The sequence below is a fragment of the Pseudomonas sp. GW822-FHT07A10 genome (assembly GCF_058798795.1).
Genome location: NZ_JBXAKV010000001.1, coordinates 461,372 through 519,042, shown reverse-complemented (window position 1 = coordinate 519,042; position 57,671 = coordinate 461,372). Strand labels below are relative to the sequence as shown.

Genomic DNA, 57,671 nt, shown 5'->3' with positions numbered 1-57,671 from the left:
TGAAGTCGTCACGGCTGCGCAGGTCACACTGCAGTACAGCTATTCACCGGCGCTGCTGGCCGATCTTTCGCAAATCAACGTGCTGATCAACGATCAAGTGGCCGCCAGCCTGCCCCTCCCGAAGGAAGAGGCCGGTAAATTGCAGACCCGGACCGTGCAGATTCCGCCGCAGACCATCACCGAATTCAACCGGCTCAGCCTGCAGTTCATCGGTCACTACACGATGCAATGTGAAGACCCTCTGCACTCCAGCCTGTGGGCCAAGATTGGCAACGAGAGCCAGCTGAGCCTCCAGGTGTCCTCGATTAAGCAGCCCAACGACCTGTCCGCTCTGCCTCTGCCCTTGTTCGATCGTCGAGATGCTTCGCCCCTGAAGCTGCCCTTCGTGTTCACTGCGCGTCCGGGTGGCCCTGAGCTTGAGGCCGCCGGTATCCTGTCGTCCTGGTTTGGCGCCCTGGCCAGCTACCGCGGCGCAACCTTCCCCGCCAGCCTCACCAGCCTGCCGGCCAAAGGCAACGCCGTGGTGTTTGTCAGCGGCAACGAATCAACGGCCTTGAGTGGCTTACCGATCAAAGAAGCCACGGGGCCGACATTGACACTCGTGAGCAACCCGAATGATGCTCAGGGCAAACTGTTGATCGTCTCCGGGCGCGATGGCGCCGACCTCAAGGTCGCCGCGACAGCACTGGCCCTCGGTGGCTCGGCTTTTTCCGGGCACAGCGTGGTGATCGACCGGATCGACTCGCTCAAGCCACGCCGACCGTACGACGCGCCTAACTGGCTGCCCTCCGACCGCCCGGTTCGCCTGGGTGAACTGGCGAACCCCGCAGAACTCAATGTGTCAGGTTACAACCCGGGACAAATGACGGTTGCGCTGCGCTTGCCACCCGACCTGTTTAACTGGCGTGAGCCCGGCGCACAACTTGACCTGAAATACCGCTATACGCCGCAGCCGGTCTCGACCAATTCCTCGTTGCTGGTCAACTTCAACGATACCTTCATCAAGTCGATCGATCTGCCTTCGATCGAGAAACTCGGCAACAGCGACAGCCTGCTGGCGATGCTCAAAACCGACGACAGCCTGGCCCGCACGTCGCGCATGCTATTGCCGCTCAATTCCGTAGCGCTGCAATCACGCCTGCAATTTCGCTTTATGTATGACTACATCAAACAGGGCGACTGCCGCGACATCATCATCGACAACATGCGCGGTGTGATCGACCCGGACTCGACCCTGGACCTCAGCCAATACGAACACTTCATGGCCATGCCCAACCTCGGGGTGTTCAAGGACAGCGGCTTCCCGTTCACCCGCATGGCCGACCTTTCTGAAACATCGGTGATCCTGCCCAACGAGTCAGGCCCGGCCGATCTGAGCGCCTATCTGACCGTGCTGGGCCGCTTCGGCGACTCCACCGGTTATCCGGCCACCGGCGTAAAGGTGGTCCACGCCGACCAGGTGGCCGAGCAACGCGACCGGGATTTGCTGGTGCTCGCCTCGGGCAACAATCAGCCGCTGCTGGAGCAATGGCAAAGCCTGCTGCCGGCCAAGGACGAAGCTGCTGTGCAGTACTTTGAACTGTCTGACCTGCCCTTGCGTCTGCGCAACTGGATCAGCCCGGATACGAAAACCAATCTGCGTGAAGCACGCAACAGCTTCAGGTTCAGTGCTGACGACGGCAGTGCTTATCTGACTGGATTCGAATCGCCGCTCAAGAGTGGGCGCAGTGTGGTGTTTATCGCCAGCGCAAGGCCCAACGGCTTGGCCGACGTGACCAACGCCCTGCTCAGCAGCGAAGAAAACGCCCACGAGTTGCAAGGCAGTCTGGTGGTGGTCAAGGGTAAGCATGTCAAATCGCTGGTCGCCGAACAGGACTACTACGTCGGGAGCCTGGGGCCATTGCGCTATCTGCAGTGGTACCTCTCGCAAAACGTATTGGCGCTCATGCTGTTCACGCTCCTCGGGGTCCTGTTGTTTGCTTCGATGACCTACCTGGCCCTGCGCCTACGGGCCAAACGTCGTCTTGGTCAATAAGCCGCGCATGCCTGTGTCGTCCATGAGCAGCCCGAGAGTTTCACTTCGCCAATGCCTGCGCGATAACGCGCGCAGGTTGAGCGTTGTGCTTGCGCTCGCCCTGCCGGTGCCTGCGATAGCCGCTACAACTCCCTGTGAGTTGCCGGCCTGGCCACTGTGGCAAACCTATGCAACGCGCTTCGTCCAGGCCGACGGCCGGGTTCTGGAATCGAGCCTGGAGAACAATCACAGCACTTCTGAAGGGCAATCCTACGGCATGCTCTTCGCACTGATCGGCAACGATCAGGCACGCTTTGACAAACTCTGGCGCTGGACATCAGCCAACCTCGCAGGCTCCGCCACCGCCACTCGCCTGCCAGGCTGGTTATGGGGGCAAGGCACGGACGGTCAGTGGCGCCTGCAGGACGCCAATTCGGCTGCCGACGCCGACCTGTGGATCGCCTACGCCCTGCTCGAAGCCGCACGCCTGTGGCATCGGTCAGACTATCGCCAGGATGCCCTGCACCTGATGGCGACGATTGAAGCGCAATTGGTCGTCACGCTGCCCGGGCTGGGTCCGATGGTATTGCCTGGACCACAGGGCTTCGTCCTGCCGGATGCTCTCTGGCGCCTGAACCCCAGTTACCTGCCACTGCCACTGTTACGGCGGCTGGCCAAGGAAGCTCCCAACGGGCCCTGGCAAGCGATTGCCAACAACACCGCGACGATGATTGCCCAATCAAGCCACCACGGTTTTGTCGCTGACTGGGTCGGTTATCAAGGCACTTCAGCGCAATCGGGTGTCTTCGTCAGCGACCCGATCAACGGCGACACGGGCAGCTACGATGCCATTCGCGCGTACCTCTGGCTGGGCATGAGCGACACCTCCGAACCGCTGGCAGCGCTCCTGCTCAAACGGCTGGACGGCATGGCTCGCAGCACTGTCGCGACGGGTTCCCCCCCGGAAACAGTCCGGATTCTCCACGGCAGTGTCCAGGGTCAGAGCCCGTTCGGATTCTGGGCTGCACTGATTCCCTACCTTGAGGCCAAGGGGCATCCCCGGTTGGCCGATCAACAACGCCAGCGCGTGGAGCTCGCCTTGCAAGAGGCGCTGGCCAGGCCTGATGCCGACGCCAGTCCGCCGCGTTACTACAACTTCATGCTTAGCCTGTTCGCGCTCGGCTGGGCAGATAAACATTACCGATTCCGGGAAGACGGAACGCTGAAACTCTCCTGGGAGACCGCATGCACGCGCACCACCGCACGCTAGCCATCGCCGTCATGAGCGCCTGGACGGCGGCTGCACACGCTCAAAGTCCGACGCCACAGACGTTACTCGTCGAGCAAGGGCAGTACTGGCAGTCGCACAACAACCCTCAACGCGCTGCGGAAGTCTGGCAGAAAGTCCTGCTGCTGGACCCGGTCCAGGTTGACGCACTCTATGGCCTGGGCTTGATCGGCGTGCAACAGGGCAAGCCACAACAGGCGCAGCAATACCTCGCCCGCTTGCAAGCCATCCAGCCAACGCCTCGGCAGGCTCTGCAATTGGCGCAGGACATCGGCGTGGCCCAACCGCAGAACCAGCAGCGCCTGGAAGAGGCTCGGCGCCTCGTCGATGCCGGTGAGCGTGACAAGGCGACCGCCGTGTTTCGCTCGCTGTTCGATGGCCGCCCACCTCAAGGTACGATCGGCCGCGAGTATTACAACAACCTTGCCTTCAATCAGGCTGACTGGACTGAAGCACGCAGCGGATTCCAGCGCCTGCAACGCGAGATGCCCAACGACTCGATCGTCGCGCTGTTTTACGCCAAGCATCTGGTTCGCCGTGAAGACAGCCGTGCCGAGGGCATTCGTGCACTGGCCGCGCTGACCCAGCGTACCGACATTGCCGGTGATGCCGACGAAAGCTGGCGCCTGGCGCTGACCTGGATCGGTCCGCCCAATCCGGCACAAGTGCCGTTGTTCGAGGCGTACCTCAAGACGCATCCGGATGACGTGGAAATCCGCGCGCAGATGAACAAGGGCAAGCAACAGGCGGCAACGACGGCCAGCAAGGAATGGCAACCGCCCGCCGAAGTCGCGCGCGGTCTGAAGGCGCTCAAAGCAGGCGATCAGGCCACCGCCGAGCAGGCGTTTCAAGCACGCTTGAAAACCCAGCCCGATGACGCTGACGCGCTCGGCGGCCTTGGGGTTATTCGCCAGCAGCAACAGCGACTGGCCGAAGCGGAAAAGCTCCTGGGTCAGGCCACGCGACAACACAACGGCAGCCACTGGCAAGTGGCACTGAACGAAGTGCGCTACTGGTCTGCGTTGCAGCAAGCCCGCGATGCCCAGGCCAAAGGCCAGACAGCCCAGGCACAGGCCTTGGTGAACCAGGCGCTGCGGCAGAATCCAAACGGGGCGGATGCTCTCCTCGCCCTGGCGGATATTCAGGCCAGCGCGGGCCAGTTCGATGACGCGCAGCGCAACTATCGGCAAGTTTTGAATCTGCGCCGCGACGACCCTCGAGCACAGGAAGGGTTGGTCAATGTGCTGCTCAAGAGCGGCAAGAACGATGAAGCCCTGCAACTGATCAACAGCCTGCCAGCCACCGGACAGGCAAAGACCGGCCAGTCCGCACGCCTGCAAGCCTTGCGCGCGACGCAACTGGCCGCCCTCGCCGAACAACGCAACGACCTGCCCGCTGCGCGTAACGCCTTGCAAGACGCGCTGCGCTACGAACCGGACAACGTCTGGACACGTTTCGCCCTGGCCCGCCTGAACCTGGCAATGGGCGAACCGCAAAAGGCTCGGGACCTGATCAACACCATGCTCCAGGCCCACCCCGACAATGCCGATGCGCTTTACGTCAGCGCCTTGCTGTCGGTCCAGATGGGTGAGTGGAAAGCCGCCCAGGCAACCTTGGGACGCTTGCGCCCCGACCAGCGCACCCCGGACATGGAAGCACTGGCCGCTGATGTCAGCCTCAACCTGCAACTCAGCCAGGCGATCGGGTTGGGCAAGCGCGGACAGCGTCAGGAAGCCCTGACCTTGCTCGATCGTATTCAGCCGATGACCAAAAACAGTCCAGATCGCACGGCGAGTCTGGCCTCGGCCTATGTCGACATCGGCGAGCCGACCCGGGCGCTGGCCCTCATGCGCGGCCAGTTGCAACACACCGCTGCGCCCTCGGCGGACTTCATCCTGCAATACGCGGCGGTCCTGCTTGAGTCCGGAGAAGACGCGCAGGTCAACGAGATTCTGCGCGACCTTCAGAACAAGCCCTTGAACGCACCGACTCGCAAGCGTTTCGACGACCTGCTCCATCTCTATCGCATCCGCCAGGCTGACCATCTACGCGAACAAGGCAATCTGGCCAGCGCTTATGACACGCTGGCGCCCGCACTGGCGCAACGTCCCGGTGACAGCGCCGCCGTCGCGGCGCTGGCGCGAATGTATTCGGCCAACGGCGACACGGCAAAAGCCCTCGAACTCTACAAACCGCTGTTACAGCGTCAACCAAACGACCCACAGCTGCTGTTGGGTGCCGCCGATGCGGCGGTGTTGGCACATGACACAGGCTTTGCCGAACAGGCACTGCAACAGCTGCTCAAGACCGAATCCGGCAACCCTCAAACGCTGACCGAGGCCGCACGTCTCTACCAGAACATGGGCAAGACCGGCACGGCGACCGATCTGCTGCGCAAGGCAGTGGCCATCGAGCAGAGCGAGAAACGCAGAAACCAGAGCGGCCAACTGGCCGGTTCGACAGTGGCGCCCAACCCTTTTGCGGGGGTGTCGGGGCCACGTAGCGAGGTCAGTCGCGACGCCTTGCTGGCAGCGATCCCGCCACCGGCTCAGGAGATGCCGGGCGGCGTGAGGTCTAACAGCCCTTTTGGCATCGACGCCCTGCCAAGGCCCCAGCAGGCGAGCAATCCATTCGAGTCGCAGTTGCCGCGCGCAGCACTGGTGAGTGAAGACATCAGCCCCGCGCAACTGGCGCTGAATAAAATCCTTCAGCAGCGCAGTGCCTACGTCACCCAGGGCGTGAGCATTCGCAGCAACAACAGTGAGTCGGGGTTGAGCAAACTGACCGATATTGAAACGCCGCTGGAAATCAATATCCCGCTGGATGAAAGCCGCGTCGCCCTGCGCGTGACACCGGTCTCGCTGAACGCCGGCAGTGCCAGCGGCGAAGCACTGCAGCGCTTCGGTAGCGGTGCGCAGAGCGAAGGCGCCGACTCGCAAAAAGCCGAGGGTGTCGGTCTTTCCGTCGCTATTCAACGGCCCGCGGATGGGCTCAAGGCCGATCTCGGCACCACCCCGCTCGGTTTCAAATACACCACTGCCACGGGCGGCATCAGCGTTGATCGCCCCATAAGCGACTCTTCTAATGTCCGCTATGGGGTGAGCGTTTCCCGGCGTCCGGTGACTGACAGCGTCACCTCGTTTGCCGGCACCACGGACAAACGCAGCGGGCAGTCCTGGGGCGGTGTGACCGCCAACGGCGGGCGCGGCCAGTTGAGCTATGACGACAACGAAGTCGGCGCCTATGGCTACGCCTCCTGGCACCAGCTATTGGGCAACCATGTCGAATCCAACAGCCGCAGTGAACTGGGCAGCGGTGTCTACTGGTACCTGCAAAATGCAACGGACAGCAAGCTGACCGTCGGCCTGAGCATGACCGGCATCAGCTACGCGAACAATCAGGACTATTTCACCTATGGCCACGGCGGCTATTTCAGCCCGCAGACGTTCTTCGCCCTGGGCGTACCGGTGACCTGGGCACAACGCACCGGGCGCTTGACGTATCAAGTCAAGGGCTCGGTCGGCGTGCAGCATTTCGAGCAAGACAGTGTCGACTATTTCCCGACCGACAAAGCCCAGCAGGCGGCCTCGGGCCTGCGTTACGCCGGGCAAAACAAAACCGGGATCGGCTACAGCGTCGCCGCGGCCGCTGAATACAAGGTCGCTTCGAACTTCCTGCTGGGCGCCAATCTGGGCCTGGACAACGCCCACGACTACCAACAATTCAGCGGCGCCCTGTCTTTGCGTTACCTGTTCGAGGACATCAGCGGCCCCATGAGCTTGCCGGTCAGTCCGTACGCCTCACCTTATTCCAACTGATCATTCTGGAGTTTCCGATGCCCACTTCTGCCCTTGCCGGCCTGACGCTCCTTGTTCTTGGGGAGAGCCATATGAGCCTCGCGGACCACTTGCTGGAGCCGCTGCACGACAACCTGACTCGCCAAGGCGCCCTGGTTCACTCCATCGGTGCCTGTGGCGCCAGCGCCGGCGACTGGCTGATCAGTAAAAAGGTCGACTGCGGTGCCGAGCGCAAAGGCAACGACAAGATGGTGATCAAGGGCCGTGACGCCACCACCACACCGATCCAGGACCTGATCGCCGCCGACAAGCCCGACCTGGTGGTACTGGTCATCGGCGACACCATGGCGTCCTATGACAAGCCCGTATTTCCGAAGGCCTGGGCATGGCAAAGCGTCACCGGCCTGGCCAAGGCTATCGCGGCCACCGGGACCCGTTGTGCCTGGGTAGGCCCGGCCTGGGGCAAAGCCGGTGGCATGTACCAGAAGAATGATGCCCGTACCCAGTTGATGTCGCAGTTTTTAGCCGCGAACGTGGCGCCTTGCACCTACATCGATTCGCTGACGTTCTCCAAACCCGGGCAGTGGATCACCACTGATGGGCAGCACTTTACCGTCGCCGGTTATCAAGCCTGGGGCACTGCGATTGGTGGTGCGTTGGCCAAGTTGCCCGCCGACACTGTCAGCAGCACAGGAGCCGGCAAATGACTCGATCCGCATGTGGCTGGGCGCTGTTCGCGCCCTTGTTGCTGAGCCTGAACGCCCAGGCCGCCGACATTGCCCTGTACCCGACGGGCCCGGATCAGGACTCGGCCTTCTTGCGCTTTATCAACGCCGCCGACCGCCCCTTGCAGCTGCTGGCCGAAGGCTCGCGGGCCAGCCTCAGGCTCGCGGGTTCGAATGCCGTGTCCGACTACCTGCCCGTGCCCGCCAACCAGCCGATCAAGGGCACCCTGGAACGCAACGGCAAAAGCCAGCCGCTGGACATCCAGGTGGCAGCAGGCGAATTCGCCAGTGTGATCGCTTTGCCAGACAGCGCTAAAGGTATCCGCCAGGTCGTCATCCGTGAGCAACCCGACGATTTCAATAGCCTGAGAGCCTCGCTGGCGTTTATCAGCGCCGATCCAGCGTGCACCCAGGCCGGTTTGCGTGCTGCGGGGAAAAACACCGACCTGTTCAAGGAGGTGGCCGACGGCAGCGTGCAACGCCGAGCGATCAACCCGGTCAGCCTGTCGGTTCAATTGGTCTGCGCCCAAACCAACGTCGGCGCCCCACTTGACCTCGGCCAGCTCAAGGCCGGCGAACGCTACAGTGTTGTGCTGCTACCTGGTGCAAATGGCCCGCACCTGTTGCTCGCGACTGACGTCCTGGCCCACTGATCGGATCGCACCACCACCATGGTTTTTGCCTCTCTCGAGTTTCTGACGTTGTTCCTGCCGCTGTTCTTGTGCAGCTATGCAGTGTGCCCAGCCGCCTGGCGCAACGTCACGTTACTGATCGGCAGCTGGCTGTTCTATGGCTGGTTGAGCCCTCGGTTCCTCGCAGTGCATGTGGTGCTGACGATCACAGCGTGGGCCGGCGGCTTGCTGATTGACGCCTTGCGGGAAAAAGACAAGGGCCGCGTGCGGCTACTCGTGACATTGATCGTGCTCAACACGGCGGTGCTGTGCTGGTACAAGTACGCCAACATCGTCGCCGGTACGTTGATCGATGCCCTTGCCTGGTCTGGCGCCATGCCGCTGGACTGGCAGCGAGTCATCATGCCGGCCGGGCTATCGTTTATCGTCTTGCAGGCGATTTCCTATCTGGTGGATGTACACCGCCGTACCGTGCCGGCCGAACGCAGCTTCATTAATTACGCCACCTATATTTCGATGTTCGGCCATTCGGTCGCCGGTCCCATCATTCGCTATGACTGGGTTCGGCGTGAGCTGAATCAGCGTCACTTCAACTGGCAGAATTTCTCGCTGGGCGCACGCCGGTTCATGGTCGGGATGAGCATGAAGGTCCTGGTGGCCGACACCCTGTCGCCGGTGGTCGATGTGGCGTTCAATGTGCAGAACCCAAGTTTCTCTGACGCCTGGATCGGCTGCCTTGCCTACTCCTTGCAACTGTTCTTCGACTTCGCCGGCTACAGCGCCATGGCCATTGGCCTTGGATTGATGCTGGGCTTCCACTTTCCCGAGAACTTCAACCGTCCCTATCTGGCCAACAGCATCCAGGACTTCTGGCGCCGCTGGCATTTGTCGCTGTCCAGCTGGCTGCGTGACTATCTGTATATTTCGCTGGGTGGCAATCGCAACGGTACCTGGAAAACCTATCGCAACCTGTTCCTGATCATGGCCATCGCCGGCCTCTGGCACGGTGGCGATAGCTGGAATTATCTGCTGTGGGGCAGCGCCCATGGCATTGCGTTGTGTGTGAATCGTGTCTGGAACAGCTCTACCCTGCCCCCGTTACAGCCAGTGTTTTCCCATGGGCTGACCCTGCTGTTCGTCTGCCTGGCCTGGACACTGTTCCGCGCCCCCGACTTTCACAGCGCGCTGAGCCTGTATGCCGGACAGTTCGGGCTGCAAGGTATTGCCCTCGGTGACGAACTGTCCGCGACCCTACGCCCGGTACACGGCCTTGCGGGTTTGCTGGGGGTGTTCGGTGTCGTTGCACCGTTGTTGCACCCTTACTGTGAGAAACGACTGGGCGGCCTATTGCTCCACACCACCGCCCTTTGGCCCATCGCCGGTTTCATGCTGTCGTTCGCACTGATCGCCAGTCGCGAAACCGTACCCTTCCTGTACTTCCAATTCTGATGACAACCCTAAAGCCTCCCCCGCTCCCTACTCAGCCAGATGATTTGGCGATTCGCAGCAGTCGGTTGGCAGGCGTGGCGCTGCTGATATTCCTGTTCGTCGGACTGCTGTCCTCTGGCCGTCTGATCGTTTCAGGGCAGATCTCACTGTTACCCGGTGAAGTGCTGACCTCGCAGATTCTTGATGGCGATATCACTCATCGACTCGCCAAGGAACTGTCGAACGCTCACCTCCCCACGACCTTCGCCGAGCTGGAGCGCGGAGTCAGTTGGCTGCTCCTGAACGACACCGGGCCGAGGGTTCGCTCAGGCTGTCCTGGCTGGTTGTTTTTGGCCGATGAGCTCAAGGTTAATCATCAAGCGCAGCGCAATGCCGATGCAAAAGCCCAGGCCGTGATTGACCTGAAGCAGCAGCTCTCCCAGCGTGGTATCAGCCTGCTGGTGGTCATCGTTCCAGACAAGAGCCGCATCGCTTCCGAGCAGCGTTGCACACTGCACCGCCCAGCTGCTCTCGAAGGACGCATCCAGGCCTGGACCTCAAAGCTGGATGCGGGTGGCGTGTCGAATCTGGACCTGACCGCTGCGCTGACGCCACTGGGGGCCAGTGCCTGGTTGCGCACCGATACGCACTGGAGCGAATCCGGCGCGAAGGCGGCGGCCGATGCCATCACACAGCGCCTGAAGACCCTGGGCATCAGCGCCACGCCAAGCAGGTCGTTCAACGAGCATCATGCCCCGCTCGCGGTTCGACCTGGCGATCTGGTCCATCTGGCGGGCATCGACTGGCTGCCGCTCAAATGGCAACCCGCACCCGACATGGTCGCCCAAACCAGCACCCACGAACTTCCCGCTGCGTCAGCCGCCAACCCTGACACTGAGGCAGACCTTTTTGGCGATGCCGACCTCCCCAACACCGCGCTCATCGGCACTTCATTCTCACGCAACTCCAACTTCGCAGGGTTTCTGCAGCAGGCACTGGGCGCCCCCGTGGGTAACTTCGCCAAAGACGGTGGAGCGTTCTCTGGCGCTGCAAACAGCTACCTCAGCAACCCGGCCGCCAAAGAAACGCCGCCAAAGCAAATCATCTGGGAAATCCCGGAGCGGGACCTGCAATCGGCGTACGTCGACCCCATTGCCTATCGCTCTTTGCGGTAGGCCAATCACACCTGGCTGAAGGCAATCTTCGCCAGCTCGCCCCGTGTGTTCAGGGGCATTTCTCTCGATTGTTACCATCTTCGCAACAGTGTTTCTCCTTTCCGGCAAATGACAATTTGTCGCAGGGCTCGCTTTTTTTGATATCTTTGCGCAATTAACCAAATAGTTAACAACTATTTTCAGACTTGCCTTCACTGCTCTTAACCCTCCCCACAAACGTTCATGCGTCAGTAGGATCATGCAACATGACTAAGTCTCGACCTTCGGCATCCGTCAGCCGCTGGCCCATCTGGGTCGTCGCCTTCGGTGTGCTGGTATTTGGATTATTCTTCGCAACCGGTGGTGGCTACCTCGCCACGCTGGGTGGCAGCTGGTACTTCCTGCTCGCCGGTTTCGGTTTGATCGTCTCTGCCGTACTGCTCTTCAAGCAGCGTCTGCAGGGTGCCTGGCTGTTCGCGGCGGTGATGGTGCTGACCGTGATTTGGGCGCTGGCCGATGTCGGACTGAATTTCTGGCCACTGATCTCTCGCTTGTTCGCCCTGGGCGTGCTGAGCCTATTGGTGGCATTGGTCTACCCCCATCTGCGCAAGGCCAATAGCCTGGCCAGCGGCCGCAGTGGCTACGCTCTGAGCGGTGTGCTGGCAGTCGCCATCGTTGCAGGTGGTGCCGGTATGTTCGTACCCCATGCCCCTGTTTCGCCGACCGGTGACGGCCCAGGGCTGACAAAGGTCGAACCTGCCAAGGCGCAGAAAAACTGGGAACACTACGGTAACGACGAAGGCGGCGGCCGCTTCGCCGCTCTGGACCAGATCAACCGTAGCAACGTCTCGAAGCTGGTGCCGGCATGGACCTACAATACCGGGGACATCGCGATCAGCGACGGCAATGGCGCCGAAGATCAGATGACACCGTTGCAGGTTGGCGACAAGGTGTTCATCTGCACCCCGCACAACAACCTCATCGCACTGGATGCCGACACCGGTAAACAGCTGTGGAAAAACGAGATCAACGCCAAGACCCGTGTTTGGCAGCGTTGCCGCGGTATCGCCTACTTCGACGCTACCGCTGCGCTCGCCCAGCCTGCTGACGGCAGCACACCTGTCAAACCCGTGTCGATACCGGCCGGCGCCAACTGCCAGCGCCGTTTGCTGACCAACACCATCGATGCGCGCCTGATCGCAGTGGACGCCGACACAGGGGAGTTTTGCCAGGGCTTCGGTAACAACGGCCAGGTTGATCTGAAAGCCGGTCTCGGCGACGTCCCTGACTCCTATTACCAGCTGTCATCGGCACCGCTGATGGCCGGGACCACCGTGGTTGTCGGCGGCCGTGTCGCCGACAACGTCCAGACCGACATGCCAGGTGGCGTGATCCGTGGTTTCGACGTCGTCACCGGCGAGATGCGCTGGGCATTCGACCCGGGCAACCCCGAAGACAAGCAGGCTCCGGCGGCCGGCAGCACCTACGTGCGCAGCACGCCCAACAGCTGGGCACCGATGTCCTACGACCCGGCGATGAACACCGTGTTCTTGCCGATGGGCAGTTCGTCCACCGACATCTACGGAGTGGAACGTACGGCACTGAACCACAAGTACGGTGCTTCCGTTCTTGCACTGAACGCAACAACCGGCGAAGAAAAGTGGGTCTACCAAACCGTCCACAACGACCTGTGGGACTTCGACCTGCCCATGCAGCCAAGCCTGATCGACTTCACCAAAGCCGACGGCAGCAAGGTGCCCGCCGTAGTGATCGGCACTAAAGCCGGCCAGATCTTCGTGCTTGACCGCGCCACCGGCAAGCCGCTGACCAAGGTTGAAGAGGTTCCGGTCAAAACCTCGAACATCCCGAACGAACCTTACTCGCTGACTCAGCCGAAATCGGTGGGCATGCCAGCGATCGGCGCGCAAACCCTGACCGAGTCAGACATGTGGGGGGCAACGCCGTTCGATCAACTGCTCTGCCGTATCTCGTTCAAGAAAATGCGTTATGACGGGCTGTACACCGCACCAGGCACCGATATCTCGCTGAGCTTCCCGGGCTCGCTGGGAGGGATGAACTGGGGCGGTATCTCGACTGACCCGGTACACGGTTTTATCTTCGTCAACGACATGCGTCTGGGCCTGTGGATCCAGATGATTGCGGCGCAGAAAGATGCCAAAACCTCTTCCGGTGGTGAGGCACTGAACACCGGCATGGGCGCGGTACCGCTCAAAGGCACCCCGTATGCAGTGAACAAGAACCGCTTCCTGTCGGTTGCCGGCATCCCTTGCCAGGCACCGCCTTTTGGCACACTGACCGCGATCGACATGAAAACCCAGAAAGTCGCATGGCAAGTGCCGGTCGGCACCGTCCAGGACACTGGCCCATTGGGTATCAAGATGCATCTGCCGTTGCCGATCGGCATGCCGACGTTGGGTGGTACGCTTTCCACCCAGGGCGGCCTGGTGTTCATCGCCGGTACACAGGACTACTACCTGCGCGCCTTCAACTCCGCCAACGGACAAGAGGCCTGGAAAGCCCGGCTACCCGTGGGCAGCCAGGGTGGCCCGATGACGTATGTGTCGCCGAAAACAGGCAAGCAGTACATTGTCATCACCGCGGGTGGTGCGCGTCAGTCACCCGATCGCGGCGATTATGTGATCGCTTACGCGCTGCCTGATAGCAAGTAACCCGTAACAACAAAAAGCCGCTGCCGCCCTGTGAGGGTGGCAGCGGCTTTTTGTTGTCTGCACGCTTGGCCCGTTGAACTCGCTGGCTCGGCGCGAAGCGGGTTTTAAAAATCGAAGAACACCGTTTCACCCTCCCCCTGAATACGTATGTCGAAACGATAAGCCGCCTTGCCATCCACCTCGCAACGCTGCGCTATCAGCGTTTCGCGACGCTGCGGTTGCTCGATCAGATTAAGCACCGGGCACGTCGCGTTGGCTTGTGGCTCATCGGCAAAGTACAGCCGGGTTTGCAGGTGAATATTGATCCCGCGGGCAAACAGCGACACATTGATGTGCGGCGCCATCGGCACCCCGGCGGCATTGTTCACCACGCCCGGCTTGATGGTATTGAGTGTCCACTCCCCCGCATCGAAGGTGGTGGCGGTTCGGCCGAAGCTGTTGAAGGTTTTTTCCGAGTCGAAGACCGGGTCGTAGACACCTTCATGATTGGCCTGCCAAAACTCCAGAAACGAGTCTCGCACCAGGTGACCGTTGCCGTCATAGACATGACCGATCAGCAGAATCTGTTCGCCCTCGGCACCCGGCTTGGCCATCTGATTCCAGATTTCTTCCGGCCGTGTCGGGTTGCCGGCAGCCTCTAGGGCCAGACCGATATGCACATAGGGGCCGGCCGTTTGCGAAGGGGTTTCGGGTAGCAGTTCGATAGGCATGGACGGACTCCTCAGCAGTTTTCGAAGTGGGTCTTGCGCTGGCCGCGCAGCACGATATCGAAACGATAGGCCAGGCAATCCATCGGATTGGCATTACCCATGTCGAGCCGGGCGATCAGGCTCTGTACCGCCTCTGGATTGGCGATCGACTTGACGATCGGGCACATCGGGATCAGTGGATCGCCTTCGAAATACAGCTGGGTGATCAGGCGCGTGGCGATCGATGGCCCGCTGATGGAGAAATGGATGTGCGCCGGGCGCCAGTCATTCGGACCGTTGCGCCAAGGATACGGACCGGGTTTCACGGTGCGGAAGCTGTAGTAGCCGTCACGGTCGGTCAGAGCCCGGCCGACACCACCGAAATTCGGGTCCAGTGGTGCCAGGTAGCGATCATTCTTGTGCCGGTAGCGACCACCGGCGTTGGCCTGCCACATCTCCACCAGGGTATGCGGGATGGGCTTGCCATATTGATCACAGACCCGGCCGGAAACGATGATCCTCTCGCCCACCGGCAGCCCACCATTATTGAAGTTGAGTAGCAGGTCGTTATCGAACCGCCCCATCTTCAGGTGAGAGAAATCCGGGCCGCTGGTTTCGCTGGCCGACTGGGGGATGCTCACCAAGGCTTGGCGTGGAGAACGGGCGACAGAGGTTTTGTAATCAGGGGTCAGGGCTTTGGGGTGCCAATTACGGTCACGAATAACGAAACGACTGCTGTCTGCATCAGACATGTCGATCTCCTGTTGTTTGATTTATGGAGCACTACCTGCGCAGTTTCAAACAACAGAAGGCTGGGGAATATTGAAAAGCCACCCTCAATACATAACCAAATGGTTATGGATAAGACCCTTCGCGATACGCCTGCCCTACCTCGCGCAGCACCTCGACGCACCACTGGGCCGCCAGTGACAACGGCAAGCTGGCGTTACTGGAAATCCCCACCGAACCACCCGGTTCGCGCTGCCCCAGGTTGATCTCAAGCAGTTCGCCGCTTGCCAGATCCAGGCGCACGGCATCCAGAGGCGCGATCCAGATCGCCTCGCTGGACAACACATAACGACGGCTCAGGGTCACGGACAAGGTTTCCAGACGCTGCCGCGACTGGCTGATGCCGCATTGCACGAACAGGCTGTCGGCATATTTGCGAATCGTCGTCCCTGCCAGCGGCAGCACCAGCGGGAAATCTTCCAGGGCGCTACGCTCCAGTGGCTCGGCCAGCAAGGGATGACCGGGACGCACCACCAACGTCATGGATTCACTGTACAGATGCTCGAAGGTCAGCCCCTGAATCTCCGGGCTATCGGTCATACGGCCGACCACCAGGTCCACATCGCCCACCCGCAACTGCGACAACAAATAGGCGCTTGGCCCGGTCACCACACTCACCACCAGCGCCGAATGGCGCTCGTGCAAGCGCCGTACAACCTCAGGCACCAGCAAACTTTCCACTGTCGACAACACGCCGAGTCGAACCGTGCCTGCCGCATATTCGCCACCGCGCAAGGTGTTCACCCCATCGCGCAGCGCCTGCACCGAAGGCCCGGCATAACGCAAAAAGGCAACCCCGGCTTCGGTCAGGTTCACACCACTTTTACTGCGTATAAACAGACTTGCCGCCAGCAGCTCCTCCAGCTCCTTGAGCGTCTTCGACATCGCTGGCTGACTCACCGCCAACACATCCGCCGCCCGCGCCAGACTGCCCTGACGAGCCATTTCGAGAAAGCACACGAGGTGACGGAATTTGATGCGGGTGTCGATGTTCACTACGGAGCCCCGTGAGGTTGCCTCATTGGTATCGAAACGTTTGCAGGCAATCTTAGCGTGCGCTCAATTTCCTGGTGATCGGATGGTGGCAATGGACTTTTTTGACTTGCTCGGAGGGGATGTCAAATACAGGACATTGCGTCAATCAGGGCTTGATGTTCTTCAATTTATTGAGCAGTTCCAGCAACTGCTCAAGCGACTCCGCGCCGAACTGCTCCTGAATCTTCAAGTAGTTGCTTTCCATCCCCGCACTCATGTCGACGAAACACTGCTGCCCCTGCTCGGTCAGGGCGATGAATACCCGGCGCTGATCTTCGGACGACTTCCTGCGCCGGACGATACCGTCGCGCTCCAGCCGGGACAGCACGCCGGTCATGCTCGGTTTGAGGATGCATGCCAGATTAGCCAGTTGATGGCTTTCCAGTTCGCCGTGCTGACGCAAGATACGGATCACCCGCCATTGCTGTTCAGTCAGATCATGTTCGTTGAGCAACGGCCGGAAAAATGCCATGGCTGCTTCGCGGGCCTGCAACAAGGTGAGCGTAAGGGACGGTCTGGGGGTCGGCATGGTTCACGCGGAAAAAGAGGTCGAAGCGTCAAAGCTTAGAGTCGGCACAGAGTGCATGCAACATCCCCTCTGCAGCACATCATTAACTTATAAACAAATCAATGATCTCAGATAAAAAATAATCGCCACCACCCCCTATTTCTCCTGAAAAAACTGAAAAAAACGCTACGCAAATAATAGATAAGATGTTAACTATATGACACCCCTTACCGAATAGGGGGTGATACCTACAAAAACAACAAAAGGACCCCCCTCATGCATTCGTGCCTCCTTCGCACGGCGGCAAGCGTTGCCCTGTGCGCCGCGTTTTGCCCGTTTAGCGCTCACGCTGATTTTGTCCAGGACAGTAAAGCCAGTTTGGACCTGCGCAATTTCTACATGAACCGAGACTTTCGTCAGAGCAACGCACCACAGAACAAGGCCGAAGAGTGGGCTCAGGGTTTTGTATTACGCCTGGAGTCGGGCTACACCGACGGCATGGTCGGTTTCGGGGTCGATGCCTTGGGCGAACTCGGGGTGAAACTTGACTCCAGTCGCGATCGTCGAGGCACCGGCTTGCTGCCCTTTGGCGCCAGCCAGCAACCAGAGGACAGCTACAGCGAATTGGGCCTGACCGCCAAGCTGCGAACATCGAAGACCGTGCTCAAACTCGGCACCCTACAGCCGCAACTGCCCGTGGCCGCCTATAACGACACCCGACTGCTGCCCTCAACCTACAGCGGTGAGCTGGTCACCTCCCAGGAAGTCGACGGCCTGACCCTGAATCTGGGCCGCCTGGAAAAGCAGAACCTACGAGACTCCTCCAGCAATGACGAGATGAGTTACGCCGGTGTGCAAAGCAGCCATCTCGATCTGGCCGGTGGCACCTACGCGATCAATCCACACCTGGCAGCGACCTATTATTACGCCCGGATGCAGGACATCTACAGCCAGCACTTCATCGGTCTGGTGCATGAATTGCCCTTGGCAGAAGGTGTGAATCTGCGCAGCGATTTGCGCTATTTCGATACTCGCGAACAAGGCAACCATGAATTGCGCAGTCCATCCAGGGTCGATGGCGGCAAGATCGACAACCGTTTTTTCAACGGCATGGTAAGCCTGTCGATGGGTGCCCATAAATTCGGCCTGGGGTACCAGAATCTCTCCGGAGACGGCGACTTCGCCTTTCCGGGCCTGGACCCATATTCAGTAAACCTGGTGACCATCAACGTCTTCACCAAGGCCGAGACCGACGCCTGGCAGGCGCGTTACGACTACAACTTCGCGGCCCTGGGCCTGCCTGGGCTGACCTTCATGACTCGCTATGTCGACGGCTCTCATGTGCAAACCTCCACCGTGCGTAACGGTCGGGAATGGGAGCGTGACACCGACCTGGTTTACACGGTGCAGAGTGGTCCGCTGAAGAACGTCAATGTGCGGCTACGCAACGCCACTCTTCGCTCAAGCAACGGCCTGACCAGCGATATAGACGAAAACCGGATCATCATCGGCTACAGCCTGGCCTTGTGGTGAGCCGCCCATGAAAAGTGCAATCGGTTCCCTGTAAAAGCCATTTTTCAGGGCACCGGCTGCGACCATTATTGCTCGACAGACACTCGACGCCTATCGAGAAGCAAACATGGCTACCTCAGCGCAAACCCGACTGCCGCAGGCGGTACTCCCCAGGAGTCACCAGCGCATAACGCTGGAAAAACCGACTGAAATAGGCCGGGTCCTTGAAGCCCAGCTGGTAGCAGATTTCATTGGCCGAACTGCCAGTGAACAACAACAGACGCTTGGCCTCCTGCATCAGCCGTTCAAGGATCAAACGTTTGGACGGCAGGTCGGCAATGCGCCGGCAGACATCATTGAGCCGTGCCTCGGTAACACCAATGCCATCGGCATAGCGCGACAGCGGCCAGTGCTGCAGGTAATGGTCTTCGATCAATTCGTTGAAGCGGTGGAAGATCCGCAAGTCTTCATGGCGTGCCGGGCGGGCTTCCAGGGAATTGGCGCACAGCCTGAGCAGGCTGATCACGATCAATCGCGTCAGGCTCTCCAAGGCCGCCCCCCGCCCTGGCTTGTCGCCGTTGATCTCGTTGCACAGTTCCTCGAACAGAAACTCCAGTCTCCTGACCTCGGGCTGGAACTGTGGTGCCAGCCCCGCCAATGCCACGCAAGCCGCTGGCAACTGCGAGCCCGGCGCCAGACTCGGATCGGCATCGATCAACTGCCAGACCAGTTGCTGGCGCACCGTCAACACATGCCCGTCGGCGTCCGCTTCGGTGACGAAGGAATGGGCCACCGTCGGTGGCGTGAGGAAAAACATCGGTCCCGACTCGAGGTATTGCTGGTCATCCAGATAGACCCGCACCGCACCGCTCTTCACGTAATGCACCTGGAAGAACCGGTCGTGTCGGTGCACGGGCATATTGCGGCCGAAGAACTCAGCCAGATTGCCGAGTTTGTCGTAGTGCACTTCGGCATCGCTGTAACGCTGGTCGTAGACCTGACCGATGTTGATATTGGGGATCGGCTGACGATCGATCATCGCTCGGTTCTCTTTCTTGTTTGCGTGTTGGCAGTGCAAGGACTTTCATCCTGCGCCGGTTTGCGGCGGTTAACCACTGCCAGCGCATTTTGCCACGCTTGACGATTGTTAACATATTAATTATAACGTTAACAGGTTAACGAATATTTCGCGAAGCAGTCACTGCTCCGCCATTGCCAGGAGAAAAAGCATGAGCCGTGCCCTGCATGATGTTGCGAACGGCACCCTGTTCGGCGTTGCGCTGAACTATCAAGGGTTGCTGAACCAACGTATCGCCGAATTCGGGCAAGCGCCTTACCAGAAACCGCCGGTTAAACCGGTGCTGTTCATCAAGACGCCCAACACCCGCAATGGCCATGACCGCGCGGTGATTCATCCGCAAGGTGAACGCCTGCAACCGGGGCCTGCACTGGGTGTGGTGATCGGTAAGAGCGCCAGCCGGGTCAGCATCGAGAATGCGCTGGAACATGTGGCCGGCTACACCATCGTCAATGAGTTCAGCCTGCCGGAAGACAGCTACTACCGCCCGGCGGTGAAAGCCAAGTGTCGTGACGGCTTCTGCTCGCTGGGCCCGGAATTGGTGGGCCGTGACCAGCTCGCCGATCCGCATCAGTTGAGTCTGAAACTGTTCGTCAACGGTGAACTGCGCCAGGAAAACTCCACGGCCAACTTTGTCCGCAGCATTCCCCAGTTGATCGCCGAAATCAGCGAATTCATGACCCTCCACGAAGGCGATGTGCTGATCACAGGCACCCCTGAAGGCCGTGTCGATGTCCAGCCCGGTGACACCGTCGAAGTCGAAATCAGCGGCCTGGGCCGCCTCGTCAACCACATCGTGGCCGAGTAACAGGAGCTTCCATGAAACACGCCCGTATCCGCTTTGAAGGTGAAGTCCACCTCGTCCATGTCGAAGAGCACAACGCCGTGCGCCTGGCCGACGGCCGCCTGCTGGCCGAAGAACAAGTGCAATGGCTGCCACCGGCCACCGGCAGCATGTTCGCCCTGGGCCTGAACTACGCCGACCACGCCGCCGAGTTGGCCTTCAAGCCGCCCACCGAGCCCCTGGCGTTCATCAAGTCCCCGGGCACCTACACCGGCCATAACCAGGCTACATGGCGCCCGGACAACGTCGCCTATATGCACTACGAGTGCGAACTGGTCGCCGTCATCGGCAAGCCCGCGCGTAACGTCAAGCGTGAAGACGCCCTCCAGTACCTGGCCGGCTACACGGTGTGCAACGACTACGCGATCCGTGACTACCTGGAAAATTACTACCGGCCCAACCTGCGGGTGAAGAACCGCGATGCCACGACGCCGGTCGGTCCGTGGATCGTCGACGTCGCCGACGTGCCGGACCCGAGCAACCTGAAACTGCGCACCTGGATCAACGGTGAGTTACGTCAGGAAGGCTCGACCTCCGACATGATTTTCGACATCCCTTACCTGATCGAATACCTGTCCAGCTTCATGACCTTGCAGCCCGGCGACATGATCGCTACGGGCACGCCGGAAGGTCTGGCCGATGTGGTTCCCGGCGATGAAGTGATTGTGGAAGTGGAAGGCGTGGGTCGCCTGGTTAATCGAATTGTTAGCGAAGCGGAATTTTTCTCCGCCCGTAAAGAGGCTTGAGCAGCATGATCAAACACTGGATCAACGGCCGTGAGGTCGAAAGCAAAGACGTTTTCGTCAACTACAACCCGGCCACCGGCGAAGCCATCGGTGAAGTCGCCAGCGGCGGCGCCGAAGAAGTCGCTCAGGCCGTAGCCGCGGCCAAGGAAGCCTTCCCCAAGTGGGCTAATACGCCAGCCAAGGAACGTGCCCGACTGATGCGCAAGCTCGGTGAGCTGATCGAGCAGAATGTCCCGCGTCTGGCCGATTTGGAAACGCTGGACACGGGCCTGCCGATCCATCAGACCAAAAATGTGTTGATCCCCCGCGCTTCGCACAACTTCGATTTCTTCGCCGAAGTCTGCACCCGCATGGACGGTCACTCTTACCCCGTCGACGACCAGATGCTCAACTACACCCTGTATCAGCCGGTGGGTGTTTGCGGTCTGGTGTCACCGTGGAACGTGCCGTTCATGACTGCCACCTGGAAAACCGCGCCGTGCCTGGCACTGGGCAATACTGCGGTGCTGAAGATGTCCGAGCTGTCCCCACTGACGGCCAACGAACTCGGTCGTCTGGCTGTTGAGGCCGGCATTCCCAATGGCGTGCTCAACGTCATCCAGGGTTACGGCGCCACCGCCGGTGACGCGCTGGTTCGGCACCCGGATGTGCGCGCAATTTCGTTCACCGGAGGTACCGCCACCGGCAAGAAAATCATGCAGACCGCCGGCCTCAAAAAATACTCCATGGAACTCGGCGGCAAGTCACCGGTGCTGATCTTTGAAGATGCGGACCTGGAGCGCGCCCTCGACGCCGCACTGTTCACCATCTTCTCGCTGAACGGCGAACGCTGCACCGCTGGTAGCCGGATCTTCATTCAGGAAAGCGTTTACCCTCAGTTCGTCGCCGAGTTTGCTGCCCGCGCCAAACGCTTGATCGTCGGCGATCCACAGGACCCGAAGACTCAGGTCGGCTCGATGATCACTCAGGCCCACTACGACAAGGTCACTGGCTACATCAAGATCGGCATCGAGGAAGGCGCCACCCTCCTCGCCGGTGGTCTGGAACGTCCGGCCAACTTGCCGGCGCACCTGAGTAAAGGCCAGTTCATTCAGCCGACGGTGTTCGCCGACGTGAACAACAAGATGCGTATCGCCCAGGAAGAGATCTTCGGTCCGGTGGTGTGCCTGATTCCGTTCAAGGACGAAGCCGAGGCCCTGCAACTGGCCAACGATACCGAGTATGGCCTGGCGTCTTACATCTGGACCCAGGACATCGGCAAGGCCCATCGCCTGGCCTACGGCATCGAAGCCGGCATGGTGTTCATCAACAGTCAGAACGTGCGGGACTTGCGTCAGCCGTTCGGTGGTGTGAAAGGTTCCGGTACCGGACGCGAAGGCGGCCAGTACAGCTTTGAGGTGTTCGCCGAAATCAAGAACATCTGCATTTCCATGGGCAGTCATCACATCCCGCGTTGGGGTCTCTGAACAGCCGATGGTCGCTGCTGAAGGCAGCGATGGGCCGCGCATCGGCTCATCGCAGCCTTCACTGGCCACCAGATTGAATCGAATAACAACAATTTCAGGAGAATCATCATGGGCGAAGTCGTCCTGGCCGCGAAAATCTGCCATGTACCCTCGATGTACCTGTCGGAACTGCCCGGCAAGCATCACGGTTGTCGCGAGGCGGCAATTGCCGGACACAAGGAAATCGGCCGTCGCGCCCGCGAGCTCGGTGCCGACACCGCCGTGGTGTTCGACGTGCACTGGTTGGTCAACAGCGGCTATCACGTCAACTGCGGCGAGCATTTCAAGGGCATCTACACCAGCAACGAACTGCCGCACTTCATCAAGAACATGGAGTACGAGTACCCGGGTTGCCCAGCGTTGGGCGAGCTGATCGCCACCGAGGCCAATCAGGCCGGAGTGCGCACCATGGCCCATAACATCCCGAGCCTGGAGTTGGAATACGGCACTCTGGTACCTATGCGCTACATGCACATGGGCGTCCCGGACGAGCAGAAGTTTGACGTGATCTCCATCGCCGCCTGGTGCGCCTGGCATCGCCTGGAAGACAGCTTCGCCTTCGGCGCCGCCGTGCGCCGGGCCATCGAGAAGAGCGACCGCAAGGTGCTGGTACTGGCCTCCGGCTCGCTGTCCCACCGTTTCTCCGACGACCGTGAAGCCGAAGCCAACATTCACAACTGGACCCGTGAATTCGACAAGCAGATGGACCTGCACGTGGTAGAGATGTGGAAGCAAGGTCGCTTCAAGGAGTTCTGCGCAATGCTCCCGGACTACGCCGAGCATTGCTTCGGCGAAGGCAAGATGCACGACACCGCGATGCTCCTTGGACTGCTGGGCGGGCCTGAATACAACAAGCCAGCCGAGATCATCACCCCGCCGTTCGGCAGTTCCGGCACCGGCCAGATCAACGCCATTTTCCCTCTCTGAGGTACCAGACAGGAACTGGCGTAGCAGCTGTCGAGCGGAGCGAGGCGGCGTCCGAGGACGTAGTCCTCGTAAAACCGGTGCTCTCGATTTACCTGAAACACAGAGGTGTATGGGGTTACGACTGCTTCGCAGCCGGACGCTGCCTCGCTCCGCTCGACAGCTGCTACGCGATGCGAAACATCAACGTTACGGGAGACTCACATGCCGCATTTCATCGCCGAATACACCGACAACATCGAACAGCAGGCGGACTTGCCCGCGCTATTCGAAAAGGTCCACGCCGTCCTGGGAGACAGCGGCGTGTTCCCCCTGGGCGGCATCCGCAGTCGTGGCGTGCGCCTGGACACCTGGCGCATGGCGGATGGCAAGCACGATTACGCCTTCGTCCATATGACCCTCAAGGTCGGTCACGGACGAGATCTGCCGACCCGGCAGACAGTCGCACAAACACTGTTCAACGTAATCACCGAGCACTTCGCCGAGCTGCAGTCGCAACGCTTGCTGGCGCTGTCGTTCGAGATGATCGAGCTGCACCCCGAACTGAATTTCAAGCAGAACAACGTGCATGCCTTCTTGAAGAACCAGGCGGGCTGATTCACGCCCTCCTTCCGCCAACGGCCACTCAAACAAAAAGTACAACATCATGAGCACAGCCAATACCGCTGACAGCATCACCCTTGCCGAGCACGATCGAACCCACAGCACCGTTACCTGGCGCCTGATGCCATTGCTGTTGATCTGTTACCTGTTCGCCCATCTGGACCGGATCAACATCGGCTTCGCCAAGATGCAGATGAGTACCGACCTGCACTTCAGCGACACCGTCTACGGCTTCGGAGCCGGACTGTTCTTCATTGCCTACGCGCTGTTCGGGGTACCGAGCAACATGGCCCTTGACCGGGTCGGACCACGGCGTTGGATCGCCAGCCTGATGGTGGTCTGGGGCGTACTTTCTGCCAGCATGTTGTGGGTCGAAAGCTCCAGCGGTTTCTATGTCCTGCGCTTTCTGCTGGGCGTAGCCGAAGCTGGCTTCTTTCCCGGGATCCTGGTGTTCCTCAATCGCTGGTACCCGGCCCGGCGCCGGGCTCAAGTCACCGCGCTGTTTGCCATTGCCGTGCCGATGGCCGGAGTCATCGGCGGACCGCTGTCCGGGGCGATTCTGGAAAACCTCCATGACTTCGGTGGACTGCGCGGCTGGCAGTGGATGTTCCTGATCGAAGGAGCGCCGGTGGTCTTGCTGGGCCTGGTGGTGCTCAAGTGTTTGCCGGATAACTTCGAAGTCGTGAAGTGGCTGAACCCGGCGCAGAAACAGCAACTGCGCGCGCAACTGAGCAGCGAAGAACAGCGTAAATCCATCACCTCCTTCGGTGGGATTGTGCGCGACCCGCAGGTCTGGCTGCTGGTGGCGATCTATTTTGCGGTGATGCTGGCGGTCAACACCCTGGCCTTCTGGATGCCAACACTGATCCACGGCGCGGGAATTGGCAGCGACGGCAAGGTAGGCCTGCTCAGTGCAGTGCCCTATCTGGCCGGTTGTTTCTTCATGATCGGCTGCGGACGCTCGTCGGACCGTAACCGCGAACGCCGCTGGCACCTGTGTGTGCCGCTACTGATGGCCGCCGCCGGTATCGCAGTGGCGGGCCTGGCGCCGGGCAACCCGCTGTTGGTGATGGGCGGCTTGACCGTCGCTGGCATGGGTGCCAGCGCCGCGTTGCCGATGTTCTGGCAACTGCCTCCGGCCTTTCTCTCCAACTGCACACAAGCCGCCGGCATTGCCCTGATCAGCTCGTTCGGCAGCATCGCCTCGTTCCTCGCGCCTTACCTGATCGGCTGGATGCGCGACACCACTCAGAGCGCCAGCCTGGCCCTGTATGTCCTGGCGCTGTTAATCGCTCTCGGCGGCTTCCTGGTGCTGCGCACCAATGCGGCCATCGTCAATCCACAATAAGAGATCTTCGTCATGCTCGATCAACAGCAAATCCTTCACGCCGCCGCACAACTGGATCGGGCTGAACGCTCCAGGGAGCAGGTCCGGCAATTTTCCCTCGATCACCCGGCTATCACCATCGAAGACGCGTATGCCATCCAGCGCGCCTGGGTCGCCCAGAAAATCAAGGACGGGCGCAAACTGGTCGGGCACAAGATCGGTCTGACCTCGCGGGCCATGCAAGTGTCCTCGAACATCACCGAGCCGGACTTTGGTGCCTTGCTCGATGACATGTTCTTCGACGAGGGCACGGACATTCCGTTCGAGCGCTTCATCGTGCCGCGGGTGGAAGTGGAGCTGGCGTTCATCCTTGGCAAGCCGCTCAAAGGTCCGAACTGCACGATCTTCGACGTGCTCGACGCCACTGAATGGGTGATCCCGGCGCTGGAAATCATCGATGCGCGAATTCAGCAAATCGACCCGCAGACCAAGGCGACACGCAAGGTGTTCGACACCATTTCCGACAACGCCGCCAACGCTGGCGTGGTCATGGGCGGTCGTGCCGTGCGGCCGACCGAGATCGACCTGCGCAAGGTGCCTGCGGTGCTCTACCGCAACGGCGTGATCGAGGAGTCCGGGGTGTCGGCCGCCGTGCTCAATCATCCGGCCAAAGGCGTGGCCTGGCTGGCGAACAAACTGGCCGCCTACGACGTCACCCTGGAAGCGGGCCAAATCATTCTCGGCGGCTCCTTCACCCGCCCGGTGGCGGCCAACCCCGGTGATACCTTCCATGTCGATTACGACATGCTGGGTTCCATCTCCTGCCGCTTTGTTTGATCCCTGGAGGACTGTTCCATGGACATGCCCATCAACCGTTTCAAGCAACGCCTCAAAAGCGGCGAAGCTCAGATAGGCCTCTGGCTCGGTCTGGCCGACGCCTACTGTGCCGAGCTGGCAGCCAATGCCGGTTTCGATTGGCTGCTGATCGACGGCGAACATGCACCCAATGATCTTCGCGGGTTGCTCGGCCAGCTTCAGGCAGTGGCGCCCTACCCCAGTCATCCGGTGATACGCCCGGTGATCGGCGATATCGCACTGATTAAGCAGGTGTTGGATATCGGCGCCCAGACCCTGCTGGTGCCGATGGTTGAAAGTGCCGAACAGGCACGGGAACTGGTGCGTGCGATTCACTATCCGCCCCAGGGCATACGCGGTGTCGGCAGTGCGCTGGCCCGTGCGTCACGCTGGAACAGCATTCCCGGTTACCTCGACAAAGCGGATGAACAAATGTGCCTGCTGGTACAGATCGAAAACCGCGAAGGCCTGGTCAACCTGGATGCCATTGCGGCGGTCGAGGGCGTGGACGGGGTGTTTATCGGCCCGGCGGATTTGAGCGCGTCCATGGGCCATCGCGGCAATCCGGGGCATCCCGAGGTGCAGGCGGCCATCGAGGACGCCATCGTGCGGATTCAGAAGGCCGGCAAGGCCGCAGGCATTCTCAGCGCCGACGAGACACTCGCCCGGCGCTATATCGAGTTGGGCGCGGCATTCGTTGCCGTGGGTGTCGACACCACCGTGCTGATGCGTGGCCTGCAAACCCTCGCCGGCAAATTCAAAGATGCTCCGGTGCCCACCAGCTCCGGCGGCGTGTACTGATTTTTCGAGAAGCCCGATGAAACTTAACGATTTGAAACTGCTGCGCGAGCAGGCTTACATCAATGGCCAATGGGTCGACGCCGATGACGGTTCACGCTTCGCGGTGACCAACCCGGCGGATGGCGAAGTCATCGCCCAAATCAGCTCCCTCGGCCAAGCCGAAACCGCCCGCGCCATCGCCGCGGCCCAAGCTGCCCTGCCCGCTTGGCGCGGCAAAACCGCCAAGGATCGCAGCAAGGTATTGCGCACATGGTTCGAGCTGATCATGGCCCATCAGGAAGATTTGGCTCGCCTGCTCAGTTGGGAACAAGGCAAACCGCTGGCCGAGAGTCGTGGCGAAGTTGCCTATGGCGCGAGCTTTATCGAGTGGTTCGCCGAAGAGGCCAAGCGGGTCTACGGCGATGTGATTCCTCATGACAAGCAAGGTCGGCGGCTGGTGGTGATCAAACAAGCCATCGGGGTGGTGGCGGCCATCACACCGTGGAATTTTCCCAATGCGATGATCACCCGCAAGGTCGGTCCGGCGTTGGCCGCCGGTTGCACCGTGGTGCTTAAACCGGCTTCAGAAACCCCATTGTCGGCTTTGGCCCTGGCTGAACTCGGCGAACGCGCCGGCATTCCGGCGGGTGTGCTGAACGTCGTCACCGGCACCCGCTCCCGGGAAATCGGTGCAGAGCTGACGGGTAACCCGGCAGTGCAAAAACTCTCGTTCACCGGCTCCACCGGCATCGGCAAATTGCTGATGGCCCAGTGTGCGCAAACCATCAAGAAAGTCAGCCTGGAACTGGGCGGTAACGCGCCGTTTATCATCTTCGAAGACGCCGACCTGGATGCCGCCGTGGAAGGTGCGATCGGCTCGAAATTCCGCAACAGCGGCCAGACCTGTGTCTGTACCAACCGCTTGCTGGTACAAAACAGTGTCTATGACGAGTTCGCCCGCCGCCTGGTGCTGGCGGTCAACACCCTCAAGGTCGCCCGGGCAGAAACCGAAGGCGCGCAACAAGGGCCGCTGATCAACGCCAAGGCGGTGGCCAAGGTCGAGGAACACATCAACGACGCACTGGCCCAGGGCGCGACGCTGCTGGCCGGCGGCAAACCCCACGCACTGGGCGGCAACTTCTTCGAGCCCACGGTGCTCGGCGACGTCACCCCGGTCATGCTGGTGGCCCGGGATGAGACCTTCGGCCCGCTGGCACCGCTGTTCCGTTTCGACACCGAAGCCGAGGCAATCGCCATGGCCAACGATACCGAGTTCGGTCTGGCGTCCTATGTCTACACCCGCGACCTGGGCCGGGCCTGGCGCGTCAGCGAGGCGCTGGAGTACGGCATGGTCGGAGTCAACGAAGGACTGATCTCCACCGAAGTGGCGCCGTTCGGCGGGATAAAGCAGTCAGGGTTGGGCCGCGAAGGTTCCAAGTATGGGATCGATGATTACATCGAGCAGAAGTACATGTGCCTGAGCATCAAATAATCTCTGTACAACGCGTCATTCGATTTCGCGAGCAAGCTCGCTCGCGAAATCGCTCCGATATTGTCAGCGCTTGATGGTCTTCAACTCGTTGAGCAGCCCGAGCAACGTCTGCAACTTCTCCTCTCCCAACTGTGCCTGCAACCGTTGGTAGTTCTCTTCCATGCACTGGCTCATGGACTCAAAGCACGCCTCGCCCTTTTCGGCCAGGGTCACCAGCACCCGTCGCTGGTCCTGCTCGGCCTTGCGCCGATGGACCATGCCGGCCGCCTCCATGCGCACCAGCACACCGGTCATGCTCGGTTTGAGGATGCACGCCAGTTCCGCCAGCCGGTAGATTTCCAGCTCGCCGTGCTGACTGAGAATGCGGATAACCCGCCACTGTTGTTCAGTCAACCCGTGCTGGTTGAGCGAGGGACGAAAAAAACTCATGGCTGCTTCACGTGCTTGCAGCAGGGTCAAGGTCAGGGATTGCCGGGGTTTGAGCATCGGAGTCAGGATCACGGTTGATTTAGTTAATAATTTAACGAAACTCTATCATCCTGTCCTCCCGAACGCGCCATAACTTCTTATCGCAAAGGCCTTCTGGCGCGCTGAATCAAAAATCCCGGCATAGAGAATCAAGACATCCACCGAGCCAAGGCTCTTAATAGGAGTCATCCGGTACAGAGCTAATCAAAGGCCCTGCGTTGAGTTTTTCTTCACTTTTTCAGGCTGCGCCATGATCAATATCGAAACGCCCACCTATTACACGGCCACCAAAAAATACAATCTCAGCTTCCCGACCCTGGAACAGGATGTGGAAGCCGACGTTGTGGTCATTGGCGGTGGTTTCTCCGGCATCAATACCGCGCTTGAGCTCGCCGAAAAAGGCATCACCAACATCGTTGTGCTGGAGGCGCGTTACCTGGGTTTCGGTGGCACCGGGCGCAATGGAGGGCAGATCATGGCCGGCATCGGTCACGACCTGGAGAAGATCAAGAAGGACGTGGGTGAGGACGGTCTGCGCCAGGTCTTCGAGATCAGCGACCTGGGCGCGGACATCATCAAGGACCGCATCGCCAAGTACAACATCGATGCCGACTTCTGCCACGGCTACGGCTACATGGGCTTCAATGCTCGCCAGGAAAAGACCCTGCGCGCCTGGGAAAAAGACTTCAAATCGATCAACAGCAAACACGAGATTCGCTTTCTCGGTGGTTCGGACGTCAAGCAAATCATCGGCTCCGATGCCTACAGCAGCGCATTGCTGCACATGGGCGGCGGTCACGTCCATTCGTTGAACCTGCTACTCGGTGAAGCCAAGGCACTGGTTGGGCACGGCGTGCGGATTTTCGAGAACAGTCCAGCGCTGGAAGTCAGCTATGGCGAGCGCATCACCGTGCGCACCGGCCGTGGTTCAGTAAAGGCCAGCAAGCTTCTGTGGGCCTGCGACAGTTTCCTCAACAAGCTGGAACCTGAGCTGCACCGCTCGACCATAAACACTTACGCTTTCCAGATGATGACCGAGCCACTGTCGGACGAGTTGATCAACCGCATCAGCCCGATTCGCGGCGCCTACAGCGACATTCGTCCGGTGATCGACTACTACCGCGTCACCAACGAAAACCGTCTGTTGTTCGGTGCGGCCACACCGCTGGTCGAGCACATTCCCCTGGACCTGAAAGCCTGGAACCGCAACCTGATGCTGAAGATTTTCCCGTACCTCAAGGACGTGAAAATCGATCTGGCCTGGGGCGGTCCGATGGCCTGCAGCCCGAATCTGTTCCCGCAGATCGGCACCCTGCCCGGTCGCAGCAACGCCTTCTTCGTTCAGGGCTATTCGGGCTTCGGCGTCACCCCCAGCCACATCATCTGCAAGGTGCTGGCCGAAGGCATGAGTGAAGGCTCGGCGCGCTATGACCTGGTCAGCTCGATCCACCGCCCTACCATCCTTGGCAAAGATGCGTTTCGCCCACTGTTGCTGACCGCCGGCAAGTCCTGGCACCAGCTGTCAGGTTATTGGAACGGGCGTCGGTAACTGCCAAGGCGCTCTTCCCTTTTCTGTTTTTTTACTCATCAGGAGCAACTGCCATGACCCTTACCACCCTCAAGAAAGACATCCAGCTGTCCGAACTGGACGCCTGGGGCTCCGTTGCCGACCTCGGCTCGGAAATCCTCGAAGGCGAAGTCAAAGCCTTCGGCAAAATGACTTTCGGCGCACCGACCGACCCGGTCAGCAGTGCCTATTTCGGCACCACCCAGGGCAAGTTCCGCATGGTCTATCCGTTCGCCGAACAAGCTACGGTGGTTACCGGCGAAGTGGTCCTGACCAACGAATCCACCGGCCAGAGTGCTCGCTACAAGGCCGGCGACAGCTGGTTCGTGACCAAAGGCACTCCCGTGCTGTGGGAAGTGGTCAGCGAAAGTTTCGTCAAACACTACTTCGCTGTCGCTTGACCGATTCGGGTTGCCGGCGAACAGCCGGTAGCCCCTTGGCGAGGTACCGAACATGAATGCCCTCCCCACCCAGGAAATCGCCGGCCATTGCCTGCAAGCTTTCACTCAACTTGTACCTGCCAGTCAGGCGGCGTTCTACTGTGTCGACCGGCAACTGCAAGCCCGTGACTTCCGGCTGCATTGCATGAGCGATGAGATGCATCGCGACTATCTGGACAACTACCGTCGGTTCGACCCTTTGCAACCGCGAAATTGCCTGTCCAGCGGGCGAGCCGTGGTGCCTCTGGGTTTTGCCATGGCCCGACAGCCGACACGGGACAGTCGGCGCTATCGGGACTTTCTGCAGCGCTATGGCATTGTCGATGTGGTGGAAATCCTCGCCCATCGCGCCGGCCAGCCTCAGGCCGCGATCTCGATGTTACGCACCGCCGAACAAGGCGCCTTCACCACCGACCAACTGGCCCAGCTCAATGCCTTGCAGTCCCTGCTGCAACTCGCCGTCGCGAACATACAGCCCTGCGAAGATCCGCTGACCGGCCTGACGCCCAAGGAGCGGCAGATCGCGTTGTTACTGCGCCAGGGCGCCAGCAACAAGCAACTGGCCCTGGAACTGAAAGTCGGTCTGCCGACCATCAAGACCCACCTGATCAACCTGTTTCGCAAGACCGGCGTCAGCAGCCGCACCGAGCTGGTCGGAACCCTGTTTCTCCAGCTCTGATTTTTTAGCCCGGCTCAACCATCCGGTTGATAGGCGAGCTTGTTTGCGAACCGCATGCTCCAGATTGTTATTTCACTCAACTGGAGCATTGCAATGACAACATCATCCGACTGGATCACCGTTGGCGCCCTGGCCGACGGCTTCGCCCCCGAAGCCTTCATCCTGCCGAACCTGGCCGACCTGAACGGCAAGGCCTTCACGCTGAACTTCGCCAATGGCTGGCAGATCGAACATCGTTTCGACACCGAAGCCCTATCCTGGACCGCTGCCGATGGGCACTCCACAGGCACTGCAAACTATCGAGCCACCTCAGTGCGTCCAGGTCTGTACCTGGTGGACTTCATCAAGCACGAAGGTGGTCAAGCCTGGTCGATCAGCCTGGTGCTCGACACCGTTAGCGCTGCATTCACCGCCGTGATCGGCCGCATGCCGACCCAGGATCAAACCCGTGAAGGCCTCTACAGCCGTGCGCTGGCGGGCAAGCACCTGACCTCGGTCGAAGTCGAGTTTTTGCATGGCAGCCTTGATCGTCCGTGGCAGGAAGGCCAATGCCCTCACGCACCGACCAGCGAACTGACCGGCCTGCGCAACCTGTATCGCTACAGCCCAAGTGAAGTCTACGAACACATCTACCTCAACGATCAGTTCTATTCCTGGCAGTGCCTCAAGGGCGTCGAGCAAGGCCTGTGCGACACCGACCGCTGCCACTACTACAAGATCGCCGATCAGCTGTACCTGTTCGTCTGGCGCGAGAAGATCATCCCGACCCTCGGCCTGGTGCTGATCGACCTGCAACAGCACCGCAGCGACGGCAAGATCTTCGGTTATGCCGGGTCGTCCTTCGATGAACTGTCAAACTTTCCGATCAGCTCTTACTGCCAGGTTCTCAACCGGACGGAGTATCCCAATGCCTGAGCCACGTACCGTTGCAATCACCGGTGCCGGGACGGGCATCGGTGCTGCCTGTGCCCGGCTGTACGCAGCCGAAGGCGTCAATCTGGTGTTGATCGGCCGCCGCCGCGAGCCCCTGGAGCAAATTGCCCGGGAAACCGGCGGGCTGGCTTTGGTCGGCGATGCCGCCTGCCCGGACACCTGGGAAGGATTCGTGGCGCAGATTCGTCAGCGCTACGGGCGCCTTGATGTACTACTGGCCTGTGCCGGCGGCCTTGGCCTGGGCAGCGCCACCGACACCAGCCCGCAGACCTGGGAAGCGGCGTTGCGCAGCAACCTGGACAGTGCCTTCTACAGTGCCCGGGCCTGCCTGCCTCTGCTGCTGGAAAGTACCGGCAACATCGTGCTGATCGGGTCCATTGCCTCACTGGCGGCGGGCCCCGAAGTCTGCGGCTACACCACCGCCAAGCATGCGCTGCTCGGCCTCAATCGTTCGCTGGCCAGAGATTACGGCCCGCGCGGTGTACGAGTGAACGCCGTCTGCCCCGGCTGGGTGCGCACGCCCATGGCCGATCAGGAGATGCAGCCGCTGATGGACTTTTATGACGAAACGCTGCAGCAAGCCTATGACCGGGTCTGCGCCGACGTGCCGTTGCGACGACCGGCCAGCGCCGAGGAAATTGCCAGGGTTTGCCGCTTCCTGGCCTCTAGCGAGGCGTCGATTATCACGGGCGCAACCGTGGTGGCCGACGGCGGCTCGAGCATCGTCGATGTGCCGACCCTGGCCTACACCCACATGGAGCAAACTCATGTCTGAAGGCTGCGCTTTCAAAGATCTTGATTTCAGCGGAAAAACCGTCCTGGTAACCGGCGGAGCACAAGGCATTGGGCGGGCGATCGTCGAAGCTTTCGCCGTGCGAGGTGCTCATGTGGTAATCGCCGACCTTCAACTGCCGCTGGCCCAGTCGCTGGCTGTCGAATTGTCCGCGCAATCGTGTCAGGTTGAAGCCGTGTGCGTCGACCTGGCCGAATCCAGGGCGGTGTTCGAACTGATTCAGGCGCTTGAACAGCGTTTGGGGCAACTGGACGTTCTCGTGCACAACGCCGGGTATTTTCCGCTGACACCGTTCGCCGAGATTACCCCTTCCATTCTCGACCGAACTCTGGCGGTCAACCTCTCGGCGCTGTTCTGGCTGACCCAGGCGGCCTTGCCGATGTTCCGCCGTCAGGGTCAGGGTTGCGTGCTGGTGACTTCATCGGTCACCGGCCCACGAGTAGCCTACCCGGGGCTGAGCCATTACGCGGCGTCAAAAGCCGGGGTCAACGGTTTCATCCGCAACGCGGCACTGGAACTGGCCGGACACAACGTGCGGGTCAATGGCGTCGAGCCGGGCATGATCGCGACGCCAGCCATGGGCAATCTGGGGGACGACCAACTGAACGAAAATATCGCCAGTCGAGTGCCCCTGGGACGGCTTGGCAAGGCGGCGGATATTGCCGGAGCCATGCTGTTTCTAGCATCGGATCTGGCAACTTACATCACCGGACAGACGCTGGTGGTCGATGGCGGCTCGACCTTGCCAGAGGTTTGATATAGCGTTTTTTCATGCTGAAAGGGGGCTTTGAAAAGCCCCCTTTTTCATCCAGAGAGTCAAGCCGCCCCCACCGCCTGTTGCAAATGACTGGAACGAAAATCCTTGGGTGACAACTCGAACTGCTTCTTGAACGAGCGGCTGAAATGCGCCGAGTCGGTGAAGCCCCACTTGTAAGCGATGGAGGTGATCGATTCGCTACGCAAGAACGGATTGGTCAGGTCATCGGCGCTGCGCTTGAGCCGCGCCCGTTGAATGTAGCGACAGACGCTATCGTCCTGCTCTTCAAACAACCGATACAAATGCCGCACTGAAATGTTCAATCGATTGGCCAGCCCGACGGGACTCAAGCCCGGCTGGGTCAGGGACTCGTCGATGACTTTCTGCACATAACTGCGCAGGTTGTTGCCCTGCAACGAAGTAACGTCATCCCCCGACACCTGATCCTGATCGAATGCCGAACCCAGCAACGATACAAAAGCCGATTGCAACGCCTCACCCTCACCGACTGCGCCCTCGCCCACCCACGCGTCCTTGCACAGCTGATCCACCAGCACATGCAGCATCCGCCCACAGGCCTTGCTCGAGGAAATCTTGCCGAACGTCCGGGACTGGCTGCCAAGCTGTTTGCACACTTCGTTGCGGGACAAGGAGACCGAGACATGCTCGATCAGCCCGAATGGGCTTATTTCAATGGAACCTGCCGAGTCCATCAGCAGCAGGTCCCCGGGAGCCAACTGGATGCTCTGTCCGTACTGGGTGATCTGGCAGTAACCGCTGCGCTGGCTGACCAGGAAACAATCCTGTTCGTTGTCGTGATCGGCGTTGGGCTTGTCGCGCTTGATAAGCCCTGCGTTGGTACGCAAGTTCGCCAAGGACAGACCGCCCCGGGAACACTCGGAAACCTCACCAATGAACAGCGAACGGTTGTAGGCCAATTCTGTGTCGAAATGACCACAGGCTGCTCGCAGATCCCGGGTCCAGGTTTCCAACCCGTCTTGCACAGACTGATGGATGCTCATGGGGCTCTCCACAATGGCTTTTTGTTTTTGTTGCGCAATAGTTAACATGTTATCTATATGCGCGCAACAAGTACGTGTCTGCCAAAGTGGGTAGCACTAATGATGCCAAAATCGCGAATCAGAACGTGCGCAACAGGCGCTGCAATCCAGTCAACGTGTCAAGCAGCCAAGTGCGTTGATCACGGCTCAAAGCGATGTAGCGACGAAAGGCCGGCATGCGGTTGACCACCTCGCTGCCACCCATATGCTCCAGCCGTACGCACCACTGATGCCCTTGCAGATCGATGCGCAAGCGTTTGAAGTCCAACGGCATCAAGGCCTGGTGCAGCGCACTGTCCTCCTGCAACCTGGCCTGCAACCTGGCTAATAGCGCGGCGTCTCCAGCACGCTGCCGACAGCGGATCCCGGTCCGTCGAACAGCCCCGCTATGGTGCAGTTCGAAGCTCGCCGTGCCCTCAGTCGAGGCAGGCACCCGGATCACGAACTCGGTCATGACCAGGTGCATCAACAGCTGCGACTCGGTGCGCTCGACGATCTCCAATTGCAGGCTGCCATCGTCCAGCGAAGCCCGGGCCGCTGTCGGCTCTGTCTGCTCGAAACTGGCCAGACCGAGGTTGCGCCGCAGGTGCTCGAGCGTCACCCCAGGTCGATAACCGGCTGGGGCGCGTCTGGCGCTGAACAGCTCAGACAGTTTTTGCAGCATGGTCGATATACCCGTTGTGAGGGTGCCCCGGTTCATTGGAGAACTCCTTGGCCAGCACTTCTTCCACCGAAGCAGGCTTGAATGGATTGACCTTCTGCACGACTAACGTCCAGAACAGCGCGTACACCGCGGTGCCACCAAGCATCACCGCGAACGGGACATAGATATCCGCGGGGTTCATGCCGGGCGGCGTGATAAACCACATGCCCAGCAGGATGCCGACGCTGGAAAGGATCTGTGGCAACGGGAAGAAGGGCGAGCGATAGGCCCGTGGCAGATCGGGACGACGGATGCGCAGCATTACCACCGACAGCGTCACCAGCAGATAGGCAAAACTCCAGGCACAAACGGCGGCCAACACCAGATGCATGATGTTGTCAGTGTTACCGCCCAGATACAGCGCATGCAGGCAAGGAATCAGCATCGCCACCAGAATGCACAGCAGCGGCGTCTTGAAGCGTGGGTGCAAGTAGGTGAAGACCTTGGGCAATGCGCCGTCGACTGCCATGCCGTAAAGAATCCTCGGCACACCCGCCATCAGCGTATTGATGGTCGCCGCCCCGGCAAACAGAAAGCCGATCCCCAGCCACATCGGACCGATATTGCCCATCACCTGCTCGGCGAACTTTGGAATGGCCATCGGTGTATCGAGCAGATGCACGCCACCGGCGGCATCAAGCAACACGTTCTCCACTTGACGCTTCATTGCCGCGCCATAGATGAACATGCACGACGCAACGCTCAACAACCCCAGAATCATCGCCTTGGGCATGACCTTGGCCGATTGGCGCAAGTCCGGCGCCAGAGGGGTGACGAACTCACAACCGACGAACATGAACATGGCCATGCCCACCAGCGACAGGATGGTGATCAGGTCAGTACCCACAAGGGATACACCGAACCAGCCATCCAGTTGCACCGCTGGCGCCGCGATCAACCCCATCACGCCAAACACCATCAACGTGGTCCACATGCCGAAGGTCAGAATGATCTCTGCCCTGCCGAAGGCGCTGACGCCGAAGGCATTGAGAATCCCGAACACCACGACGAACCCAACCCCAAGCAACCAGGAACCACCGGCAGATTCTGCCAAGGTATTGAGGTGCTCGAAGTTCACCAGGGCCATGACCCCGGAAAGAATGGTCTCGGCAGTGCCTGCGAACACATGCACGATCAGGTAGGCCGACAACGTGCCAGTGATAGCAAAGAAGCGGCCCATGCCGCAATTGATGTAGTCGTAGACCGAACCGGTAGTCGGCAGGATCGATGCCGCTTCAGCGAAGGTGGTCGCCTGGGCCAACATCATCACCACGGCAATCAGCATGGCCACCGCGAAGGCGCTGCCGCCGATGCCAAAGCCCATGGTCGCGGTGAGAATCACCGGGCTGGCCATGATCAGACCAATGGTACTGGCGAGCGCAGTGGGAAAACCGACCGTGCCCCGGTTCAAATGCTCGGTGAGTCTGTCATTGATCGACATAGTGCAGATCCTCGAAAGCGGATTTTTATAGTGGATGTATCGAGCCGTTCAAGGAGCTGGCGATAAAGCCCTCCCCAGCCAGTCCCTGAGCGAAACGGCGCCGTGTGCAGAGTGACTGTGCTCCTCTGCCACCCAGATCGTCTTGCCCATGTCTGCCGCCGGTCTTGTTGCTCCCTGCCATGCTTCACCGCGTGGCTGACAGGATCAAATGCCTGGCACGCAGGTGAAAGACTTCCCCCATCTCCAGTCGCCCTAATGCGCACTCGACCTATCGAACTGTCCAACAAAAGCTGGGGAAAACAACAATGGAGCAAACACTGAAAGCACGAGCGCTGCCCAAGGCCGTTGGTTTGGGGATCGCGCTCTTGATCGCCGACTCGTCGGCCCAGGCGTACGAGCTGTATGCCGATAACGACACCAAGGTCACGGGCAACTTCCTCGCGGTCTATGGGATGTTCAACAGTCGCAAGAACTATGACGGCACCACAGGCGGGTCTAGCTGGCGCGAAGGATTTATCAAGTATGGCTTGAGTGTCGAGCAAACGCTCGGCGGCCTGGGCAGCGCCTACGGCACGGCCAATCTGGTCAGTTCCGGCACCTGGGGCGATGGCGATGCCGCGGGCATCACCGACGGTACCGAACGAACCACAAAGTTTGATGAAGCCTTCGCCGGCTGGCGTTCCGGCGACCTGTTCCCGGTACTTGGCAAGGATGGCGTGGATGTGTCGTTTGGGCGCCAGGTCATTACTCTCGGTGACGGTTTCATCATCAACGACGACGGCCTGAACCTGGGTAAAGGTGTGGCGGATGGTGAGTTCAACCGAGGTGGTGCCTATTATCTCGCGGCGCGCCACGCATTCGACGAAACGGCCGTCCTGCGCCTGGGCGGCAAGGAAGGCGTGCACGGCAGCCTGATGTGGATCAAGTCGGACAACCGCGCCCAGGCCAAGACCGAGATGGCCGCCAGCACCCTGGAATACACCGCCGCGCCAGGTACCCTCGGGCTGACGTATATTCACGGCATTGACGTCGATGATCGTTATGCCAGCGACTTCCAGAAGCAACGTGAAGGCATGAACATCTATAGCCTGCGGGGCGCTGGCAATGCCGGAATAGAGAACGCTCACTTTTCCTTCGAATATGCCTGGCAGGACAAGGACGCCGGCCCGGAAAAAGCCTGGTACACCGAAGCCGGCTACACCTTTGCCGACCTGCCATGGTCGCCGGACCTGACGTACCGTTACAGCCGCTATTCCAAAGATTGGGATTCGATGTTCAACGGTGTCAACCGTGGCTACGGCACCTGGTTCCAGGGCGAAGTGGCCGGTAATTATTCGGGCCCGTTCAACAGCAACACCGCGATCCAGCATGTGGCGCTCAAAGTCAAACCACTGGAGCCAGTGACCGTTGGCGTGCTGTTTTTCGACTACAAGACCCTGCACAAGAACAATGCGCTGGACCTCGATGGTCGTGAACTGGACCTGTATGCCGAATGGGCGGTGAACGAGCACCTGATCGTCACCCCGTTGGTGGGCCTGTATAAGCCGGAAAAGGATGAAAGCAACGGCGGTAATCAGGTTGGTGGCAACGGCACTAATGTCTACAGCCAACTGACCGTGGCCGTGCCTTTCTAATCCATGTCAGGAGCTGCCTGGCGCAGCTCCTGACGCGGTTTACTGTTTGTGCTGATGCAACATCGTCTGAATCTGATGAGTCGCCTGGCGGGTATTTTCCGCCAGTTTGCGCACTTCATCGGCCACCACTGAAAACCCGCGCCCGACCTCCCCCGCCCTGGCCGCTTCGATGGCGGCGTTCAAGGCCAGCAAGTTGGTCTGGTCGGCGATGCCTTTAATGACTCCTACCACCGTCGCGATCTGGCCGTAGGTCGCCTGATTCTGCTCGAGCATTCGTTGATGGGTGGCCTCGGCTGAACGCTCATCGCTAATGTCGCGCACCGCGCCGATCACTCGGGTCAAGCGGGCCTGCTCGTCACGGGCTGCGCGACCACGCTCGCGACACCAGATGTAACCTCGGGTCTTGTGGCGCATCCGGTATTCAAAGACGTATTCACCACTGCCGTGGGTTGCGAGGATTTCCCGATCGAAGATCGCCATGATCTTCGGCAGATCGTCAGCATGGGTGATGTTGACTTGAGCATCCCAACCGTCGGGCAGCTCGTGCGGGGCATACCCCATGAGGAGGCGGAACTGACTGGAAAACCGCATGCAACTGGCTGGATCCTGCACATCACCGTTGACCACGGTGATGTCCCAGCAACCCTCGGTCAGCGTCGACTGCAACAGCTCCCAGATCTGCTCCTCCTGCCGGTGCTGGTGGGACAACTGCACGTGCAGGCTTAACTCGGCCTCCAGCGCCTGCTCGCGGAGCCGGGTCTGTTCCAGCTGTTGGCGAAGCGTTTCAAGCGCCTGCTCGCTGCGCTCCAATTGGCAGGCCTGGCCCTTGGACAGCTCCTCGGCGACCCGCAGACGTTGCACGATTTGGTTTTTTTCTTGTGTAAACCGTTCCAGTTGCAAGGCCTCGGTGAGCGCCTGCTGCTGTTTATGTTTCTTGAAGAACATCAGCCTGTCCTTTGTTCATCGAGTCGAGACACTGGATCTGATAGCAAACGGGAGATGATTGCTTGTACGTGGCTGCTGAGGCGTTTGCTCCTGTCTGCCACACACAAAAGGCCTTCCTGTAGCAGCCATCGTGCATCTGTAGGATAGCGATACTCTCTCAACCCGCCGATACTCGTCCTCAGGCCCTGCCCACGTCAAAACGACGTTTCGGTCCTTAATGACTTCGTGACGAAAACAATAAAAATGTCGCACAGAGGTACATACGAATGAGCCGTCATGATCATGGTCACGCCAGCCTCCTAGAGGCGTTCAGTGCAATGACACTGGAGCTTCAGCGCCTGGCACAGGACAAAGACATCGAGCATTTCCACCACGCCGCGCTGGGCTGCATCAACCAGTTGTTACCCTTCGACAGTGCCTGGTGGGGGCGTGCGGCGCTGATTGAAGGGTTGCCTGAAGAACACAACTCCTATCTCTACAAATTGCCCCGCAGCTATCTGTCGGACTGGCAATCGATTCGCCACATCGACGTGACCGTCGGCAGGGTCCACGACATCCCCGGGCAAGCGGTCATCGTCGACATGCGCGACCCTTCCAACGGTTCCGGACTCAACTGGCTCGGCGAATCCTATGGTATTGGCGAATTGCTGTGCATTGTGTACGTCGACCCACAAACCCACCTCAGCGATCACCTCACGGTGTATCGCGCTCCCGAAGCACCGCGCTTTTCCGATCAGGATTGTCGGTTGCTGAACAACCTCATGCTTCATCTGGTTGCTGCGGTATCGGCCAACCAGATCCGCACCCTTGTGGCCATGCGCGAAACCCTCACCCGCCCGCGCAATCTGGCGCTCGCCGTATGCGACCAGCGCGGCACACTGCACTGCGCGGAACGTGGTTTCGTCGACTTGCTGCTGACCGAGTGGACGGACTGGACCGGCCCTTGCCTGCCGGTGGCAATGGACGCTAATGGGTATGAAGGCAAGTATCTGCAGATCGAGGCCTCGACGGTCGGTGATCTGTTCTTGCTGGCAGCCCGCAGCCGCACTGTGCTGATGCAATTGAGTCCACGAGAAAACGATGTGGCTCAAGGCTTCGGCGAAGGCAAGACCTACAAGGAAGTCGCCCGCGATCTGGGCATGTCACCCAATACCGTGCGCCACCACATCCGCGCCATCTACAGCAAACTCGGGGTCAAGGACAAAGCCCGAATTGCCCATCTGCTGCACGCCCCGCCTGACTGATCTACCCCGCTGACTCGCGCTGACTTTTTAGCTGCCTTTTTGACAGCCACGGGACACTTTTGCCCTTTTTTCCCTATGCCACGTAGGGGCGATCCGTTCGCCGCACAACAACTCAAAGAAGAGACGCAATGCCCATGACCAGTACCTTCAACCGCAACACTGCACTGGCTCTTATCAGTGGTCTGTCGAGCCTGCATGCTGGCGCCGCCGACCTCAACGCCCGGGATTTTTTCGGCGCCCCTTCGGGCACCACCCTGGGCGTGCTGTATTTGCCGGCAAGCCGCGCCAATGATTTCCACGGCCCCGCCGACAGCACGGGCAAGGCCGACCTTAAGGTCAACGCCGTGGCTTATCGCCAGGTCTTTTTCACCGACATCTGCGGCACCCTCTGCACCCCACAATTCATCGTGCCCTTCGCCGACATCAGCGCCCACCTGCCAGGTGCCAGTCAGCACACCGGAGAAAGCGGTTTCGGTGACCCTCAGGTCGGCGGCACCCTGTTCTTCATCAACGACCCCACCTCGCGCACCTACAGCGGGTTGCTGACCCTGATTACCCTGCCGGTGGGCGAGTACCACAGCACAAATCCCGATGTGTCACCCGGTGCCAATCGCTGGGGGGCAACCTTCGTTTACAACTACACCCAGGGCATCGGTGAAAAATGGGTGCTGGAAGCCAACCTCGAAGCCCAGCTCTATGGCAAGAACGACGACTACTTCAGCAATGACCTCAAACAGGACCCTCTGTATCGCTTGCAAGCTTTTGCCTCTTATGACTTCACGTCGAGCACCTATGGCGCGTTGCGACTGATCCACGCCGATGGCGGCGAGTTGCGGATCAATGAACAACGCATCGATGACACCCACAAGCGCTACACCCAGGTGGGTTTCGAAGTCGGTCACTGGCTCGATAAACAGAATCAGTTGATGTTCAGCCTCTCGCAGAACGTCGTCACCGACAACGGCTACCACGGTACCGACGCATTGCTGCGTCTGGTCCATGTGTTCTGAATTCATTCATCGGAGCTTGAACATGAACACCCAGACCAAACCGCTGACCAATCACCGCTCGCTCGCATCATCCCAACTGGCATTGCTGGCAGCCATTGTGTTGTTCGCCGCCATCACCCCGACCATCCTCATGACCGCACCGGCTGTGGCGGCGCAACTGGCAACTCAATGGCAGCTGAGCCCGTCACAGATAGGCAATCTGTTCTCCACCGAACTCGGTGCCATGAGCCTGGCCACCCTGCCCGCTCTCTGGTGGCTCAAACGTATCGACTGGCGCCGCGCCGCATTGCTGGCCGGGATACTGTTCATTGCAGCCAACCTGCTCTCGATGCTTGCCCACGATTATTCGCTACTCCTGGCATTGCGCTTTTGCAGCGCCCTGGCCGGCGGTTCACTGATGATCATCTGTCTGTCCAGCGCCGCCTCGACGTCCAACCCCGATCGCGTCTATGGCTTATGGGTGATGGGGCAACTGGTGGTCGGGGCGATTGGCTTGAGCATCCTGCCACGCCTGTTCGAACACTACGGGCTGTCAGCCTGCTACTTGATCCTTGCAGGGCTGATGACGGTCTTTTTGCCAATGGCCCGTTACTTTCCCCAAGGCAGCCCGCCGACTGAGAAAACCGCCGAGCGAGTAGCCCTCGCCTCGAAGTGGAAGGCGGCACTAGGCATTCTTGCCATCCTGAGTTTTTACATCAGCCTGAGCGGCGTCTGGACCTTTATCGGTTCCATCAGCACCCACGCCGGCCTCTCTGTCGAGTCCAGCGGCGAGATTCTTGCCGTTGCTACGGTGACAGGCATTGTCGGTGCGGGTTGTGCCTCGCTGATCGGCAATCGTCTGCCACGCCTGCTGTTGTTGCTGCTGGGTTACGGGCTGATGGCAGGCTCGGTGCTGCTGTTGCTGGGCCAACCTGAAATGCTGCGCTTTGCTTTGGCTGCGCTGCTTTTCAAGTTCACCTGGACCTTCATTCTGCCGTTGATTCTGGCCTGCCTGGCCGACCTCGACCGTTCCGGAAAACTGATGAATGCCTCCAACCTTGTGATCGGTGGTGGCCTCGCCATCGGCCCGACAGTGGCTGGCCGGCTGATCGAAGCCAGCGGCGGTTTCCAATCGCTGCTTATCGGAGGGGCCTGCATCACTTTGCTGTCCCTGGTGTTGATTCTGAGCTGCCGCCCTAGCGCGTGAGTGGTCCTTTTACCCTAAAGAAAATGGAAAGAACGATGAGCCGAAAAAGTGCGTTTTTCTTCGACGAACTCAGCCTCTGGCACAGCGCCGGACTGCACGCCTTGACCTTGCCGGTGGGAGGTTGGGTGCAACCGCCTGCCGCTGCCGGCCACGCAGAATCGCCGGAAACCAAGCGCCGTCTGAAGAGCCTGCTGGACGTTTCCGGCCTGACCCGACACTTACAGGTACGAAGCGCCAATGCGGCAGCAGATGAGGATCTGCTACGGGTTCATACGCCTGACTACCTGCAACGCTTCAAGGCCATGAGTGATGCCGGCGGCGGCGAATTGGGGCCGAACGCTCCCATTGGGCCCGGCAGTTATGAAATAGCCAGGCTGTCCGCCGGACTGGCCATGGCAGCGGTCGATGCCGTACTGTCCGGCGAGGTCGACAATGCCTACTCTCTGTCACGCCCACCGGGTCACCACTGCCTGGCCGACAGCGCCATGGGTTTCTGCTTCCTGGCCAATATCGCCATCGCCATTGAAGCCGCAAAAGCACACCGTGGCCTGGGCAAAGTCGCGGTGATCGACTGGGATGTGCACCACGGCAACGGTACTCAATCAATCTTTGAGGAACGCGGTGATGTGCTGACCATTTCGCTGCATCAAGACAGCTGTTTCCCCGCCGGTTACAGCGGTGAAGCCGATCGCGGCCGCGGCGCGGGATTGGGAGCGAATATCAATATTCCGTTGCCCCCAGGCTGCGGTCATGAGGCTTATCTCTATGCGATGGAGCGTATCGTGATTCCGGCGCTGGAGCGCTTCGAGCCCGAGTTGATCATCGTTGCCTGCGGTTACGACGCCAACGCCGTCGATCCCCTCGCCCGGATGCTGTTACACAGCGACTCGTACCGGCAGATGACTCGCTGCGTGCGCGAAGCCGCCGAACGGTTGTGTCAAGGCCGTCTCGTTCTGGTGCATGAAGGCGGGTACTCCGAAGCGTATGTGCCGTTTTGCGGGTTAGCGACCATTGAGGAATTGGCTGGCATCAGGACTGAAGTCACCGACCCCATGTTGGAGTTTGTGCAGCTGCAGCAACCGAAGGAAGCGTTTGCGGCATTTCAACGGCACTTGATCGATGAGTTGGCCGTAGCACGCTGAGCCTTGGCGCTGACAATGTTGCAGCGCAGTTCAACGGCCCGAGCGTGACGCAAAAAAAAAATCCGATGCCATTACCGGCATCGGATTTTTTTACCCCAAGATCAAACGGTCAGCAGTTGCTGATCAGTCGTTTCAACACGGTTTTGAACGTTTCTATCTGCGTCTCGCTGAATTCGGCAAAGACTTTCTCTTGTTGCGCCTGAGCGATCGCCCAAAGGTCTTCGGTCTGCTCGATACCGGCAGCCGTCAGACGTACACCGTTGTCATCGTCGTTCACCAACCCCTTGCGTTTGAGGTTGGCGACGGCCTCATCGATTTCCCGAACAGGCATCGCCACCTCACGCAATAGATCGTTGGGGTTCAGCCTTGCGTCACTTTCCAGCACCATCAGCATGCGCGCCTCGCTGGTGCGCAGGCCGGTGGACAGTTGCCGTGGCTGGTAGCTGGACTGGTAGGCCCGCACCGCCTGGGTCATCAGGTAATACAGATTATGGCTGAGGCGCCCCTGAAAATGGCTGCTCGGCGGCTGGCTTTCATCGCGTTTAGTCATGCGGGTATGGGGCAAGACCATGGAATAGGCGCCCTGGTGATAGAGCAAGGGCGAGCGACCGAAATCATCGAACGCCACCACCTTGCCGATCATGATCCAGTGATCGCCGCCATCCACCTGCTGGTACTTCTCGCAGTGAAAACGCGCCGAGCAATCGGCGAACACCGGTGCCCCGCCCTCGCCCGGTTCGAACTCGATCTCGGCGAAACGATCTTCCTTGGGCCGGGCGAAATTATTGGAAAGGTCAATCTGGTCCGCCGCCAACACGTTGACCGCGAAATGGCTGGCCTGCTCGAACACCTCGTGGCTGTTGGAACGCTTGTCGATGCTCCACAGCACCAGCGGCGGATCGAGGGATACCGAGTTGAAGCTGTTGGCGGTCACCCCGACTTTGCGCCCGGATGCGCTGGCGGCAGTCACCACCGTCACCCCGGTGGCGAAATTGCCCAGCGCCCGGCGAAAGGCCCGTGGGTCGAAGGTCGTTTCAGTAGCTGCACAAACGCTGTTATCAGACATGCAAGACTCCCGGACTGCTTTCAGGAGCAGTCCTGATTGTTGTTATGGGGACGCGGTGACGATCTGGTTCAGATCATGCTCGGGTCGGGCTCCAGCCCCATCAGCTCGCGGCCGAGGATCTGCGCGCAGACGTCGTAGTCGGTGTAGGCATGGGCCCCGGTCATGTGCGAGTCGCGGAACAGACGTTGCATCTCGTTGTGCTCGAACCAGGCATTGCCGCCGGCGGCCTCGAACAGACGGTCCACTGCCTGGATGCACATCTTGGTGGCGTAAGCCTGGTTGGTGCGCCAGAACGCCAGGGTTTCGCGGCTTGGGTATTCATGTCGTTCGCTGTGCTCGGCATGCTCCTGCCAGGTTTTTTCGAGAAAGGCCCGGGCCGCTGCAACCTGATGGGTCGACTCGGCCAGGCGCATCAATGCCGGGGTCGCGGCACCGACCGCCGCACCGGTGTAGGCACGCACGCGGGTTTTGGTTTTTTCACGGAACACCTCCAGCATGCGCTCGGCGACACCCAGGCTCACCGTGGAGAAACCGCTGGCAAAGTAAGGACGGTATGGCGAGTAGAAGATCTTGCTGTCCGGGTACAGACCGAAACCGGCGGACTTGCCTTCCATCATGTCTTTGGCTTTCTGGATGCGATGTTCCGGTACCAGCACATTGTCGATGATCAAAGTCTTGGTGCCACTGCCTTTCATGCCAGCGGCGAACCAGTCGTCACGGATCTGGTAGTCGCTGCGCGGCAGCACCGCGAAACAGTAATCCTGGGTCCCCTCGGCATTCTTGCGACGGAAACCGACAATCGCCCACTCGGCGTGATCGCAGCCACTGCTCCAGCCCATTTCACCGCTGAACAGCACGCCACCGTCGGTCTCTTCGGTACGGCCGAAAGGCGCGATGCTGCTGCTGGCGGTGGCATCCGGGTCAGTGCCCCAGACTTCCTGCTGCAATTTGGCTGAGAACATGGCCAGTTGATGACTGTGAGTACACAGCAGACTCATGGCCCAAGCCGTGCTGGCACAAGAGCCTGCAAGCAAGGCAATGCAGTCGGCGAATTGCGGTAGCGATATTTCCATGCCGCCGAACTTCTTCGGCTGAAAGGCACGGTGCATGCCGATGCTTTTGAGCAGCGCAATGTTCTCGTCGGGGACCTTGCGGTTCCGCTCGGCCTCAAAGGCATTGGCAGCGATGGTTGGCAGAATGGACTTGAGGTCTTCGAGGAGCGGGTTTGGCTTTTTCATGGACGGCCCTGCTTATTATTGGATGTCCGCCCGGTGCCCCGAATCGAGGCACGGCGCCGGATACAGGGCCAGTATGGAACCCGCCATCGCGGTAGAAAATGCACCTTCCAGAGCCAAGATTGTACTTTTCAAAGGCAACGATCCAATCATTCTGCCCACACTTGAAGCCGTTCTGGCACCCACGGGCATGTAGCACGGCAGGCACAGTCAAGCCACGCATGCCCCCACGGATTAACCTCGGGTTTTTCTCTTGTTCGCGATCAGGAAAACCCCCATGAGCGATATTGCGCTGCTGCCTCAAGTTGAAGCCTTCCTCCGTCGAAGCCATGCATTGTTTATCGACGGCGGCTACGTCCAGAGCCGTTCCAGCCAGACACTGGAAGTGATCAACCCTGCCACTGGCAAGGTCATTGCCCAGGTCGCCAATGCCGATCCAGCCGATATCGACGCGGCGGTGGAATCGGCCAAACGTGGCTTCAAACAATGGTCCCAGGCCACACCGGCGACGCGGGGCAATGTGCTGCTGAAACTGGCGGACTTGCTGGAGCGCAACCGCGAAGAACTGGCACAGATCGAAACCTGCCAATCGGGCAAGATCATCCAGATTTCCAGGGCTTTCGAAGTCGATCAGGCCGCTCACTTTCTGCGTTACTACGCTGGCTGGGCGACCAAGATCAGCGGCCAGACCATCACCCCGTCATTGCCCTCCTTCGCCGGCGAACGCTATACCGCCTACACCTTGCGCCAACCCGTCGGGGTGGTGGTCGGCATCGTGCCGTGGAACTTCTCCACCATGATCGCTATCTGGAAACTCGCCTCGGCGCTGGTGACCGGTTGCAGCATCATCATCAAACCCAGTGAGTTCACCCCGCTGACCATCCTGCGGATCGCCGAACTGGCCATTGAAGCCGGTCTCCCGGCCGGCGCACTGAACGTACTGACAGGGGGCGGGCTGGTTGGCAAAGGGCTGATCGAACACCCGGGCACCGACAAGGTGTCGTTCACCGGCTCGGTGCCGACCGGCATTGCCGTCGGTCAGAGCGCCATGGGTGCCGGCCTGACCCGCGCCACCCTGGAACTGGGCGGTAAAAACTCGGCGGGGTTCCTGCGCGACGTCGATCTGGATAAAGCGGTCAACGGCATCATCGAAGCCGGCTTCCTGCATTCCGGGCAAATCTGCGCCGCTGCCGAACGGTTCTTCGCCCATCGCTCACAGATCGAGCCAATCATGGACAAACTGGCCCAACGTTTGAGCACGCTGAACATCGGCTCGCCCCTGGACGAGCGCACCGAATTCGGCCCGGTGACCAACCGCCAGCATCAACTCAAGCTCGGCGCGTTTTTCGACAAGGCTCGTGCTGAAAACAACACCATCATCTGCGGTGGCAACCTGATCGACCGCCCCGGCTGTTATGTCGAACCGACGGTGATCCTCGCCAACACCGTCAACGACTCCCTGCTCAACGAAGAAACCTTCGGCCCGGTCGCCACCTTCTACCCCTACGACACCGAAGACGAGCTGCTCGAACTGATGAACAACACACCATACGGCCTGAGCGCGAGCCTGTGGACCAACGATTTGTCCAAAGCCATGCGCATGATCCCGAGCATCGAAGCCGGCACCGTCTGGGTGAACATGCACACCCTCCTCGACCCGGCAGTACCGTTCGGCGGCATCAAGTCTTCAGGCATCGGCCGTGAATTCGGCGGCGCGTTTATCGACGACTACACGGAGCTGAAATCCGTGATGATCCGCTATTGATTCGGAGGATTCCAAAGTCACCAGTGGATCCACTAAATCGTTAATAAACAGAATCAGTTTGACAAAACCTCAATAAATCACCATTAATGGATCCACTAAATAACAACAAACAACCTTGGAGAATCTCCATGTACCCCAAGAACACCTGGTACGTCGCCTGCACGCCCGATGAAATCGCTGGCAAGCCATTGGGCCGTCAGATCTGCGGTGAAAAGATGGTTTTTTACCGCGGCCACGAGGGTAAGGTGGCGGCTGTCGAGGACTTCTGCCCTCATCGCGGCGCGCCGCTGTCCTTGGGTTATGTGGAAAACGGCAATCTGGTGTGCGGCTATCACGGCCTGGTGATGGGGTGCGACGGCAAGACTGTGGAAATGCCCGGGCAGCGGGTTCGCGGCTTCCCGTGCAACAAGACCTTTGCCGTGGTCGAGCGCTACGGCTTTATTTGGGTCTGGCCCGGCGATCAGGCGTTGGCCGACCCGGCGCTGATCCATCACCTGGAATGGGCCGTCAGTGACGAGTGGGCCTATGGCGGCGGCCTGTTCCACATCCAGTGCGACTACCGCCTGATGATCGACAACCTGATGGACCTGACTCATGAAACCTACGTTCATGCGTCCAGCATCGGCCAAAAGGAAATCGACGAAGCGCCGCCGGTCACAACGATCGAAGGCGATGAGGTGGTCACCGCCCGCCACATGGACAACATCATGGCCCCGCCCTTCTGGCGCATGGCCCTGCGCGGCAACAACCTGGCCGACGATGTGCCGGTGGACCGCTGGCAGATCTGCCGCTTCACCCCGCCCAGCCATGTGCTGATCGAAGTCGGCGTGGCCCATGCCGGCCATGGTGGTTATCAGGCTCCCCAGCAGTTCAAGGCGTCGAGCATCGTCGTCGACTTCATCACGCCGGAAACCGAGACCTCGATCTGGTACTTCTGGGGCATGGCGCGCAACTTCAATCCGCAGGATGAAGCCTTGACCGCGAGCATTCGCGAGGGACAGGGCAAGATTTTCAGCGAGGACCTGGAGATGCTCGAACGCCAGCAACAGAACCTGCTCAGCCATCCCGCGCGCAATTTGCTCAAGCTCAACATCGACGCTGGCGGCGTGCAGTCGCGTCGCGTTCTGGAGCGCCTGATCGCCAGGGAGCAAGCCCCGCTGGAGTCAATGGCATGATCGAAGTGCTGGTGGTATCGCGCAACAACGAAGCCCACGACATCTGCTGCTATGAGCTGGCCAGTGTCGATGACCGACCGCTGCCGGCCTTCAGCGCCGGTGCGCATATCGATGTGCACCTGCCCGGCGGCTTGATCCGGCAATACTCCCTGTGCAACCACCCCGAAGAACGCCATCGCTACCTGATCGGCGTGCTCAAGGACCCAACCTCCCGCGGTGGTTCACTGGCCATGCACGAGCAGATCCACCCCGGCACGCGCCTGCCGATCAGTGAACCGCGCAACCTGTTCCCGTTGGTCCATGAGGCCAGGCGCAGCCTGCTGTTCGCTGGCGGTATCGGGATCACGCCGATCCTGTGCATGGCCGAACGCCTGGCACACAGTGGCGCGGATTTCGAGCTGCATTACTGTGCCCGATCACGGGACCGTGCAGCCTTTGTCGAACGCCTGCAACGCTCGCCTTTTGCCGACCGGGTGTTCCTGCATTTCGATCAGGAACCCGACACCGCGCTGGACGCGGCCAAGGTTCTGGCCACGCCGCAGAGCGACGTTCATTTATATGTGTGTGGCCCCGGTGGCTTCATGCAGCACGTGTTGGACACGGCCAGGAAGCAGGGCTGGCAGGAGCAATGCCTGCACCGCGAGTACTTCGCCGCCGCGCCCGTCGACACTGGCGCCGATGGCAGTTTCTCGATCAAGCTCGCCAGTAGCGGTCAGGTCTTCGAGGTGCCGGCCGACAAGAGCGTGGTGCAGGTGTTGCAAAACCAAGGCATCGAGATCGCCATTTCCTGTGAACAAGGCATTTGTGGCACTTGCCTGACTCGGGTTCTGGAGGGGGTGCCGGAGCATCGCGACCTGTTCCTCACCGAGGATGAACAGGCCTGCAACGACCAGTTCACCCCTTGCTGCTCGCGCTCGAAAACGCCGCTGCTGGTACTGGATATCTGATAAACCGCGCTTATTCCGAGCGGAGAATGACCTTCATCCGCTCCTCGGCCGTCGCTGAGCCGAAGACCTCGGCGTAGCGCAACGTGGCGTTGGCGTGTTCGCGCATGATCGCTTCGGCACGCGCGCCCTGGCGGTTGACCAAGGCATCGAACACCGAATGGTGTTGCATGTGGGCATAGTTGAAGCGTCGGTATTCCCGGACCATATCGTTGCGGTCCACAGCCAGGGCGGTCACCGAAGCGAAGGGCAAATGATCGTTGCGCGCCAGGGCATCGGTGATCGCCGGGTTATGGCTGCCTTCGACGATCACCTCATGAAAACGCATGTTGAGGTCGTGATAGACCTCCAGGTCTTCTATGGTCACGTACCCTTTATCGAACAGCTGATCACCCTGCATCAGGCACTGTTCGAGGGTCGCCCGGGCTTCGTCTGAGAGCCCGCGCTCGGCGGTCTGACGCGCCGCCAGGCCTTCGAGTACGCCCCGTACTTCGACCGCACCGGCAATGTCATCGGGGCTGACCGAACGCACCTGAAACCCGCGCCCGCCAAAACGCACCAGCAAGCCTTCCTGCTCCAGCGTGCGGAACGCCATGCGCACCGGCATCCGCGAAACACCGAACAGCTGCGCCGTGGGGATTTCCATCAACCGCTCGCCCGCCGCCAGTTCGCCCGAGGCGATCATCTTGCGCAATGCGACCAACACCGTTTGACCGGGCTTACTCATCCAGGCAACTTCCAGAAAGGTGGGCCTGCATAGTAACGCAAGAGAGAGACGCCAGGTTTGGGCAGAGGTCGCGGTGTTCAGCCTTGATAGGCAGGATTCTCGATCAGCAGCGCCATACCCTGCCCTCCGCCAACACACGCGGCGGCAATGCCATAACGCAGATTGCCCTCGCGCAGTTGCCTGGCCAGGGTCAGCACCAGACGCAACCCGCTGGCGGCCAAGGGATGCCCCAGGGCGATGGAGCCGCCCCGCCGGTTGAGGCGGTCGCCATCCAGTTCCAGCACCTGCGCCACGGCCAGCACTTGTGCCGCCTGGGCTTCGTTGATTTCCAGCAAGCCGATGTCCTCAAGGGCCAGACCGCTGCGTTGCAGCAGCAACTGGATCGCCGGCGCCGGGCCGATGCCCATGAACTCCGGTGCCACGCCCACCACGGCACTGGCCAGCAAATGGGCCAACACCGGACGCCGCGCCGCAGAAGCTCGCCCCACCAGCGCGGCCGCCGCACCATCGACCACCGCGCAACTGTTGCCGGCCGTTTGCACACCGCCGGCATGCACCGCGCGCAAACGGTCCAAAGCGCTCAGCTCGGTAGGTCGCGGATGGCTATCGCGCGTCACGCGATCCACGCCCCGTGGCAACTGAATACTCCGTGGTTGATAGCCAGCCAGCTCAAAACGCTCATTGCCGATCGCTACCAGTTCCGGTTCGAACCAGCCATCGGCTTGCCCCTGCAATGCCAGTTGATGACTGCACAGAGCGTAGCGATCCACTTCGTCGCGGCTCAGGCCATGCCGCCGGGCCAGGTTGTCGGCGGTGGTGATCATGTCTACGCCTGGGGCCGGGTCGTAGAGGGCTTCCCAGAGAAAGTCCTTGAACGCCACCTCGGCACCGAGCCGGAAACCGCTGCGGTGGGTGTAAGCGGCAATCGGGTTGCGTGACATCGATTCGGCTGCCACACACAGGGCCAGCTGCACGCCGTCATCCAGCTGCCTGGCGGCCTGCCGCAAGAGTTCGAAACCGGTGGCGCAGATGCGCTGCACCCCCAGCGCCGGAGTCTCTTGCGGCACACCACTGTAAAGGCCGATATGTCGAGGCAGCAGGTACGCATCAAAACTGGCCTGGGCCACGGAGCCGGCGAGCACGCTGTCCACCGAGGACGGATCGAGAGCAGCGCGAGCCAATACCTCGCGCCCGACCTTGATCCCCAGATCGATCGGCGAGACCTGAGCCAAGGCCCCGCCAAGGTCGACCCAAGGCGTGCGCAGGGCTTCGAAAATCGCCACATCGCTAAAGCTCGAATACTGCCCCGCACCGTTCATGGCAGAGGTCCGGCGCGCAGGATGGAAGGCTCTTCACCGCGATACAGCGCCTCGACTTTGTCGGCACGCCACTGCAACACCGCACGCTGATTGATCGAGCCCTTGTCGGTGATTTCACCACGGTCGATGGAAGCTGGTTCGTCAAGCAGCGCGATCCATTCCAGGCGGCTGGCATTACCGGTGGCGTCGCGGTTGAGCCGCTGCAGCCAATCGCCGAACCACTGACGCACCTGCGCGCTGGCCAAAACCTCGGCATCGCTGGCGTGGGCACTCAAACCCGCCAGACGTCGGCATTCATACAACCGGGGAAAGACCAGCGCCCCCAGGCACTCGCGGTCCGGTGCGGCCACCACCAGGTCCTGAACATAAGGAGAACCTTCGAGCACCGCACGATTGCGTAGCGGACCGACGCTGACAAACACGCCGGAGCTGAGCTTGAAGTCCTCGGCAATGCGCCCGTCGAACATCAGCCCGAGTTGCGGATCACGGGGGTCAGCCAGTTTCAGCGCATCGCCAGAACAATAGAAACCCTGTTCGTCGAACACCTCGGCGGTCTGCTGCGGCGCGCGCCAGTAACCGGGCATGATGTGCGGCCCGCGAAAACGCCCTTCCAGCTTGCCGTCCACCGGTACCAGCCGCACTTCGCAACCGGGTGCCGGCAGGCCAATGTAGCCGGCCATGGACAGCGGCCCGGTGGTGAACGTGCAGGACGGCGACGCCTCGGTCATGCCAAGCCCGGCCATCATGCGAATGCGTTCGCCACAATGCTGTTCGGCGACCCGGTCCAGGCGATCCCAAACCCGTTGCGACAAACCGGCGGCAGCGAAAAAGAACAGCTTCATGCGCGAGAAGAAACGCTCGCGCAACTCGCCATCCTGCTCCAGAGCGTTGACCAGCTCTTCCCAGCCCTTGGGCACGGTCAGGTAGGCGGTGGGCGATACTTCCTTGAGGTTGCGCAGGGTTTCAGCAAACCCCTGAACGGTCGGCTTGCCGTCGTCCAGGTAAAAAGTGCCGCCGTTGTACAGCACGATGCCGACGTTGTGGCTACCGCCGAAGGTGTGATTCCACGGCAGCCAGTCCACCAGCACCGGAGGTTCTTCACCGAACACCGGGAAGGTTTGCAACAGCATCTGCTGGTTGGCGCAGAGCATGCGCTGGGTGGTGACCACCGCCTTGGGCAGTTTGGTGGAACCGGAGGTGAACAGGAATTTGGCGATGCTGTCTGGCCCGGTAGCCGTGAAGGCGCAATCGGCCTCGGCACCGCCGGGCCGTTCCAGCAGGCTGGCAAAACTCGCCTGACGGCGGCCCGGTACTTGGCCATGCACGGTAACCAGCGGCGTTTCGGCCGGCAGCACCGCGTCGATCGCCCGCTGATAGGTCGCGGCGTCGCTGACGAACACCAGCCCCGGTTGCAGCAGATCGCAGACATGCCGCAGCTTGGCGAAATCCTGGGACAACAACGAATAGGCCGGGGAAATCGGGCTATAGGGAATGCCGGCATACATAGCGCCCAGGGCAATCTGCAAATGCTCGATGTCGTTGCCCGAGAGGATCACCAGCGGTCGATCGGCCGAGAGCCCGTAACTCAGCAGGCTCTGGGCAATGGCGCGGACGCTGTTCAGCATCTCGGCGTAACTCACCCGGCGCCAGTCACCACCGTCCTGGCGAGCGGCGATAAAGGTCTGTTGCGGACGCACCCGGGCCCAATGCACCAAGCGATCGAGCAAGCGTACGGGCAACTCGGCCAAGGGTTCCAGGGAACGCATATGCAATATGCCCTGCTCCTCGCTGACCTCGACCGCAGGACGGCCTATGGATACCTGGCGATAGCGCGGCGCACTGGCTTCGGTCTGGGCTGGCGATCTGAATTCGGAACTCACGTGCTTGTTCTCCATCAAGGCACGCCACCGGTCCGCTGGAAAGCGGTCAACTGGGGGCATGGCAGCCTTGTTATTGTTATATCTGGCCTGCACGCGGGCGATGAGCGCTCTCAAGCGTACGTCGCCCGACGCTGCAACAGCTGCTCAGATCGGGTAGTGCCGCGGTCCGTTCTGCAAGGTCACCCAGCGCAATTGGGTGAAGTGCTCGATGGACGCCTTGCCGCCAAAACTGCCATAGCCGCTGGACTTGACCCCGCCGAAAGGCATCTGTGCCTCGTCGTGCACGGTCGGGCCGTTGATATGGCAGATGCCCGACTCGACTCGCTGAGCCAAAGCCAACGCGCGACCGGTGTCACGACTGAAGATCGCCGCCGACAAGCCGAACTCGGAATCATTGGCCAGACGCAGCAGCTCTTCATCGCCCTTACCGCGCAGCACCACCGCCACCGGGCCAAAGGATTCTTCGCGGTACAGGCGCATGGCATCGGTGACGCTATCGAGCAAAGTCGGCTGCAGAATACTGCCCTCCAACCGGCCACCCGCGACCAGGGTTGCGCCCTTGTCGAGAGCATCGTCGATCATCAGTTTGATCCGTTCACCAGCATTGCTGTCCACCAGGGATCCGAGCACCGAACCTTCCGCATTGGGGTTGCCGGCGGGCAAGGTGGCGATCTTCGCCGCCAGTTTGGCGACAAAGGCATCGGCCACCTTGGCATCGACGATCAAGCGCTCGGTGGACATGCAGATCTGTCCCTGGTTGAAGAAGGCACCGAAGGCTGCGGCCTCGACTGCCGCATCCAGGTCGGCATCTTCCAGCACCAGGAACGGCGCCTTGCCGCCCAGTTCCAGCAACGCCGGCTTGAGATGACGCGCCGACAGTTCACCGACGATGCGCCCGACATGGGTCGAGCCGGTGAAGTTGACCCGACGCACCGCCGGGTTGGCAATCAGCCGTTCGACAATCGCCGCAGCATCCTGGGGCGCGTTGCTGATGACGTTGACCACACCATCACCGAGGCCGGCGTCCTGCAATACCTGGCCAATCAGCCGGTGCACCGCTGGGCTCAACTCCGACGCCTTGAGCACCACGGTGTTGCCGCAGGCCAGCGGCATGGCGATGGCGCGGGTGGCGAGGATGACTGGGGCGTTCCACGGCGCGATGCCGAGCACCACGCCACACGGTTGACGCAGGGCCATGGCGAAGCTGCCGGGCACATCCGAGGGAATGACTTCGCCGGTGATCTGGGTGGTCATGGATGCCGCTTCACGCAGCATGTTCGACGCCAGATGCACATTGAAACCGTACCAGTTGGCCATGGCGCCGGTCTCGCCGGCGGCGGCGATGAATTCTGCGCTGCGGGCCTGCAACTGCTCGGCGGCGCGCAGCAACCGGGTGCGTCGTTCATTGGGGGCCAGGGCCGCCCAGGTGGGGAATGCCGCTTTGGCCGCAGCCACGGCGGCGTCGGCATCTTCCAGGGTGGCGGCGGCAACCCGCGACACGATTTCGCCGGTCACCGGATTACGCCGTTCGAAGGTTCGACCGTCTCGGGCGGGGCACGACTGGCCGCCGATTAGCAGGGGCACGTCCAGCATGGTGATTCCTCTTTATTGTCTTTATCGGGAATACGTTCGAGGGGCTCACAGTAGCGCCGAGGCGCCGGGGCGAACAGCTGGCGGACGCTCGATCGCCCGGCCAGCTCGCCTTGTTCTCAACGCCAGGGCTCAGCGTTTGTAAGCCTGCAAACCGGGCTTGATGCTCTTGTCGTCGAGGAACTGCTTCATGCCCTGCTCGCGGCCACCTTCGGTGTCCAGCAGACGCGACTGATCGAGCTTGGCGTACAGGTAATCTTCGTTTTGCTCCCAAGTGAGTTCGCGGCAACGCTTGAAGCCGTGCTTGGCTGCGCGCAGCACCACCGGGTTTTTCTCCAGCAGGTTACGCGCCAGCTCGATCGTCACCTCACGCAGTTGCGCCAGCGGCACGCTCTCGTTGACCAGGCCCATCTCGGCGGCTTTCTGCCCGCCGAAGGTCTTGCCGGTCATGATGTAGTACAGCGACTGGCGATGGCCCACAGTGTCGGCCATGGCCTTGCTCACCAGGTTGCCCGGCGGAATGCCCCAGTTGATTTCCGACAGGCCGAAAGTCGCTTCATCGGCGCAGATCGCCAGATCACAGGCCACCAGCGGGCTGAAACCGCCACCGAAGCACCAGCCGTTGACCATGGCGATGGTCGGCTTGGCGTACATGCGCAGCAGTTTCCATTGCCATTGAGAGGCTTCGCGGCGGATTTTTTCCTGAAGGATTTCCGGGCCGGCGTCCACTTCGCGGAAGTATTCCTTGAGGTCCATGCCTGCAGTCCAGGCTTCGCCCGCCCCCGTCAGCACCAAGACACCGGCGTCCGGATCCTGCTCCAGGGTTTCCAGAACGTCGATCATCTCGCGGTTCAGAGTCGGGCTCATGGCGTTGCGTTTTTCCGGACGGTTGAGGATGACCCAAGCGATGCCTTCCTCGATTTCCACTTTGACCGTTGTCCAGCGACCTTCGTAATTGCTCATGGCGATGCTCTCTTGTTCTTGGCTTGACGATGGGTAAAAACTAAACCGCAAATATAGTTATGTCAATTAACTATTAATAAAATTAACCGAGTTGTTTTCGTGCCTGAAACGGGCGCAACGCCCATAAATCTGAAAGAGGTCGTGGCTATCCCCTGCCAATCTCGGCAAACTAGATAGCCTTCTTAACCGCCAGCCCGAGGATTCACCCTGCAATGGCCAAGTCTTCCAAGATCGCCGCCGCCCCCGAGGCGCCTGCCGACAGCCCCGAAACCCAGGCGTCGCTGGACGCAGCCCTCGACGACCTGATCGGTTACGCCATGCGCCGGGCGCAACTGAAACTGTTCCAGAACCTGATTGGCCGGCTCTCGGCCCACGACTTGCGCCCGGCGCAGTTCTCGGCCCTGGCGATCATCGACCAGAACCCCGGGCTGATGCAGGCCGACCTGGCCAAGGCGCTGGCCATCGAGCCACCGCAAGTGGTGCCGCTGCTGAACAAACTGGAAAGCCGGGCGCTGGCGGTGCGAGTGCGCTGCAAACCGGACAAACGCTCCTACGGGATTTTTCTCAGCAAGACCGGCGAAACCCTGCT

General features: G+C 60.4%; 50 protein-coding genes (2 of these 50 running past the window's edge). 33 read left to right on the top strand and 17 right to left on the bottom strand.

What is annotated here, in order from left to right; all coding sequences use genetic code 11:
- From bcsB to AC1RL4_RS02160, 8 genes are all read left to right on the top strand, one after another.
- A protein-coding gene (gene bcsB, locus AC1RL4_RS02195) for a cellulose biosynthesis cyclic di-GMP-binding regulatory protein BcsB (RefSeq protein ID WP_290371264.1) crosses the window boundary here: on the top strand, window positions 1–2,035 show its 3' portion. Its footprint begins 269 nt before the window's first position; the window shows 2,035 of its 2,304 coding nt (coding positions 270–2,304); its start codon lies beyond the left edge, outside the window; it ends in the stop codon at window positions 2,033–2,035.
- Between the two features lie 7 nt (window positions 2,036–2,042).
- Window positions 2,043–3,284, top strand: coding sequence for a cellulose synthase complex periplasmic endoglucanase BcsZ (gene bcsZ, locus AC1RL4_RS02190; RefSeq protein ID WP_230172212.1), 1,242 nt, complete (start codon window positions 2,043–2,045; stop codon window positions 3,282–3,284).
- The gene (locus AC1RL4_RS02185) at window positions 3,260–7,120 is read left to right on the top strand and encodes a cellulose biosynthesis protein BcsC (RefSeq protein WP_230172210.1); all 3,861 of its coding nucleotides are present in this window, start codon (window positions 3,260–3,262) and stop codon (window positions 7,118–7,120) included. Before bcsZ ends, AC1RL4_RS02185 begins: the two co-directional genes overlap by 25 nt.
- 17 nt (window positions 7,121–7,137) lie before the next feature.
- Window positions 7,138–7,806, top strand: a complete 669-nt coding sequence (locus tag AC1RL4_RS02180) for an SGNH/GDSL hydrolase family protein (RefSeq protein ID WP_026286561.1) — start codon at window positions 7,138–7,140, stop codon at window positions 7,804–7,806.
- The gene (locus tag AC1RL4_RS02175; RefSeq protein ID WP_096480346.1) at window positions 7,803–8,477 is read left to right on the top strand and encodes an alginate O-acetyltransferase AlgF; all 675 of its coding nucleotides are present in this window, start codon (window positions 7,803–7,805) and stop codon (window positions 8,475–8,477) included. Before AC1RL4_RS02180 ends, AC1RL4_RS02175 begins: the two co-directional genes overlap by 4 nt.
- 18 nt (window positions 8,478–8,495) lie before the next feature.
- Window positions 8,496–9,905: an MBOAT family O-acyltransferase gene (locus AC1RL4_RS02170; protein ID WP_028940804.1), complete on the top strand. Its 1,410-nt coding sequence runs from the start codon at window positions 8,496–8,498 to the stop codon at window positions 9,903–9,905.
- A complete protein-coding gene (locus AC1RL4_RS02165) occupies window positions 9,905–11,059 on the top strand; it encodes an alginate O-acetyltransferase AlgX-related protein (RefSeq protein ID WP_230172208.1) in 1,155 nt (384 codons plus the stop codon). Before AC1RL4_RS02170 ends, AC1RL4_RS02165 begins: the two co-directional genes overlap by 1 nt.
- A gap of 245 nt (window positions 11,060–11,304) precedes the next feature.
- On the top strand, window positions 11,305–13,728 hold the full coding sequence (locus AC1RL4_RS02160) for a glucose/quinate/shikimate family membrane-bound PQQ-dependent dehydrogenase (RefSeq protein WP_230172206.1): 2,424 nt from the start codon (window positions 11,305–11,307) through the stop codon (window positions 13,726–13,728).
- 104 nt (window positions 13,729–13,832) lie between these two features.
- On the opposite strand, the gene pcaG is transcribed toward AC1RL4_RS02160, so the two are convergent.
- The 4 genes from pcaG to hpaR (AC1RL4_RS02140) all read right to left on the bottom strand — a co-directional run bounded on the left by pcaG (window position 13,833) and on the right by hpaR (AC1RL4_RS02140) (window position 16,770).
- Window positions 13,833–14,438, bottom strand: a complete 606-nt coding sequence (gene pcaG / locus AC1RL4_RS02155) for a protocatechuate 3,4-dioxygenase subunit alpha (protein ID WP_018927931.1) — start codon at window positions 14,436–14,438, stop codon at window positions 13,833–13,835.
- Window positions 14,439–14,449: 11 nt separating this feature from the next.
- Window positions 14,450–15,169: a protocatechuate 3,4-dioxygenase subunit beta gene (pcaH, locus tag AC1RL4_RS02150; protein WP_018927930.1), complete on the bottom strand. Its 720-nt coding sequence runs from the start codon at window positions 15,167–15,169 to the stop codon at window positions 14,450–14,452.
- A gap of 103 nt (window positions 15,170–15,272) precedes the next feature.
- Window positions 15,273–16,202, bottom strand: coding sequence for a pca operon transcription factor PcaQ (gene pcaQ, locus AC1RL4_RS02145; protein ID WP_086945685.1), 930 nt, complete (start codon window positions 16,200–16,202; stop codon window positions 15,273–15,275).
- A 145-nt stretch (window positions 16,203–16,347) separates the two neighbouring features.
- Window positions 16,348–16,770 (bottom strand): homoprotocatechuate degradation operon regulator HpaR, encoded by a 423-nt coding sequence (hpaR, locus tag AC1RL4_RS02140; RefSeq protein WP_026286558.1) that lies wholly within the window; start codon window positions 16,768–16,770, stop codon window positions 16,348–16,350.
- A gap of 255 nt (window positions 16,771–17,025) precedes the next feature.
- Here hpaR (AC1RL4_RS02140) and AC1RL4_RS02135 point away from each other — a divergent pair, with 255 nt between their 5' ends.
- Window positions 17,026–18,282, top strand: coding sequence for an OprD family porin (locus AC1RL4_RS02135; RefSeq protein WP_230172205.1), 1,257 nt, complete (start codon window positions 17,026–17,028; stop codon window positions 18,280–18,282).
- A gap of 115 nt (window positions 18,283–18,397) precedes the next feature.
- Here the strand turns inward: AC1RL4_RS02135 and hpaA are convergent, their stop codons facing one another.
- Window positions 18,398–19,300: a 4-hydroxyphenylacetate catabolism regulatory protein HpaA gene (hpaA, locus tag AC1RL4_RS02130; RefSeq protein WP_018927925.1), complete on the bottom strand. Its 903-nt coding sequence runs from the start codon at window positions 19,298–19,300 to the stop codon at window positions 18,398–18,400.
- Between the two features lie 190 nt (window positions 19,301–19,490).
- Here hpaA and AC1RL4_RS02125 point away from each other — a divergent pair, with 190 nt between their 5' ends.
- The 9 genes from AC1RL4_RS02125 (at window position 19,491) to AC1RL4_RS02085 (ending at window position 28,415) form a co-directional block, all read left to right on the top strand.
- A complete protein-coding gene (locus tag AC1RL4_RS02125) occupies window positions 19,491–20,147 on the top strand; it encodes a fumarylacetoacetate hydrolase family protein (RefSeq protein ID WP_028940811.1) in 657 nt (218 codons plus the stop codon).
- Window positions 20,148–20,158: 11 nt separating this feature from the next.
- Complete coding sequence (locus AC1RL4_RS02120) at window positions 20,159–20,929, top strand: fumarylacetoacetate hydrolase family protein (RefSeq protein WP_018927923.1); 771 nt, start codon at window positions 20,159–20,161, stop codon at window positions 20,927–20,929.
- A 5-nt stretch (window positions 20,930–20,934) separates the two neighbouring features.
- Entirely contained in the window at window positions 20,935–22,395 is a 1,461-nt protein-coding gene (hpaE, locus tag AC1RL4_RS02115) for a 5-carboxymethyl-2-hydroxymuconate semialdehyde dehydrogenase (protein ID WP_028940812.1), read from the top strand.
- 108 nt (window positions 22,396–22,503) lie between these two features.
- Complete coding sequence (gene hpaD, locus AC1RL4_RS02110) at window positions 22,504–23,361, top strand: 3,4-dihydroxyphenylacetate 2,3-dioxygenase (protein WP_111454936.1); 858 nt, start codon at window positions 22,504–22,506, stop codon at window positions 23,359–23,361.
- A 201-nt stretch (window positions 23,362–23,562) separates the two neighbouring features.
- Window positions 23,563–23,955 carry a tautomerase family protein gene (locus AC1RL4_RS02105; protein ID WP_111454935.1) on the top strand — a complete coding sequence of 131 codons (393 nt, stop codon included), beginning with the start codon at window positions 23,563–23,565 and terminating at the stop codon, window positions 23,953–23,955.
- Between the two features lie 49 nt (window positions 23,956–24,004).
- Window positions 24,005–25,309 carry an MFS transporter gene (locus AC1RL4_RS02100; protein ID WP_018927919.1) on the top strand — a complete coding sequence of 435 codons (1,305 nt, stop codon included), beginning with the start codon at window positions 24,005–24,007 and terminating at the stop codon, window positions 25,307–25,309.
- A 12-nt stretch (window positions 25,310–25,321) separates the two neighbouring features.
- Entirely contained in the window at window positions 25,322–26,125 is an 804-nt protein-coding gene (gene hpaH, locus AC1RL4_RS02095; RefSeq protein ID WP_018927918.1) for a 2-oxo-hept-4-ene-1,7-dioate hydratase, read from the top strand.
- Between the two features lie 18 nt (window positions 26,126–26,143).
- The gene (hpaI, locus tag AC1RL4_RS02090) at window positions 26,144–26,944 is read left to right on the top strand and encodes a 4-hydroxy-2-oxoheptanedioate aldolase (protein WP_018927917.1); all 801 of its coding nucleotides are present in this window, start codon (window positions 26,144–26,146) and stop codon (window positions 26,942–26,944) included.
- A gap of 16 nt (window positions 26,945–26,960) precedes the next feature.
- Complete coding sequence (locus tag AC1RL4_RS02085) at window positions 26,961–28,415, top strand: NAD-dependent succinate-semialdehyde dehydrogenase (protein WP_096480351.1); 1,455 nt, start codon at window positions 26,961–26,963, stop codon at window positions 28,413–28,415.
- 63 nt (window positions 28,416–28,478) lie between these two features.
- Here the strand turns inward: AC1RL4_RS02085 and hpaR (AC1RL4_RS02080) are convergent, their stop codons facing one another.
- On the bottom strand, window positions 28,479–28,901 hold the full coding sequence (hpaR, locus tag AC1RL4_RS02080) for a homoprotocatechuate degradation operon regulator HpaR (protein ID WP_064621252.1): 423 nt from the start codon (window positions 28,899–28,901) through the stop codon (window positions 28,479–28,481).
- Window positions 28,902–29,133: 232 nt separating this feature from the next.
- On the opposite strand from hpaR (AC1RL4_RS02080), the gene AC1RL4_RS02075 reads away from it, so the two are divergent.
- The 6 genes from AC1RL4_RS02075 to AC1RL4_RS02050 all read left to right on the top strand — a co-directional run bounded on the left by AC1RL4_RS02075 (window position 29,134) and on the right by AC1RL4_RS02050 (window position 34,052).
- Window positions 29,134–30,432, top strand: a complete 1,299-nt coding sequence (locus tag AC1RL4_RS02075; protein WP_018927914.1) for an NAD(P)/FAD-dependent oxidoreductase — start codon at window positions 29,134–29,136, stop codon at window positions 30,430–30,432.
- A gap of 53 nt (window positions 30,433–30,485) precedes the next feature.
- Entirely contained in the window at window positions 30,486–30,851 is a 366-nt protein-coding gene (locus AC1RL4_RS02070) for a cupin domain-containing protein (RefSeq protein ID WP_018927913.1), read from the top strand.
- Window positions 30,852–30,903: 52 nt separating this feature from the next.
- On the top strand, window positions 30,904–31,569 hold the full coding sequence (locus AC1RL4_RS02065) for a helix-turn-helix transcriptional regulator (RefSeq protein WP_018927912.1): 666 nt from the start codon (window positions 30,904–30,906) through the stop codon (window positions 31,567–31,569).
- 93 nt (window positions 31,570–31,662) lie between these two features.
- Entirely contained in the window at window positions 31,663–32,484 is an 822-nt protein-coding gene (locus AC1RL4_RS02060; protein ID WP_028940816.1) for a molybdenum cofactor biosynthesis F family protein, read from the top strand.
- Entirely contained in the window at window positions 32,477–33,277 is an 801-nt protein-coding gene (locus tag AC1RL4_RS02055; RefSeq protein ID WP_096480352.1) for an SDR family NAD(P)-dependent oxidoreductase, read from the top strand. The genes AC1RL4_RS02060 and AC1RL4_RS02055 overlap by 8 nt, the downstream gene beginning before the upstream one ends.
- Complete coding sequence (locus tag AC1RL4_RS02050; protein WP_028940817.1) at window positions 33,270–34,052, top strand: SDR family oxidoreductase; 783 nt, start codon at window positions 33,270–33,272, stop codon at window positions 34,050–34,052. Before AC1RL4_RS02055 ends, AC1RL4_RS02050 begins: the two co-directional genes overlap by 8 nt.
- A gap of 59 nt (window positions 34,053–34,111) precedes the next feature.
- Here the strand turns inward: AC1RL4_RS02050 and feaR are convergent, their stop codons facing one another.
- The 3 genes from feaR to AC1RL4_RS02035 all read right to left on the bottom strand — a co-directional run bounded on the left by feaR (window position 34,112) and on the right by AC1RL4_RS02035 (window position 37,257).
- Window positions 34,112–35,074, bottom strand: coding sequence for a transcriptional regulator FeaR (gene feaR, locus AC1RL4_RS02045; protein WP_018927908.1), 963 nt, complete (start codon window positions 35,072–35,074; stop codon window positions 34,112–34,114).
- 118 nt (window positions 35,075–35,192) lie between these two features.
- Window positions 35,193–35,777 carry a DUF3156 family protein gene (locus AC1RL4_RS02040; protein WP_096480353.1) on the bottom strand — a complete coding sequence of 195 codons (585 nt, stop codon included), beginning with the start codon at window positions 35,775–35,777 and terminating at the stop codon, window positions 35,193–35,195.
- A complete protein-coding gene (locus tag AC1RL4_RS02035) occupies window positions 35,758–37,257 on the bottom strand; it encodes an APC family permease (protein ID WP_096480354.1) in 1,500 nt (499 codons plus the stop codon). Before AC1RL4_RS02035 ends, AC1RL4_RS02040 begins: the two co-directional genes overlap by 20 nt.
- A 305-nt stretch (window positions 37,258–37,562) precedes the next feature.
- On the opposite strand from AC1RL4_RS02035, the gene AC1RL4_RS02030 reads away from it, so the two are divergent.
- Entirely contained in the window at window positions 37,563–38,891 is a 1,329-nt protein-coding gene (locus AC1RL4_RS02030) for an alginate export family protein (RefSeq protein WP_018927905.1), read from the top strand.
- A 39-nt stretch (window positions 38,892–38,930) separates the two neighbouring features.
- Here the strand turns inward: AC1RL4_RS02030 and AC1RL4_RS02025 are convergent, their stop codons facing one another.
- Window positions 38,931–39,836 carry a methyl-accepting chemotaxis protein gene (locus AC1RL4_RS02025; RefSeq protein ID WP_028940820.1) on the bottom strand — a complete coding sequence of 302 codons (906 nt, stop codon included), beginning with the start codon at window positions 39,834–39,836 and terminating at the stop codon, window positions 38,931–38,933.
- Between the two features lie 266 nt (window positions 39,837–40,102).
- Here AC1RL4_RS02025 and AC1RL4_RS02020 point away from each other — a divergent pair, with 266 nt between their 5' ends.
- From AC1RL4_RS02020 to AC1RL4_RS02005, 4 genes are all read left to right on the top strand, one after another.
- A complete protein-coding gene (locus tag AC1RL4_RS02020) occupies window positions 40,103–41,080 on the top strand; it encodes a helix-turn-helix transcriptional regulator (protein WP_018927903.1) in 978 nt (325 codons plus the stop codon).
- Between the two features lie 128 nt (window positions 41,081–41,208).
- Complete coding sequence (locus AC1RL4_RS02015; protein ID WP_178114252.1) at window positions 41,209–42,090, top strand: transporter; 882 nt, start codon at window positions 41,209–41,211, stop codon at window positions 42,088–42,090.
- Window positions 42,091–42,112: 22 nt separating this feature from the next.
- Window positions 42,113–43,276: an MFS transporter gene (locus AC1RL4_RS02010; protein WP_230172204.1), complete on the top strand. Its 1,164-nt coding sequence runs from the start codon at window positions 42,113–42,115 to the stop codon at window positions 43,274–43,276.
- 35 nt (window positions 43,277–43,311) lie between these two features.
- Window positions 43,312–44,418, top strand: a complete 1,107-nt coding sequence (locus tag AC1RL4_RS02005) for a class II histone deacetylase (protein ID WP_018927900.1) — start codon at window positions 43,312–43,314, stop codon at window positions 44,416–44,418.
- Between the two features lie 109 nt (window positions 44,419–44,527).
- Here the strand turns inward: AC1RL4_RS02005 and AC1RL4_RS02000 are convergent, their stop codons facing one another.
- Both AC1RL4_RS02000 and AC1RL4_RS01995 read right to left on the bottom strand, forming a co-directional pair.
- Window positions 44,528–45,484, bottom strand: a complete 957-nt coding sequence (locus AC1RL4_RS02000) for a p-hydroxyphenylacetate 3-hydroxylase reductase component (RefSeq protein WP_018927899.1) — start codon at window positions 45,482–45,484, stop codon at window positions 44,528–44,530.
- Between the two features lie 68 nt (window positions 45,485–45,552).
- Window positions 45,553–46,722 (bottom strand): p-hydroxyphenylacetate 3-hydroxylase oxygenase component, encoded by a 1,170-nt coding sequence (locus AC1RL4_RS01995; RefSeq protein WP_028940823.1) that lies wholly within the window; start codon window positions 46,720–46,722, stop codon window positions 45,553–45,555.
- 274 nt (window positions 46,723–46,996) lie between these two features.
- Here AC1RL4_RS01995 and AC1RL4_RS01990 point away from each other — a divergent pair, with 274 nt between their 5' ends.
- From AC1RL4_RS01990 to AC1RL4_RS01980, 3 genes are all read left to right on the top strand, one after another.
- A complete protein-coding gene (locus tag AC1RL4_RS01990) occupies window positions 46,997–48,484 on the top strand; it encodes an aldehyde dehydrogenase family protein (protein ID WP_018927897.1) in 1,488 nt (495 codons plus the stop codon).
- A gap of 128 nt (window positions 48,485–48,612) precedes the next feature.
- Entirely contained in the window at window positions 48,613–49,659 is a 1,047-nt protein-coding gene (locus AC1RL4_RS01985) for a Rieske 2Fe-2S domain-containing protein (RefSeq protein ID WP_096480358.1), read from the top strand.
- The gene (locus AC1RL4_RS01980) at window positions 49,656–50,606 is read left to right on the top strand and encodes a PDR/VanB family oxidoreductase (protein WP_230172202.1); all 951 of its coding nucleotides are present in this window, start codon (window positions 49,656–49,658) and stop codon (window positions 50,604–50,606) included. The genes AC1RL4_RS01985 and AC1RL4_RS01980 overlap by 4 nt, the downstream gene beginning before the upstream one ends.
- Before the next feature lie 10 nt (window positions 50,607–50,616).
- Here the strand turns inward: AC1RL4_RS01980 and AC1RL4_RS01975 are convergent, their stop codons facing one another.
- The 5 genes from AC1RL4_RS01975 to AC1RL4_RS01955 form a co-directional block, all read right to left on the bottom strand.
- Window positions 50,617–51,330: a GntR family transcriptional regulator gene (locus AC1RL4_RS01975; RefSeq protein ID WP_493118992.1), complete on the bottom strand. Its 714-nt coding sequence runs from the start codon at window positions 51,328–51,330 to the stop codon at window positions 50,617–50,619.
- 77 nt (window positions 51,331–51,407) lie between these two features.
- A complete protein-coding gene (locus AC1RL4_RS01970; protein ID WP_019578624.1) occupies window positions 51,408–52,649 on the bottom strand; it encodes a thiolase family protein in 1,242 nt (413 codons plus the stop codon).
- Window positions 52,646–54,529: a feruloyl-CoA synthase gene (locus tag AC1RL4_RS01965; RefSeq protein WP_028940826.1), complete on the bottom strand. Its 1,884-nt coding sequence runs from the start codon at window positions 54,527–54,529 to the stop codon at window positions 52,646–52,648. Before AC1RL4_RS01965 ends, AC1RL4_RS01970 begins: the two co-directional genes overlap by 4 nt.
- Window positions 54,530–54,673: 144 nt before the next feature.
- A complete protein-coding gene (locus AC1RL4_RS01960; protein ID WP_028940827.1) occupies window positions 54,674–56,122 on the bottom strand; it encodes an aldehyde dehydrogenase in 1,449 nt (482 codons plus the stop codon).
- 129 nt (window positions 56,123–56,251) lie between these two features.
- On the bottom strand, window positions 56,252–57,082 hold the full coding sequence (locus AC1RL4_RS01955) for a p-hydroxycinnamoyl CoA hydratase/lyase (protein WP_007895816.1): 831 nt from the start codon (window positions 57,080–57,082) through the stop codon (window positions 56,252–56,254).
- A 212-nt stretch (window positions 57,083–57,294) separates the two neighbouring features.
- Here AC1RL4_RS01955 and AC1RL4_RS01950 point away from each other — a divergent pair, with 212 nt between their 5' ends.
- Window positions 57,295–57,671, top strand: partial view of a MarR family winged helix-turn-helix transcriptional regulator gene (locus AC1RL4_RS01950; RefSeq protein WP_018927890.1) — the 5' portion only. 112 nt of this gene lie beyond the right edge of the window; 377 of the gene's 489 nt are visible here — the first part of the coding sequence; the start codon lies at window positions 57,295–57,297; its stop codon lies beyond the right edge, outside the window.

Coding starts and splice junctions, on each gene's coding strand:
- AC1RL4_RS02020 (WP_018927903.1), top strand. CDS start 40,103: ATGAGCCGTCATGATCATGGTCACGCCAGCCTCCTAGAGGCGTTCAGT.
- AC1RL4_RS02015 (WP_178114252.1), top strand. CDS start 41,209: ATGCCCATGACCAGTACCTTCAACCGCAACACTGCACTGGCTCTTATC.
- pcaG (WP_018927931.1), bottom strand. CDS start 14,438: ATGCCTATCGAACTGCTACCCGAAACCCCTTCGCAAACGGCCGGCCCC.
- AC1RL4_RS01975 (WP_493118992.1), bottom strand. CDS start 51,330: ATGAGTAAGCCCGGTCAAACGGTGTTGGTCGCATTGCGCAAGATGATC.
- AC1RL4_RS02055 (WP_096480352.1), top strand. CDS start 32,477: ATGCCTGAGCCACGTACCGTTGCAATCACCGGTGCCGGGACGGGCATC.
- AC1RL4_RS02165 (WP_230172208.1), top strand. CDS start 9,905: ATGACAACCCTAAAGCCTCCCCCGCTCCCTACTCAGCCAGATGATTTG.
- AC1RL4_RS02120 (WP_018927923.1), top strand. CDS start 20,159: ATGAAACACGCCCGTATCCGCTTTGAAGGTGAAGTCCACCTCGTCCAT.
- hpaH (WP_018927918.1), top strand. CDS start 25,322: ATGCTCGATCAACAGCAAATCCTTCACGCCGCCGCACAACTGGATCGG.
- AC1RL4_RS02050 (WP_028940817.1), top strand. CDS start 33,270: ATGTCTGAAGGCTGCGCTTTCAAAGATCTTGATTTCAGCGGAAAAACC.
- bcsZ (WP_230172212.1), top strand. CDS start 2,043: ATGCCTGTGTCGTCCATGAGCAGCCCGAGAGTTTCACTTCGCCAATGC.
- AC1RL4_RS02135 (WP_230172205.1), top strand. CDS start 17,026: ATGCATTCGTGCCTCCTTCGCACGGCGGCAAGCGTTGCCCTGTGCGCC.
- AC1RL4_RS02010 (WP_230172204.1), top strand. CDS start 42,113: ATGAACACCCAGACCAAACCGCTGACCAATCACCGCTCGCTCGCATCA.
- AC1RL4_RS02105 (WP_111454935.1), top strand. CDS start 23,563: ATGCCGCATTTCATCGCCGAATACACCGACAACATCGAACAGCAGGCG.
- hpaR (WP_064621252.1), bottom strand. CDS start 28,901: ATGCTCAAACCCCGGCAATCCCTGACCTTGACCCTGCTGCAAGCACGT.
- AC1RL4_RS01960 (WP_028940827.1), bottom strand. CDS start 56,122: ATGCTGGACGTGCCCCTGCTAATCGGCGGCCAGTCGTGCCCCGCCCGA.
- hpaR (WP_026286558.1), bottom strand. CDS start 16,770: ATGCCGACCCCCAGACCGTCCCTTACGCTCACCTTGTTGCAGGCCCGC.
- AC1RL4_RS01995 (WP_028940823.1), bottom strand. CDS start 46,722: ATGAAAAAGCCAAACCCGCTCCTCGAAGACCTCAAGTCCATTCTGCCA.
- AC1RL4_RS01990 (WP_018927897.1), top strand. CDS start 46,997: ATGAGCGATATTGCGCTGCTGCCTCAAGTTGAAGCCTTCCTCCGTCGA.
- AC1RL4_RS02060 (WP_028940816.1), top strand. CDS start 31,663: ATGACAACATCATCCGACTGGATCACCGTTGGCGCCCTGGCCGACGGC.
- AC1RL4_RS02025 (WP_028940820.1), bottom strand. CDS start 39,836: ATGTTCTTCAAGAAACATAAACAGCAGCAGGCGCTCACCGAGGCCTTG.
- AC1RL4_RS02000 (WP_018927899.1), bottom strand. CDS start 45,484: ATGTCTGATAACAGCGTTTGTGCAGCTACTGAAACGACCTTCGACCCA.
- AC1RL4_RS02065 (WP_018927912.1), top strand. CDS start 30,904: ATGAATGCCCTCCCCACCCAGGAAATCGCCGGCCATTGCCTGCAAGCT.
- hpaD (WP_111454936.1), top strand. CDS start 22,504: ATGGGCGAAGTCGTCCTGGCCGCGAAAATCTGCCATGTACCCTCGATG.
- AC1RL4_RS01980 (WP_230172202.1), top strand. CDS start 49,656: ATGATCGAAGTGCTGGTGGTATCGCGCAACAACGAAGCCCACGACATC.
- pcaH (WP_018927930.1), bottom strand. CDS start 15,169: ATGTCTGATGCAGACAGCAGTCGTTTCGTTATTCGTGACCGTAATTGG.
- AC1RL4_RS02175 (WP_096480346.1), top strand. CDS start 7,803: ATGACTCGATCCGCATGTGGCTGGGCGCTGTTCGCGCCCTTGTTGCTG.
- AC1RL4_RS01985 (WP_096480358.1), top strand. CDS start 48,613: ATGTACCCCAAGAACACCTGGTACGTCGCCTGCACGCCCGATGAAATC.
- AC1RL4_RS02030 (WP_018927905.1), top strand. CDS start 37,563: ATGGAGCAAACACTGAAAGCACGAGCGCTGCCCAAGGCCGTTGGTTTG.
- AC1RL4_RS02035 (WP_096480354.1), bottom strand. CDS start 37,257: ATGTCGATCAATGACAGACTCACCGAGCATTTGAACCGGGGCACGGTC.
- AC1RL4_RS02100 (WP_018927919.1), top strand. CDS start 24,005: ATGAGCACAGCCAATACCGCTGACAGCATCACCCTTGCCGAGCACGAT.
- AC1RL4_RS01970 (WP_019578624.1), bottom strand. CDS start 52,649: ATGAACGGTGCGGGGCAGTATTCGAGCTTTAGCGATGTGGCGATTTTC.
- AC1RL4_RS02125 (WP_028940811.1), top strand. CDS start 19,491: ATGAGCCGTGCCCTGCATGATGTTGCGAACGGCACCCTGTTCGGCGTT.
- AC1RL4_RS02180 (WP_026286561.1), top strand. CDS start 7,138: ATGCCCACTTCTGCCCTTGCCGGCCTGACGCTCCTTGTTCTTGGGGAG.
- hpaI (WP_018927917.1), top strand. CDS start 26,144: ATGGACATGCCCATCAACCGTTTCAAGCAACGCCTCAAAAGCGGCGAA.
- AC1RL4_RS02160 (WP_230172206.1), top strand. CDS start 11,305: ATGACTAAGTCTCGACCTTCGGCATCCGTCAGCCGCTGGCCCATCTGG.
- AC1RL4_RS02075 (WP_018927914.1), top strand. CDS start 29,134: ATGATCAATATCGAAACGCCCACCTATTACACGGCCACCAAAAAATAC.
- feaR (WP_018927908.1), bottom strand. CDS start 35,074: ATGAGCATCCATCAGTCTGTGCAAGACGGGTTGGAAACCTGGACCCGG.
- AC1RL4_RS02040 (WP_096480353.1), bottom strand. CDS start 35,777: ATGCTGCAAAAACTGTCTGAGCTGTTCAGCGCCAGACGCGCCCCAGCC.
- AC1RL4_RS01955 (WP_007895816.1), bottom strand. CDS start 57,082: ATGAGCAATTACGAAGGTCGCTGGACAACGGTCAAAGTGGAAATCGAG.
- AC1RL4_RS02085 (WP_096480351.1), top strand. CDS start 26,961: ATGAAACTTAACGATTTGAAACTGCTGCGCGAGCAGGCTTACATCAAT.
- hpaA (WP_018927925.1), bottom strand. CDS start 19,300: ATGATCGATCGTCAGCCGATCCCCAATATCAACATCGGTCAGGTCTAC.
- AC1RL4_RS02170 (WP_028940804.1), top strand. CDS start 8,496: ATGGTTTTTGCCTCTCTCGAGTTTCTGACGTTGTTCCTGCCGCTGTTC.
- AC1RL4_RS02005 (WP_018927900.1), top strand. CDS start 43,312: ATGAGCCGAAAAAGTGCGTTTTTCTTCGACGAACTCAGCCTCTGGCAC.
- AC1RL4_RS02070 (WP_018927913.1), top strand. CDS start 30,486: ATGACCCTTACCACCCTCAAGAAAGACATCCAGCTGTCCGAACTGGAC.
- AC1RL4_RS02185 (WP_230172210.1), top strand. CDS start 3,260: ATGCACGCGCACCACCGCACGCTAGCCATCGCCGTCATGAGCGCCTGG.
- hpaE (WP_028940812.1), top strand. CDS start 20,935: ATGATCAAACACTGGATCAACGGCCGTGAGGTCGAAAGCAAAGACGTT.